Source organism: Paenibacillus barcinonensis, from assembly GCF_003217495.1.
GTDB lineage: Bacteria > Bacillota > Bacilli > Paenibacillales > Paenibacillaceae > Paenibacillus > Paenibacillus barcinonensis.
Genome location: NZ_QJSW01000002.1, coordinates 229,967 through 282,305 on the forward strand (window position 1 = coordinate 229,967; position 52,339 = coordinate 282,305).

88 protein-coding genes and 1 pseudogene (1 of these 89 only partly in view) are annotated in these 52,339 nt (G+C 35.9%); 3 read left to right on the forward strand and 86 right to left on the reverse strand.

What is annotated here, in order from left to right:
• From DFQ00_RS04185 to DFQ00_RS28995, 16 genes and pseudogenes are all read right to left on the reverse strand, one after another.
• A pseudogene (locus DFQ00_RS04185) lies at positions 1 to 142 on the reverse strand (spore germination protein GerW family protein); its annotated part reaches 239 nt to the left of the window's first position; the annotation flags it as partial.
• Positions 143 to 199: 57 nt separating this feature from the next.
• On the reverse strand, positions 200 to 1,687 hold the full coding sequence (locus DFQ00_RS04190) for a recombinase family protein (RefSeq protein ID WP_110894469.1): 1,488 nt from the start codon (positions 1,685 to 1,687) through the stop codon (positions 200 to 202).
• A 418-nt stretch (positions 1,688 to 2,105) separates the two neighbouring features.
• Positions 2,106 to 2,678 (reverse strand): RusA family crossover junction endodeoxyribonuclease, encoded by a 573-nt coding sequence (locus tag DFQ00_RS04200; RefSeq protein WP_110895418.1) that lies wholly within the window; start codon positions 2,676 to 2,678, stop codon positions 2,106 to 2,108.
• 25 nt (positions 2,679 to 2,703) lie between these two features.
• Positions 2,704 to 2,931, reverse strand: a complete 228-nt coding sequence (locus DFQ00_RS04205) for a hypothetical protein (RefSeq protein ID WP_174812108.1) — start codon at positions 2,929 to 2,931, stop codon at positions 2,704 to 2,706.
• A complete protein-coding gene (locus tag DFQ00_RS30075; RefSeq protein ID WP_279630386.1) occupies positions 2,903 to 3,037 on the reverse strand; it encodes a hypothetical protein in 135 nt (44 codons plus the stop codon). Before DFQ00_RS30075 ends, DFQ00_RS04205 begins: the two co-directional genes overlap by 29 nt.
• Entirely contained in the window at positions 3,038 to 6,181 is a 3,144-nt protein-coding gene (gene dnaE / locus DFQ00_RS04210; protein ID WP_110894475.1) for a DNA polymerase III subunit alpha, read from the reverse strand. It abuts the gene before it with no gap.
• A 173-nt stretch (positions 6,182 to 6,354) separates the two neighbouring features.
• Positions 6,355 to 7,338, reverse strand: coding sequence for an AAA family ATPase (locus tag DFQ00_RS04215; RefSeq protein ID WP_110894477.1), 984 nt, complete (start codon positions 7,336 to 7,338; stop codon positions 6,355 to 6,357).
• Between the two features lie 94 nt (positions 7,339 to 7,432).
• On the reverse strand, positions 7,433 to 7,705 hold the full coding sequence (locus tag DFQ00_RS04220; RefSeq protein ID WP_110894479.1) for a hypothetical protein: 273 nt from the start codon (positions 7,703 to 7,705) through the stop codon (positions 7,433 to 7,435).
• On the reverse strand, positions 7,696 to 8,640 hold the full coding sequence (locus tag DFQ00_RS04225) for a ParM/StbA family protein (protein ID WP_110894481.1): 945 nt from the start codon (positions 8,638 to 8,640) through the stop codon (positions 7,696 to 7,698). The genes DFQ00_RS04220 and DFQ00_RS04225 overlap by 10 nt, the downstream gene beginning before the upstream one ends.
• Positions 8,641 to 8,835: 195 nt before the next feature.
• Positions 8,836 to 9,102 carry a hypothetical protein gene (locus DFQ00_RS28715; RefSeq protein WP_146236100.1) on the reverse strand — a complete coding sequence of 89 codons (267 nt, stop codon included), beginning with the start codon at positions 9,100 to 9,102 and terminating at the stop codon, positions 8,836 to 8,838.
• A 634-nt stretch (positions 9,103 to 9,736) separates the two neighbouring features.
• Complete coding sequence (locus DFQ00_RS04235; RefSeq protein WP_110894485.1) at positions 9,737 to 10,030, reverse strand: hypothetical protein; 294 nt, start codon at positions 10,028 to 10,030, stop codon at positions 9,737 to 9,739.
• A complete protein-coding gene (locus DFQ00_RS04240) occupies positions 10,011 to 10,271 on the reverse strand; it encodes a hypothetical protein (RefSeq protein ID WP_110894487.1) in 261 nt (86 codons plus the stop codon). Before DFQ00_RS04240 ends, DFQ00_RS04235 begins: the two co-directional genes overlap by 20 nt.
• A gap of 48 nt (positions 10,272 to 10,319) precedes the next feature.
• Positions 10,320 to 10,946, reverse strand: coding sequence for a sigma-70 family RNA polymerase sigma factor (locus DFQ00_RS04245; protein ID WP_208643743.1), 627 nt, complete (start codon positions 10,944 to 10,946; stop codon positions 10,320 to 10,322).
• 194 nt (positions 10,947 to 11,140) lie between these two features.
• Positions 11,141 to 11,887, reverse strand: a complete 747-nt coding sequence (locus DFQ00_RS04250) for a hypothetical protein (protein WP_110894491.1) — start codon at positions 11,885 to 11,887, stop codon at positions 11,141 to 11,143.
• Positions 11,888 to 11,930: 43 nt separating this feature from the next.
• Positions 11,931 to 13,760, reverse strand: a complete 1,830-nt coding sequence (locus DFQ00_RS04255) for an ATP-binding protein (protein ID WP_110894492.1) — start codon at positions 13,758 to 13,760, stop codon at positions 11,931 to 11,933.
• 417 nt (positions 13,761 to 14,177) lie between these two features.
• Entirely contained in the window at positions 14,178 to 14,351 is a 174-nt protein-coding gene (locus DFQ00_RS28995; protein WP_167433593.1) for a hypothetical protein, read from the reverse strand.
• Between the two features lie 133 nt (positions 14,352 to 14,484).
• On the opposite strand from DFQ00_RS28995, the gene DFQ00_RS04260 reads away from it, so the two are divergent.
• The gene (locus DFQ00_RS04260) at positions 14,485 to 14,682 is read left to right on the forward strand and encodes a hypothetical protein (RefSeq protein WP_110894494.1); all 198 of its coding nucleotides are present in this window, start codon (positions 14,485 to 14,487) and stop codon (positions 14,680 to 14,682) included.
• A 273-nt stretch (positions 14,683 to 14,955) separates the two neighbouring features.
• Here DFQ00_RS04260 and DFQ00_RS04265 read toward each other — a convergent pair whose 3' ends face one another.
• The 33 genes from DFQ00_RS04265 to DFQ00_RS04420 form a co-directional block, all read right to left on the reverse strand.
• Positions 14,956 to 15,198 (reverse strand): hypothetical protein, encoded by a 243-nt coding sequence (locus DFQ00_RS04265; protein ID WP_110894496.1) that lies wholly within the window; start codon positions 15,196 to 15,198, stop codon positions 14,956 to 14,958.
• A gap of 2 nt (positions 15,199 to 15,200) precedes the next feature.
• Positions 15,201 to 15,614 (reverse strand): YopX family protein, encoded by a 414-nt coding sequence (locus tag DFQ00_RS04270; protein WP_110894498.1) that lies wholly within the window; start codon positions 15,612 to 15,614, stop codon positions 15,201 to 15,203.
• Complete coding sequence (locus tag DFQ00_RS04275) at positions 15,601 to 15,843, reverse strand: hypothetical protein (protein ID WP_110894500.1); 243 nt, start codon at positions 15,841 to 15,843, stop codon at positions 15,601 to 15,603. Before DFQ00_RS04275 ends, DFQ00_RS04270 begins: the two co-directional genes overlap by 14 nt.
• A gap of 233 nt (positions 15,844 to 16,076) precedes the next feature.
• Positions 16,077 to 16,643, reverse strand: coding sequence for a hypothetical protein (locus DFQ00_RS04280; RefSeq protein WP_110894502.1), 567 nt, complete (start codon positions 16,641 to 16,643; stop codon positions 16,077 to 16,079).
• Between the two features lie 73 nt (positions 16,644 to 16,716).
• Positions 16,717 to 17,004 carry a hypothetical protein gene (locus DFQ00_RS04285; RefSeq protein WP_110894504.1) on the reverse strand — a complete coding sequence of 96 codons (288 nt, stop codon included), beginning with the start codon at positions 17,002 to 17,004 and terminating at the stop codon, positions 16,717 to 16,719.
• A gap of 176 nt (positions 17,005 to 17,180) precedes the next feature.
• Complete coding sequence (locus tag DFQ00_RS30300; protein ID WP_425271004.1) at positions 17,181 to 17,468, reverse strand: CPBP family intramembrane glutamic endopeptidase; 288 nt, start codon at positions 17,466 to 17,468, stop codon at positions 17,181 to 17,183.
• Between the two features lie 330 nt (positions 17,469 to 17,798).
• Positions 17,799 to 18,308: a dihydrofolate reductase gene (locus tag DFQ00_RS04295; protein WP_110894508.1), complete on the reverse strand. Its 510-nt coding sequence runs from the start codon at positions 18,306 to 18,308 to the stop codon at positions 17,799 to 17,801.
• Complete coding sequence (thyA, locus tag DFQ00_RS04300; RefSeq protein WP_110894510.1) at positions 18,305 to 19,099, reverse strand: thymidylate synthase; 795 nt, start codon at positions 19,097 to 19,099, stop codon at positions 18,305 to 18,307. Before thyA ends, DFQ00_RS04295 begins: the two co-directional genes overlap by 4 nt.
• Positions 19,100 to 19,318 (reverse strand): hypothetical protein, encoded by a 219-nt coding sequence (locus DFQ00_RS04305; protein WP_110894512.1) that lies wholly within the window; start codon positions 19,316 to 19,318, stop codon positions 19,100 to 19,102. It abuts the gene before it with no gap.
• A 93-nt stretch (positions 19,319 to 19,411) separates the two neighbouring features.
• Positions 19,412 to 19,936, reverse strand: a complete 525-nt coding sequence (locus DFQ00_RS04310) for a pyrophosphohydrolase domain-containing protein (RefSeq protein ID WP_110894513.1) — start codon at positions 19,934 to 19,936, stop codon at positions 19,412 to 19,414.
• Positions 19,937 to 19,957: 21 nt separating this feature from the next.
• Positions 19,958 to 20,989: a ribonucleotide-diphosphate reductase subunit beta gene (locus DFQ00_RS04315; protein WP_110894516.1), complete on the reverse strand. Its 1,032-nt coding sequence runs from the start codon at positions 20,987 to 20,989 to the stop codon at positions 19,958 to 19,960.
• Positions 20,990 to 21,032: 43 nt separating this feature from the next.
• Positions 21,033 to 23,339, reverse strand: a complete 2,307-nt coding sequence (locus DFQ00_RS04320) for a ribonucleoside-diphosphate reductase subunit alpha (protein WP_110894518.1) — start codon at positions 23,337 to 23,339, stop codon at positions 21,033 to 21,035.
• 67 nt (positions 23,340 to 23,406) lie between these two features.
• Positions 23,407 to 23,643 (reverse strand): hypothetical protein, encoded by a 237-nt coding sequence (locus DFQ00_RS04325; RefSeq protein WP_110894520.1) that lies wholly within the window; start codon positions 23,641 to 23,643, stop codon positions 23,407 to 23,409.
• A gap of 238 nt (positions 23,644 to 23,881) precedes the next feature.
• On the reverse strand, positions 23,882 to 24,079 hold the full coding sequence (locus DFQ00_RS29415; protein WP_174812109.1) for a hypothetical protein: 198 nt from the start codon (positions 24,077 to 24,079) through the stop codon (positions 23,882 to 23,884).
• A 10-nt stretch (positions 24,080 to 24,089) separates the two neighbouring features.
• A complete protein-coding gene (locus tag DFQ00_RS04335) occupies positions 24,090 to 24,305 on the reverse strand; it encodes a hypothetical protein (protein WP_110894524.1) in 216 nt (71 codons plus the stop codon).
• Between the two features lie 103 nt (positions 24,306 to 24,408).
• A complete protein-coding gene (locus tag DFQ00_RS04340; protein ID WP_110894526.1) occupies positions 24,409 to 24,789 on the reverse strand; it encodes a hypothetical protein in 381 nt (126 codons plus the stop codon).
• Between the two features lie 49 nt (positions 24,790 to 24,838).
• Positions 24,839 to 25,003, reverse strand: a complete 165-nt coding sequence (locus tag DFQ00_RS04345) for a DUF3797 domain-containing protein (protein ID WP_110894528.1) — start codon at positions 25,001 to 25,003, stop codon at positions 24,839 to 24,841.
• 8 nt (positions 25,004 to 25,011) lie between these two features.
• On the reverse strand, positions 25,012 to 25,227 hold the full coding sequence (locus tag DFQ00_RS04350; RefSeq protein ID WP_110894530.1) for a hypothetical protein: 216 nt from the start codon (positions 25,225 to 25,227) through the stop codon (positions 25,012 to 25,014).
• 10 nt (positions 25,228 to 25,237) lie between these two features.
• The gene (locus DFQ00_RS04355; RefSeq protein ID WP_244213687.1) at positions 25,238 to 25,594 is read right to left on the reverse strand and encodes an Acb2/Tad1 domain-containing protein; all 357 of its coding nucleotides are present in this window, start codon (positions 25,592 to 25,594) and stop codon (positions 25,238 to 25,240) included.
• Between the two features lie 74 nt (positions 25,595 to 25,668).
• Complete coding sequence (locus DFQ00_RS04360) at positions 25,669 to 25,884, reverse strand: hypothetical protein (RefSeq protein ID WP_110894532.1); 216 nt, start codon at positions 25,882 to 25,884, stop codon at positions 25,669 to 25,671.
• Between the two features lie 12 nt (positions 25,885 to 25,896).
• Complete coding sequence (locus DFQ00_RS04365; RefSeq protein WP_110894533.1) at positions 25,897 to 26,310, reverse strand: hypothetical protein; 414 nt, start codon at positions 26,308 to 26,310, stop codon at positions 25,897 to 25,899.
• Complete coding sequence (locus DFQ00_RS04370; RefSeq protein ID WP_244213688.1) at positions 26,310 to 27,473, reverse strand: hypothetical protein; 1,164 nt, start codon at positions 27,471 to 27,473, stop codon at positions 26,310 to 26,312. The genes DFQ00_RS04365 and DFQ00_RS04370 overlap by 1 nt, the downstream gene beginning before the upstream one ends.
• Positions 27,457 to 27,843: a hypothetical protein gene (locus tag DFQ00_RS04375; protein WP_110894535.1), complete on the reverse strand. Its 387-nt coding sequence runs from the start codon at positions 27,841 to 27,843 to the stop codon at positions 27,457 to 27,459. Before DFQ00_RS04375 ends, DFQ00_RS04370 begins: the two co-directional genes overlap by 17 nt.
• A 249-nt stretch (positions 27,844 to 28,092) precedes the next feature.
• Positions 28,093 to 28,539 carry a hypothetical protein gene (locus DFQ00_RS04380; protein ID WP_110894537.1) on the reverse strand — a complete coding sequence of 149 codons (447 nt, stop codon included), beginning with the start codon at positions 28,537 to 28,539 and terminating at the stop codon, positions 28,093 to 28,095.
• 35 nt (positions 28,540 to 28,574) lie between these two features.
• Positions 28,575 to 28,937 (reverse strand): hypothetical protein, encoded by a 363-nt coding sequence (locus tag DFQ00_RS04385; RefSeq protein ID WP_110894539.1) that lies wholly within the window; start codon positions 28,935 to 28,937, stop codon positions 28,575 to 28,577.
• Between the two features lie 58 nt (positions 28,938 to 28,995).
• Positions 28,996 to 29,163, reverse strand: a complete 168-nt coding sequence (locus DFQ00_RS29000) for a hypothetical protein (protein WP_167433594.1) — start codon at positions 29,161 to 29,163, stop codon at positions 28,996 to 28,998.
• A 57-nt stretch (positions 29,164 to 29,220) separates the two neighbouring features.
• A complete protein-coding gene (locus DFQ00_RS04390) occupies positions 29,221 to 30,105 on the reverse strand; it encodes a prohibitin family protein (RefSeq protein ID WP_167433595.1) in 885 nt (294 codons plus the stop codon).
• A gap of 121 nt (positions 30,106 to 30,226) precedes the next feature.
• Positions 30,227 to 30,412, reverse strand: coding sequence for a hypothetical protein (locus DFQ00_RS04395; protein ID WP_110894543.1), 186 nt, complete (start codon positions 30,410 to 30,412; stop codon positions 30,227 to 30,229).
• A gap of 4 nt (positions 30,413 to 30,416) precedes the next feature.
• Positions 30,417 to 30,584: a hypothetical protein gene (locus tag DFQ00_RS29005; RefSeq protein WP_167433596.1), complete on the reverse strand. Its 168-nt coding sequence runs from the start codon at positions 30,582 to 30,584 to the stop codon at positions 30,417 to 30,419.
• A 17-nt stretch (positions 30,585 to 30,601) separates the two neighbouring features.
• Positions 30,602 to 30,799, reverse strand: a complete 198-nt coding sequence (locus tag DFQ00_RS04400; RefSeq protein WP_110894545.1) for a hypothetical protein — start codon at positions 30,797 to 30,799, stop codon at positions 30,602 to 30,604.
• Between the two features lie 150 nt (positions 30,800 to 30,949).
• Positions 30,950 to 31,699 (reverse strand): DNA-methyltransferase, encoded by a 750-nt coding sequence (locus tag DFQ00_RS04405; protein WP_244213689.1) that lies wholly within the window; start codon positions 31,697 to 31,699, stop codon positions 30,950 to 30,952.
• A gap of 775 nt (positions 31,700 to 32,474) precedes the next feature.
• Entirely contained in the window at positions 32,475 to 32,693 is a 219-nt protein-coding gene (locus tag DFQ00_RS04415) for a hypothetical protein (RefSeq protein WP_110894549.1), read from the reverse strand.
• A gap of 32 nt (positions 32,694 to 32,725) precedes the next feature.
• Positions 32,726 to 34,195, reverse strand: a complete 1,470-nt coding sequence (locus DFQ00_RS04420; protein WP_146236101.1) for a DHH family phosphoesterase — start codon at positions 34,193 to 34,195, stop codon at positions 32,726 to 32,728.
• A gap of 103 nt (positions 34,196 to 34,298) precedes the next feature.
• On the opposite strand from DFQ00_RS04420, the gene DFQ00_RS29420 reads away from it, so the two are divergent.
• Positions 34,299 to 34,781, forward strand: coding sequence for a hypothetical protein (locus tag DFQ00_RS29420; protein WP_146236102.1), 483 nt, complete (start codon positions 34,299 to 34,301; stop codon positions 34,779 to 34,781).
• Positions 34,782 to 34,790: 9 nt separating this feature from the next.
• Here the strand turns inward: DFQ00_RS29420 and DFQ00_RS04430 are convergent, their stop codons facing one another.
• The 35 genes from DFQ00_RS04430 to DFQ00_RS04575 form a co-directional block, all read right to left on the reverse strand.
• A complete protein-coding gene (locus DFQ00_RS04430) occupies positions 34,791 to 35,642 on the reverse strand; it encodes a hypothetical protein (protein WP_174812111.1) in 852 nt (283 codons plus the stop codon).
• Positions 35,602 to 35,928 (reverse strand): hypothetical protein, encoded by a 327-nt coding sequence (locus DFQ00_RS04435; protein ID WP_110894554.1) that lies wholly within the window; start codon positions 35,926 to 35,928, stop codon positions 35,602 to 35,604. Before DFQ00_RS04435 ends, DFQ00_RS04430 begins: the two co-directional genes overlap by 41 nt.
• 36 nt (positions 35,929 to 35,964) lie before the next feature.
• Positions 35,965 to 36,192, reverse strand: a complete 228-nt coding sequence (locus DFQ00_RS04440) for a hypothetical protein (protein WP_110894556.1) — start codon at positions 36,190 to 36,192, stop codon at positions 35,965 to 35,967.
• A 24-nt stretch (positions 36,193 to 36,216) separates the two neighbouring features.
• Positions 36,217 to 36,498, reverse strand: a complete 282-nt coding sequence (locus DFQ00_RS04445; RefSeq protein ID WP_110894558.1) for a hypothetical protein — start codon at positions 36,496 to 36,498, stop codon at positions 36,217 to 36,219.
• Between the two features lie 40 nt (positions 36,499 to 36,538).
• Entirely contained in the window at positions 36,539 to 36,820 is a 282-nt protein-coding gene (locus DFQ00_RS04450) for a hypothetical protein (RefSeq protein WP_110894560.1), read from the reverse strand.
• Positions 36,821 to 36,862: 42 nt separating this feature from the next.
• Positions 36,863 to 36,994 (reverse strand): hypothetical protein, encoded by a 132-nt coding sequence (locus DFQ00_RS30080; protein WP_279630387.1) that lies wholly within the window; start codon positions 36,992 to 36,994, stop codon positions 36,863 to 36,865.
• Positions 36,995 to 37,040: 46 nt separating this feature from the next.
• Positions 37,041 to 37,193, reverse strand: a complete 153-nt coding sequence (locus DFQ00_RS29010) for a hypothetical protein (protein WP_167433597.1) — start codon at positions 37,191 to 37,193, stop codon at positions 37,041 to 37,043.
• 223 nt (positions 37,194 to 37,416) lie between these two features.
• Positions 37,417 to 37,680: a hypothetical protein gene (locus tag DFQ00_RS04455; protein WP_110894562.1), complete on the reverse strand. Its 264-nt coding sequence runs from the start codon at positions 37,678 to 37,680 to the stop codon at positions 37,417 to 37,419.
• Between the two features lie 57 nt (positions 37,681 to 37,737).
• Positions 37,738 to 37,983: a hypothetical protein gene (locus tag DFQ00_RS04460; protein ID WP_110894564.1), complete on the reverse strand. Its 246-nt coding sequence runs from the start codon at positions 37,981 to 37,983 to the stop codon at positions 37,738 to 37,740.
• A 106-nt stretch (positions 37,984 to 38,089) separates the two neighbouring features.
• The gene (locus DFQ00_RS29015) at positions 38,090 to 38,245 is read right to left on the reverse strand and encodes a hypothetical protein (RefSeq protein ID WP_167433598.1); all 156 of its coding nucleotides are present in this window, start codon (positions 38,243 to 38,245) and stop codon (positions 38,090 to 38,092) included.
• A gap of 22 nt (positions 38,246 to 38,267) precedes the next feature.
• Complete coding sequence (locus tag DFQ00_RS04465) at positions 38,268 to 39,335, reverse strand: DNA primase (protein ID WP_110894566.1); 1,068 nt, start codon at positions 39,333 to 39,335, stop codon at positions 38,268 to 38,270.
• A gap of 14 nt (positions 39,336 to 39,349) precedes the next feature.
• Positions 39,350 to 40,849, reverse strand: coding sequence for a DnaB-like helicase C-terminal domain-containing protein (locus DFQ00_RS04470; RefSeq protein WP_110894568.1), 1,500 nt, complete (start codon positions 40,847 to 40,849; stop codon positions 39,350 to 39,352).
• Positions 40,850 to 40,859: 10 nt separating this feature from the next.
• A complete protein-coding gene (locus DFQ00_RS04475; RefSeq protein WP_146236103.1) occupies positions 40,860 to 41,438 on the reverse strand; it encodes a hypothetical protein in 579 nt (192 codons plus the stop codon).
• 70 nt (positions 41,439 to 41,508) lie between these two features.
• Positions 41,509 to 42,336, reverse strand: a complete 828-nt coding sequence (locus DFQ00_RS04480) for an ATP-dependent DNA ligase (RefSeq protein ID WP_110894572.1) — start codon at positions 42,334 to 42,336, stop codon at positions 41,509 to 41,511.
• A gap of 202 nt (positions 42,337 to 42,538) precedes the next feature.
• A complete protein-coding gene (locus tag DFQ00_RS04485; protein ID WP_110894574.1) occupies positions 42,539 to 42,757 on the reverse strand; it encodes a DUF1653 domain-containing protein in 219 nt (72 codons plus the stop codon).
• Between the two features lie 113 nt (positions 42,758 to 42,870).
• Positions 42,871 to 43,299: a hypothetical protein gene (locus DFQ00_RS04490; protein ID WP_146236104.1), complete on the reverse strand. Its 429-nt coding sequence runs from the start codon at positions 43,297 to 43,299 to the stop codon at positions 42,871 to 42,873.
• A gap of 17 nt (positions 43,300 to 43,316) precedes the next feature.
• On the reverse strand, positions 43,317 to 43,592 hold the full coding sequence (locus DFQ00_RS04495) for a helix-turn-helix domain-containing protein (protein ID WP_110894578.1): 276 nt from the start codon (positions 43,590 to 43,592) through the stop codon (positions 43,317 to 43,319).
• A 56-nt stretch (positions 43,593 to 43,648) separates the two neighbouring features.
• The gene (locus tag DFQ00_RS29020) at positions 43,649 to 43,819 is read right to left on the reverse strand and encodes a hypothetical protein (RefSeq protein ID WP_167433599.1); all 171 of its coding nucleotides are present in this window, start codon (positions 43,817 to 43,819) and stop codon (positions 43,649 to 43,651) included.
• 12 nt (positions 43,820 to 43,831) lie between these two features.
• Entirely contained in the window at positions 43,832 to 44,278 is a 447-nt protein-coding gene (locus tag DFQ00_RS04500; protein WP_110894579.1) for a hypothetical protein, read from the reverse strand.
• 32 nt (positions 44,279 to 44,310) lie between these two features.
• Positions 44,311 to 44,592 carry a hypothetical protein gene (locus tag DFQ00_RS04505; RefSeq protein WP_110894581.1) on the reverse strand — a complete coding sequence of 94 codons (282 nt, stop codon included), beginning with the start codon at positions 44,590 to 44,592 and terminating at the stop codon, positions 44,311 to 44,313.
• Positions 44,593 to 44,634: 42 nt separating this feature from the next.
• Positions 44,635 to 44,808, reverse strand: a complete 174-nt coding sequence (locus DFQ00_RS29025) for a hypothetical protein (protein WP_167433600.1) — start codon at positions 44,806 to 44,808, stop codon at positions 44,635 to 44,637.
• A gap of 19 nt (positions 44,809 to 44,827) precedes the next feature.
• Positions 44,828 to 45,013 carry a hypothetical protein gene (locus DFQ00_RS04510; protein WP_110894583.1) on the reverse strand — a complete coding sequence of 62 codons (186 nt, stop codon included), beginning with the start codon at positions 45,011 to 45,013 and terminating at the stop codon, positions 44,828 to 44,830.
• A 35-nt stretch (positions 45,014 to 45,048) separates the two neighbouring features.
• Positions 45,049 to 45,249 (reverse strand): hypothetical protein, encoded by a 201-nt coding sequence (locus tag DFQ00_RS04515; RefSeq protein WP_110894585.1) that lies wholly within the window; start codon positions 45,247 to 45,249, stop codon positions 45,049 to 45,051.
• A gap of 47 nt (positions 45,250 to 45,296) precedes the next feature.
• Positions 45,297 to 45,548, reverse strand: coding sequence for a hypothetical protein (locus tag DFQ00_RS04520; protein WP_110894587.1), 252 nt, complete (start codon positions 45,546 to 45,548; stop codon positions 45,297 to 45,299).
• A gap of 40 nt (positions 45,549 to 45,588) precedes the next feature.
• The gene (locus DFQ00_RS04525; protein WP_167433601.1) at positions 45,589 to 45,951 is read right to left on the reverse strand and encodes a DUF2513 domain-containing protein; all 363 of its coding nucleotides are present in this window, start codon (positions 45,949 to 45,951) and stop codon (positions 45,589 to 45,591) included.
• Between the two features lie 37 nt (positions 45,952 to 45,988).
• A complete protein-coding gene (locus tag DFQ00_RS04530) occupies positions 45,989 to 46,240 on the reverse strand; it encodes a hypothetical protein (protein WP_110894591.1) in 252 nt (83 codons plus the stop codon).
• A gap of 43 nt (positions 46,241 to 46,283) precedes the next feature.
• Complete coding sequence (locus tag DFQ00_RS04535) at positions 46,284 to 46,607, reverse strand: hypothetical protein (protein WP_110894593.1); 324 nt, start codon at positions 46,605 to 46,607, stop codon at positions 46,284 to 46,286.
• Positions 46,608 to 46,641: 34 nt separating this feature from the next.
• Positions 46,642 to 46,824 (reverse strand): hypothetical protein, encoded by a 183-nt coding sequence (locus DFQ00_RS04540; RefSeq protein ID WP_110894595.1) that lies wholly within the window; start codon positions 46,822 to 46,824, stop codon positions 46,642 to 46,644.
• 26 nt (positions 46,825 to 46,850) lie between these two features.
• Positions 46,851 to 47,132 (reverse strand): hypothetical protein, encoded by a 282-nt coding sequence (locus tag DFQ00_RS04545; RefSeq protein ID WP_110894597.1) that lies wholly within the window; start codon positions 47,130 to 47,132, stop codon positions 46,851 to 46,853.
• A 40-nt stretch (positions 47,133 to 47,172) separates the two neighbouring features.
• A complete protein-coding gene (locus DFQ00_RS04550; RefSeq protein ID WP_110894599.1) occupies positions 47,173 to 47,355 on the reverse strand; it encodes a hypothetical protein in 183 nt (60 codons plus the stop codon).
• Positions 47,328 to 47,609: a hypothetical protein gene (locus tag DFQ00_RS04555; protein WP_110894601.1), complete on the reverse strand. Its 282-nt coding sequence runs from the start codon at positions 47,607 to 47,609 to the stop codon at positions 47,328 to 47,330. Before DFQ00_RS04555 ends, DFQ00_RS04550 begins: the two co-directional genes overlap by 28 nt.
• Before the next feature lie 124 nt (positions 47,610 to 47,733).
• Positions 47,734 to 48,369: a hypothetical protein gene (locus DFQ00_RS04560; RefSeq protein ID WP_110894603.1), complete on the reverse strand. Its 636-nt coding sequence runs from the start codon at positions 48,367 to 48,369 to the stop codon at positions 47,734 to 47,736.
• Between the two features lie 121 nt (positions 48,370 to 48,490).
• Positions 48,491 to 48,856 (reverse strand): YhjD family protein, encoded by a 366-nt coding sequence (locus tag DFQ00_RS04565; protein WP_110894605.1) that lies wholly within the window; start codon positions 48,854 to 48,856, stop codon positions 48,491 to 48,493.
• Positions 48,840 to 49,205, reverse strand: a complete 366-nt coding sequence (locus DFQ00_RS04570) for a YolD-like family protein (RefSeq protein ID WP_110894607.1) — start codon at positions 49,203 to 49,205, stop codon at positions 48,840 to 48,842. Before DFQ00_RS04570 ends, DFQ00_RS04565 begins: the two co-directional genes overlap by 17 nt.
• On the reverse strand, positions 49,202 to 50,443 hold the full coding sequence (locus DFQ00_RS04575) for a DNA polymerase IV (RefSeq protein WP_110894609.1): 1,242 nt from the start codon (positions 50,441 to 50,443) through the stop codon (positions 49,202 to 49,204). Before DFQ00_RS04575 ends, DFQ00_RS04570 begins: the two co-directional genes overlap by 4 nt.
• A 158-nt stretch (positions 50,444 to 50,601) precedes the next feature.
• Between DFQ00_RS04575 and DFQ00_RS04580 the strand changes: the two genes are divergently transcribed.
• Positions 50,602 to 51,087, forward strand: a complete 486-nt coding sequence (locus DFQ00_RS04580) for a stalk domain-containing protein (RefSeq protein ID WP_110894611.1) — start codon at positions 50,602 to 50,604, stop codon at positions 51,085 to 51,087.
• Positions 51,088 to 51,143: 56 nt separating this feature from the next.
• Here DFQ00_RS04580 and DFQ00_RS04585 read toward each other — a convergent pair whose 3' ends face one another.
• Entirely contained in the window at positions 51,144 to 51,428 is a 285-nt protein-coding gene (locus tag DFQ00_RS04585; protein ID WP_110894613.1) for a hypothetical protein, read from the reverse strand.
• 12 nt (positions 51,429 to 51,440) lie between these two features.
• Entirely contained in the window at positions 51,441 to 52,061 is a 621-nt protein-coding gene (locus tag DFQ00_RS04590) for an SLOG family protein (RefSeq protein WP_110894614.1), read from the reverse strand.
• Between the last annotated feature and the right edge of the window lie 278 nt (positions 52,062 to 52,339).

Consider the following 52,339-nt stretch of genomic DNA (forward strand, 5'->3'; position numbering starts at 1 on the left):
AAGCAACCTTGGCAGAATGCGCATGCTCTGTTGAGCTGGATGAATCGCTTCCTCTTTCAGTATTTACGTTAAAATCACTTCCGCCTGCGGCAAAACCAAAGCCCACTTTACTGATCGGCAGAATAACGGTGCCATCCGGTGTTAGTAAAAGAACCAGTAGCTTGACTTAATTCATAAGCCTTTTATACACATTAAATCCCTAAAGAAAATTTACAGTTACCATTGGCTTATCATCAAAGTCATTCTTAGTCCAAATTACATTATGAATGATACTTTTGTAAGCTCGATTAAGTTCTTTAGGGTCTTTCGTTTTTGTTATCTGATTCAGGACATCATTAACGCTGATAAGCATATCTTCATTTTTAGCATTCAGTGAATTATCCAGTTGTGTCTTAATTACTCTATATTCTTCTTCAAGTTTATTGAGAATTTCATTTGCACGATTTAACCTCTCCAAGTACTTCTCTTTCGTGTATGTTCCATCTTCTAAAAAATCATGGATTCGCTCAATAGCATTTTCTTGTTTTTTAATTTCTTGAATTTTGGTTTGAGCTATGTCAGCTAAGTTGCTCATATCGGATGAACTTAAACCTTCAGCAATAGCATCTTCAATTTGTTTCTTTTTAATGATTAAAGCATTCAAAATGAAGTTTGTAACTACGTCTGACCTATCGCCTAAATTGCTGCATCTTTCACCAAACGGGTTTCGATGAGTACAAGATTTAAGCGTGTCATAACTTCTTCCTGTTCTTTTCTGGATAGACATCGTGTGATTGCATTTTCCACATATAACCAGTCCAGACAGGGCGTTTTTCCCAGAGCGACTTGCTTTTGGGGTTTTAATTTGAGAGCCAATTATAAACATTATCTTATCATGTTCGAGTTGAGTTTTAACTGCTGTATGACAATTATTATAAATGATCCATTCATCTTTAGGTTTATAAACTAAGTCTCCCGTGTTGGACATTTTTCGTTTTTTCCCAACAATCACTTTTCCGAGATGAACTTCATCGCACAGTATCCTTCTAACAACCGCTGGATTCCACATTCCATCTCTTGGAGATTTAATACCCATCTTATTGAGCTCCCATGCAATGTCTGTACTAGACCATCCACTCATACATTTCTCTACCATAAATCTGTATGTAGGGAGGTTTTCTTCTACAGGTTCAGCTCTTCCAGTTTGAGCGTTTCTAATATACGGGAACGGTGGAACTCCGTTACTCCATAAGCCCTGTTTTGCATTTCTCGCTTTACCTTGTCTGAAACGTCTAGATATTTGCTTATATTCCATTCGAGCCATCATGCCTTCGAATTCAGCCATAAGCATATCCGTGTCATTATTGTAATCGTATACTCTCTGAGGAGTAACCAAAAGTGTTTCTGATCTAGCAAATAATTTACTCAGTGTGGCTCTATCAACCTCATCACCACGACTCAGACGGTCAATGTGAATAACAAGTACAGCATCGAACATCCCTTGTTCAATATCACTCATCAATTCAGTCATTTTAGGTCTTAGTGAAATTGAATCTGCTGTCCCAACCTCAGCATATTCAACATAAGCCCAACTATTCTGTTCGCACATAGAAAGTAATTCAGCTCTGTGCTTTTCCAAATCTTTTTCTTCGTCACCGCGCGATTTACGCAGATAAACTGCTACGTGCTTAATTACGTATTGACTCAAACTACGACCTCCATTCCGGTTTATATATGAACATCACACATTTAGTCGCACAATCAATTATAGTACAAAAAAAGCCAAGTTGCCAAGTAGCAACATGACTTCTATAGTAATTATTTTCTTCTTTTGCTGTCCATTAAAATCTTAACAAACATCTTGCAATTCTCAACCGACGGCTCTCCATTTATAATTAAAGTTCCAAGGTTGGGAATGATATGTGTTTCGCTTCTCAATTTTTTCTCCAGATTTATCACCTCTATTATAACTTTTCCATTTTGGTCTACTTTATTCATTTTCATTTCCATATGTATTGATCGCTTCAGTAATGAAATCTTTTAAATAATAGTGCCATCTCGTTCTTGGTTTATATCCTCTAATCTCAATTCCAATTTCTTCGCAAATGGCTAGTGAAATACTACTTTTATTTACTTCTCATTTCTTTGAAGCTACTACAAACGTTATTTACTATCTCATCCTGAATAAATGCCTCTTTAGCAGCTTTCAGTATTGAGCAATTCCTTTTGTATCTGCTACATTCTTCGCATCTCTTAACAAAATCACCATACATCTGTTCGTCATCAAATATTCCTATGTATTCTACGGGAGTAAAAACCAATTCAACCCTAGGATTCTTTTTGTCATATAATATGCGCTGAGTCCTTGTTAAAATTCTACTGTCGTTATCATATGCTATCTTCTCTAGTGCATCGTTGTTGAGTTTGTAGATATTATTGTCATCCCTACCCTTGCGGTTAAAATAAATGATAGAATCCATGTACAAGTAGTGTGTTTTGGTGTACTCATAATCCCATTCTTGCTTGCTTACTTGGTCTGTAGCTGCCTCAATAATTTCTTTTTTAACTTTCTCACCTTCTTTACTAAGTATTCGTTTACCTGTAGGCACTCTAGATCTGGTTTTCGGATTCCATGTGTATTGGTTTATGTATAAGTCATTTATTGAAACTGGTAATGGTAGTCTCAGTTGCAATTTCATATCATGTTCAATAAGATTCAATTAATCATTCCTCTCCTGCAATTAATCTTTTAGCATGTACCGCTTTAATCAAACATTCATATGTATCGTGCACACATGCTCCAAATACATCTAAAACTTCTTCTCCCACAATAATATCTTCCTTACAACCGTAACAGGTCGAATACTTCACCTCCTTTTCTTGTGAATCTGGATAACGGATATCATGATAATCGCTATTAAATCTATCCATTTGATTTCTCAATTTTCTCATTCAGCAATTGATTAAGAACTGTTCCTACAACTTCTGTGTATTCTTCATTGGTCAACTTACGTCCAATAATTTGCTCAATCTTTTCTTTGCTAAGTTTGTTCTCCATCTATGCATTCTCCTTATTCTTGTACTTGTTATAACCTGTGATCCAAACATCTGTCTGATCTGTGGCTCTGAAACCGCCATTTCCGTCTGGGACCTGTCTTGGTTTTTTCTTATGGCTCGTTATTTCAATTAAATCTCCTTTCTCAATTTTCAACGCTTTATCTTTGACGTTAAATGTTTTCTTGTCCATTTTAAAGACACGTTCATCGCCATTACGAAGATTGTATAAGGTAAGCTTGGGACTGTATTTAAGATCTAAATCGGTAACTACACACCAACCCGATTCTATATCGGGAAATACAGCTTCGGAGTACCCTAGCATTTCTTTTTGGAACATCACTTCTTCGTTTGGCATAACTTTGGAGTAGTCATTTTCAGTGCGAATCCTATTTTCTTCATCAATTAGATCCGCTATCCTCTTAAGTTTAGTCTTCTCAACGTATGTTTTTTTATATTGAGATCTTCCACTTGAGAACTCTTTGTGCAATGTCACCAATAAACTAATGTCACCAAATTCTCTAAAGAACCCAAGACGAGTCAATATATCAGTTTGACGACTGTTGACCGATGTTTTTTCGTTTAAATCCACTAGCAATTCAACAAATGATGCATATGTATTTTTACTTAAGGATAATAGTTCTTCTGCAATCTTTTCATTAAGGTATTTAATAGATTTTAAACCTTTGTAGATAGTATTATCGCCCTCACTAAATGAGTAATCAGCGTTAGACTTTCCAAATTTTATTGGTGACACCTCAATACCTCTTGTTTTAGCATAGTTAATTATTTGACCCGTCTTTTCTATGTTGTCATTATTTATATTCAACATCACAGTAAGAAAGGCTAGAGGGTAGTAGTGTCTTAGATATCCATTTCCATAACCGATGTGAGAGTAAGGATTTGAGTGGTTATCGGAGAATCCATAACGCTGTGCATCATCTATGACCTGCAAAAAAGGCTCTAAGACAGCAAGCGCATCTTCTTCGGTCTCTCCGTAATCCATATTCATTTTTTGCACAAAACGCTTCCTTATCTCTGGCAGAAACTTCTCTGTTCCTTCTTTTTTACTCAATCCCCTTCGAACACTATCGCTTTCTGCCATTGTAAACTCGCAGAACTCTACTAGAAAGTTCATGATTTGTTCTTGATATACTAAGTATCCAATAGTACTCTTCAGAAAATTATTCAATGCTTCATGACCGTGATCTTTGAATATGCCATTTGCCAAAGCTTGTCTGTATGAGTCTCCTGATGGTCTAATTGCTCCATTGCCAATTGAGAATAGCTCAATATAACTAAACATATCATTTTGTTCTTCTATCTTATGTATTGTTTCTTCGCTTAGTAGATCTTTTAGATATGCTTGGGCAGAATTACTTTCCCATTGGAATATTCCCAAACCAGACTCTCGTATGGAATTCCAGACATCTTTATCATCAACATCCATATTGTCCGGTGTAAGCCGTTCAATTCCAGCTAGCTTACATGTCTCATTGATAATTTCATTGTTGTCCAAACCCAAAATATCCAACTTTACATAATTGAGTCCATCGAGTTCTTTCATATTGATCTGACTTACTGGATACTTACTTTCTTTTGTATAACAAAGACCAATGTTATCTTCGAGACTTACTGGAGAAACTATGTAGCCAGAAGGATGAGATCCTATGCTTACTATAACTCCTTGCACCAATTCAACATATTTGAATAATTCGGGATACATATCGAGATACTTCGGATCTACTCTATCGACCTTCTTATCGTCTTTGAATACTGATTTAGCAATGGCGTCTACTATCGCAAGATCCATACCTAGAGCCCTTCCAACTTCTCTAATTGCTCCTTTTAGTGCCACAGTGTTAAAGGTGATAATCTCTGAGAAATGAATACCGGGAATTGTTGCTACGTAATCAATAACATCTTGCCTTTTAGATGGAGGCCAGTCCAAGTCAATATCGGCAAGCGAGATACGCTCTGGATTCAAGAACCGGAAAAAGTTCAGCTTATGTTTGATACTATCCATCTCAGTAATTTTCAATAAATACGCAATCAAGCTTCCGTTAACTGATCCACGACCATATCCTTGATAAATATCATTACTATGCGCCCAATCAACTACATCTTTCTGTAGGAGCATATAGTCAATTGCTCCAACCTTTTTATATGTATCAAACTCTTCTCTAATCCGTTTAAAATATGTATCTTTTTTTACTTTGTCAAACTTATTAATTCCTCGTTCGATTACACCGACATTTATCTTTTCTTTAAACACTTTTTCTGAGTCGTCGTGCAGCTTAGGATACTTTGGCGACGAATCAATCTTAAATTCTTCGATCATATCAGCCATAACGTTTGTATTATGTATAGCTTCAAGATAAACATTTCTAGGTAAAGCCGATTGCTCCTCAAACATTTTGACAACTTCAGGATATGTTTTAAAGGTTAGATCGAATGCATCTTCATCTCCATATGTCGCACCCTTAGCCTTCATTAGAATCTTACGTGCATCAGCATGAGATCTGTTTAAGGCGTGAGTGTCTGTTCCTGCAATAAGCGGTATACCTGTTTCAATTGATAAACTGTGTAGATGCTGGTTGAATAGCTTTTGCTCTGGGTGAGTGTGATATTGAATCTCAAAAAACATTCTATGCTTATTGCTAACAAAGAAATCCATAAATTTGTTCATCATCTGCTTGTTGTCATTTTTAATAGCTCTCCATAACGGAGATGCTAGACAAGCAGATGTCATGATAATATTATCCGAAGTATTGAACAGTTCTTCAAAAGTAATCCTTGGATTATAATAATAATGTCCGTCATCTTTATTGTTCGAGAGTGAAGTCAGTTTGTTTAATTCCTGCGCTCCCTCAAGATTCTTTGCAATAAGCATGTAATGATAATTGTCGCGAATCAAACCACTTTCTTTGTCATTGTGCTCAGTGAGGTATACCTCATTCGCATGAATGTACTTCATACCTTTCTCTTCGATAGACTGCTTCTTCTTGACCCAATTAAAAACATTACCGTGTTCAGAGAAACATATTGTTTGCATGTTAGCTTTTTCTGCTTCATCGATGTATTGTTGATATTTAGTCACAGAGTCTATAGCCATTGACGTTGATGGATTGCTAGTATCTGAATGCAAATGATAAATTACATAGTTATCCGTATGATCATCTCCTTACTTGCACACTTTTATAGAATTTGTTTCATGTATTATATTTGTCTATTTGTGTTACATTATAATCACCTCCTCAAATCCTCCTATAAAGAGTCAATTATCCTTAATCTCATACTCTCTATAGGAGAACATTTCATCTATAAGTTATAGACACCTTCAACCTTCTTTGCTTCAGGTAGCTGAGATTCAATATCTCGTGCAGTAATTTCCATTAAGTTTTGACGTGACATCTTCTCGCGTCTCTTCATTAATCGAACCGCCTGATGTCTGATTGCCTTCTCGATAACATTTCTTACATATCTGGCATTACTAAAATGAATCCTCAGGTCTTTTTCATCTTGTATGATCTGTTTAAGTTTTAAACCTGCTTCATTTGTAAAGCTATAATCTTTCTCTGAAGACATCTTTAAAGCTATCAGCATTAATTCGTCTGTGGAATAATCATCAAAGTTAATCTGGATAGGAAATCTTGAGGGCAATCCGGTATTAATCTGAAGGAAATCGTCCATCTCGATAGGATATCCAGCCAATATGATGATTAGATCGTCACTCTTATCTTCCATAACTTTTACAAGTGTATCTATAGCCTCTTTACCAAAGTCTTTTTCTCCTCCACGAGCAAGACTATACGCTTCATCAATGAAAAGTATCCCACCCATAGCTTTTTTTACAAGGTCACGAGTCTTCAAGGCTGTATGACCAATGTACTCCCCCACTAAATCAGCACGTTCAACCTCAATCAAATGGCCTTTGCTTAGTACACCCATTTTGTTGAGCATTTTGGATATTATTCTTGCTACTGTAGTTTTTCCTGTGCCGGGATTACCTTTGAAGATCATATGGTAAACCTGTTTGCTGTTCTTCAATCCCTCATCGCTTCGGTACTTGTTGATTTGGATTAATGAATAAATCTCATATATCAGATCCTTGACTTTATCAAGCCCAATCATTTCTTCCATCTCATTAAAAATGTCTGCTGCGGATTCATTATTGTGATTACTTGTTAATGATATGTCCTCATTTTGCTCTAACGGCGCTCTGAGCCCACCATCAGCGTTGAATATAATATTGATCCTTGAATCATTAACAGTAATTTTCCTTAAACTTTCGTCCACAGTCATCACCTCGTTAAGACAGTATATGCTCCTGTGTTGGTGCAAAATGCTTATCTGATTTTATTGATTATGATATATGTATAGTAGGCCGAAGCCTACATTAAAATGAACCAAATAGTTCGTCCAGTTTGTCATCGTATACCTCTGAACTTTCCATTTGTTCCTCTTCGCTCTGCATGGAAAGTTCCGTATCCTCCTCAAAAGGGAGAGGCAATTCGTTTATGTTAAGGCTTGAACCAGTACCAAAAAACAATAGTCTCAATGCCCTCCTAACCACATCGCTTTTATCTTCGTGGGGAGGTAATCTTTTCCACGCTTCAATAAGATCCTCATCTTTATTGGGTCTAAGTCTTGCTCTAGCAGCTATTTCCATGATTTCTTTCCAATCTTTCCATATCCTCTAACTTGAGCGAGTTGATCCATCAAAATCTTGTTTGGAAGATCTAAGTATTCAAAAATAAATCGAGCGGCCCCACCAGCGATTAAGTAGATGTCAAAGTTGGTATTCAAACTTTCAATTTCATTTTTGATTTGTCTAGCTAACGATTTAAATGCTTTTTGAATTAGTGGAACTATATTGTGTCCAAGGTAATTACCTGAGATAACATAAGTGTCTAATTCGTATATAGCTGGAGTATGCCCAGTTAGTTTTTGTATGTAAGTTTGTAATAGCGTGTACGCTTTCTCTACCCCCACTAAAACACTTTTGGATTCTTTTAATATACTGGATTTGCTGAATCCTAGTAAATTCAAAGTGTAAAATCCCAGATCGACAGTTAGTATCTTTTGTTTGGCTGCTTTTACTTTAGCGATTTTGCCATCGTCACCTAATAGATAGTCCATTGTAACACCTAATCCTTGAGGAACTATCTTGCATTCTTCAATAACAGGCTGGACAGTAATGTTGTTTCCCTTACCTTTACGAATCTTATATTCACCCTGATCAGCCAATCCCAAAAGTTTTTGTTCAAATGGAGCTTTTTGTTTAAAGTAAAAGTCAATAGGAAGTCCACTTACTAATTTCACTTTTTCTTTTTTAGCTAAATACCCCAGAGTAGTCTTCATGACCACTTCACTTGTCTCAGCCTCGGCTTTATTATTATTGAGAGAGAAGTATTTAACATCACTGTATTCTACGGCAGCATTTCCTACGAACAACTCATCGTTGTAAATGAAGTGGTCTGATTTTATATTTTGTTCAAATAAGTCTTTAGCTTCCCCAGCTATAGTTGGTTGACGAAAGAACTTTCCTCCTCTCTCACCTTTAGTCCATTTAAATCCAAGGTCTAAATTTAATGTGTTATACAAAATGGTACAACCTCCTTTTGAAGTCATGTACACAGATATACCAGATTGAGATAGTCTGTTCCATTTGTGTACATTTGTGGCCTCTATAGATTGATTGTACCATTTATAATTGTTTATGTACAGTATTATCTTTGTATTTTAAATATCTACTTTACACCCCTGTATCACCCATGATCCTGTAAAATTGATGTTTCATCAGGAATTTGCCTTCAAAAAAGGCTGATATCTCAAGGATAATTCAGTTAGCCATTCTTCGTTATCACAATTTTCACTTCGAGTAACCAAAGCAAGATCAATCATTGAGGATATTTGCTCCCCAGTAAGTTCAACATCGTCTATTTCTACATCGCAGTAAAAATTCACTATCTCATGATACTTGTTTGGATTGGCAACAGCATTTAACTTGTTTTCTATGTATAATTCTAAGTTCACTTTAGCTTCAGGATACTCTTTCTTAATCATGTTGACTGCCTCATGGTATGTAAACTTTCTCAGATGATCTCCATCAAACTGAAAATTGATAATGAAACTATTGAAGTGAAGTCTTCTTAGTATGTAGTCATATGATACTGTTTTTTGATCGAAAATGTATTCCATGTTCAACTTCTTCTCTTTAAAAGCTGGATAGAATACTCTCAAATGCTTATCGAACAGCTTAAACAATTCTTTGTCATTTAGTTTTATCATATATATTTACCTTTCTATTAATATGGGTCATTCTCAGACTGATAATATTCTAAGCCATAGTTCATTTGCCATTCAATCAGTTTTGCTATGTATTTATCGTACTTTACTTTCTCAATCAATCCATTTTCAAATCTTACATTTAATATTTTAGTGTAATTTTGTATTGGAATAACGTATCTCTCCTACTTTCTATTTAACTTTTAAAGGCGTATAACAATCAGAACAAACAATCCATGTACAAGTATCTAGACGATTTGAAAACTGATACCATTTAGATGGCACAAACCATTCTTTAGTGGATATGAATCTAGCTATGGCTTCACAGTTACTACAATATAGAGAATCGGTGTTACTATGTATTCTTGCAGAAGGCTTGTATCCATATATGCCTAAATGCTTCTTTACTTTTTCACTCATGCTGACTCACGATTTTTGCGACACAGTATAGATCGCCTTTTCTAAATACATTTGCATATTCCATAGCTTCTGTTTTTGTATCAAATTCATCAATCCTATATCCAGAATCTAACCTATGTTCCCAAAATGAAATTACGATCCACTTATAATCTACATTTTCGTCCTCGTCTGACAATCTAATTGTTTTATCAAATTCACCCTGTCTGTAAGCCTCATTGTAGTAAGCTTGTCTGAGTGATTCCATTTCTTTTGAATAAAATAGCTCTTTAAGTGGTTGATTGTCCATTCTCAATTCCCTCCCCAAAATAATCATTAATTGCTTCCTCAATATAGCTTTTTCCAATATTCAATGAATAGTTAACATTAAAAACGGTTTGATATACTAATGGACATATTTTCTTTTTGATTTTTACATTGTGGCTGTGAATTACTCCTACTCTTTCGATCCACTCTGAATTATTCTTATAAATGATTTTATATGTAACATTATCACGTTCAATGTATTTAATGACTTTATTTCTGCTCAAAACGCTCCTCTTTTCTATGTAAAATATAAGTTTCATTTAAACTATGTATTAAGAAAATGCTGGAGCCAACTTAGTAATACTACGCTTATATGCCTGATGAACTGCCTGACGACTCACCTTTAACTCTTTGCCGATATCTGTTAATGCATCGCCCTCAAAAAAGTACTTAAATGAAACAACTTTTTCTTTTTCGGTTAAACTAGACTCAATTAAATTAGTTAGTTTATGATTAAACTCATCTTCTTCAACCTTGTCAAAATCGAGATGAGATTCATTTGATAAGACCTCCGCAATAGTCTTTTCACTGCTTTGATCTGCTTTCCCAAGAGGTGTATCTAAACTAATCGAATCAAATGAGCCTCGACACTTCATGTGCTTATAGCGTTCAGCTTTCACAAACTCCATCCATACAACTCGACCAGCATACGTAACAAACTTAATGTCCTTTGAGGTATCATATGTATCAAATGCAACAATCAAACCGTATAAACCCAAACTTACCAAGTCATCTAAATCGTCCGTGTACCCAGCTTTTTTCCATTTGTTTGCCAGTTTTACTGCGATACGAATATTATTGTTGATTACCTTATCCTTCAGCTCTTTACTGTCAGTTTCTTTTGCTACCAAAATCATTGCCTCATTATCAAAATTCGGGTCATACTGTTGTAGCATCATATTAAAATTCATTTTCTCTACCTATTGCATATGCAACTCTGGCACATGCCCTTATTATGTATTTGTGTTGACGATAATTTTTGTAAAACGTATAATGTAGTTACAATAGACTAAGGTTTAACCGGGAGCAGTCATTGCCTTAATTGGAGTGGCTGCTCTTTTTGATGAAGAAAGTGCTTCATTAAGACTATGTATTAACTAAATGTTGGTTCAGGCTTCGCTTCGACCTCAACACAGTCTGAATCGGACTCAACATCGATAATCAAAGAAGTATAGTTCTGATTCAATTTCATTAGCAAGAGCTCAAAATCGTTTAAGTGTCTAAGAGACTTCAAATCCTTTACTTCATGACGCTCAATGTCCCACCCTTTATCTTTACTGTCCTTCCAACGATGCAATCTGATGGATTGGTTCATCTCTTCATCTTTCTCACATTCAAAAATCAAGTTTGCATATTCGTAAGACCCCCAGTGTCTTTCTTCGCTGTACTCTACCTCTAATGTAACTTCAGCATATTCATAACTAACGCCATCATCATAATCAACTTCTAATTTATTCGTATCAATATTCTTACCTACAAAGTCCATCCAATGTTTGTACAGATCTGATACATTTAAATGCTTTACTTTTTCGTCTGTAGTCATAAGATTCTTGAAATTACTAAGAAGTTGTTTATTCTCAAGTGCTGAGTTTTGGAGTACATCTACCAGTACCGCATCCAATTTAGTTATGTATTGTGAATAGTCGTAAGTCTCAAGATAGGGAACCATTACCGATTTAACTTTATCCTCAATGATCTTTGTGACATCGCCGTATGAGCGGAATAGATTTTCAAGTGCATTTACTACACCTTTCTCCAGTTGTTGTTCAATCAACTTCTCTACAGTTCCATCCTCAAGCTTTCTAGTAATTGTATCTTTAATGCTATTTTCAAGTGTCATATATTATATCTCCCTTTTATTTGAAGTGTTTTATAAAGAATGATTAGGCCATCGCCAAACCGTCAATCAGACAGTCATACAGATCTTTCGGTCTTTCTACTTCGTCAAAATTCATTAGGTTAACTGCTCGAACAATCTCTTTCAAGTTCCGTAGGAGGAATTTATAGTCGCTTATATCTAGATTCTCTTCGTTACTTTCCCTAAGTTTACTGTCATCGATTACTGTTCTATCTATGTATACCTTGTTGTTAATGTAGTCATGCACAGCCACAAAGTCTTCTTCAATCTTTTCAATCGTGTGATTTAACACCTCAATTTGAGTTTGCTTTAGTACCATTACGTCGCCTATAGAGAATACATTTCTGCTGAACCCGATCATTCGACTAATCATGTCCAGTAACATTAGGGCTCGGCTCTCTTTTTTACTTAGCTCAGTATTTGAGATAGATGCTTTAATCAACGTGTTCTCAGTTAGTTCTGAGATATGTACAATGTTTTGATCCTTGCCCAATGTCTCTAATATTCCGCTTTCTATTTTGTTCCTCGATACAATCACTTTTAATTTGTAATGCTCTGCAATTTTAAATTTCTTCTCATGTTCGACAATTTGATCAAACGATAACCAAAATACTGGCTCAGAGCTAAAGTCGATCTGTTGTCCTTTTCTTTCTTCGATTTTATCCTCATCAATTTCGGGTTCACTTCGTCCACCAGATGATCCTTCACTTCCATACCAAGTAGAAATACCTTCTGCTTCTGGGGCTTTGTTATTAACCTCTTGAGTGAATTCAATCTCTTTATGATTTGATTCAGATTGTTTGGCTGCTTCTGATTTAATAAAAACCTCATATTGATTGACGCTTCTGATTTCTGGATTCTTTCTTTTAGCTAAGGCGATGCTATTAAGATATTTCGAATCATCCTTATTCTCAGTATCAAACACTAGGAATGACATCTCATTTTTCAATTTTCCCTTGTCTGCATTCCATGAGATAGCATCAATATGCTTCTCAATGTGTCTCTGCTCACCATGTAGAAAACCGTTATTGGCAAGCTCTTTGGTATACCCCGATACTTCCTTTAAGAATGCAGAGTATTTATCATCTCTAATGATGTCTTTGCGATCTGGAGAGGTTAGATTTAAGGTTTTGTCGTTGATATGTAAATCGCCTTTAACATAATAATAACTATCAAGTTTAGTTACCAACCTACCTTTATAAAACACTTTTAGGTCTTGACTGAATCCTGAGTTCAATGCAATCCAACCTTGAATATTGTCTGATTCAATCACACTAGAAAACACGCTGCCATCTGTGTCTGTCAAATTCTTTTTTGGTTGAAGTTTATCGTCACAATAGATATCTAATTCATGTATGTATTTTCCTAGCAATTCGATTCTTTCACGAATCAATGATGCTGATACTTCCGTAAAGTCAAAATTGTTCAGTATCAATTTGAAACCTTCATATGTATTGTCTGTCTCAGTTACTTCTATGTCTGTTTTGTTATTCTGAATCATCACACCAACATTAAAGATAATATGTTTATTCCCCGTAATCACTTCGATGTTGTCGCTCACAGTAATGTTACTGAAGAATCCCATCCCAAACGGCGACTCTGATCTTTGAATGTCTTCATCCCACTCTGACTCAGCTATTGAAAATAGAGCTTGTGAATTCGTTAGTGTCTGACCATTGTTTTCAATTGTGACTTTATTGTTGTAGTAATCTACTGTTACTCTAACTTCGGTTGCTTTGGCTCGTTGGGCGTTCTGAATATCTTCATCAAGGAACGACAGTTTATCTTTGAAAGTGCTCTGTCTTAACAGTTTCAATTGGTTAATCACGTTAACTTTTACTTGGACATTATTCAATTTGCCACTCTCTCCTTTATAAGTTGTTCAAATTAAGATCTGTAGTGCTTCAATAGTTCCTCAACTCTGTTGTGTGAATGTCTGGCTGCTTCATTTCTTGCTAATTTCCAAGTGTCTTCATCTATATTTTTGTCTCTAAGGTCTTCAACTATTTTATTCATAAGACGTTTAGCATTTTGATTTATGCTTCCATATTCAACGGCGTTTAATGGTATCGCACTCTGAGTCTTCTCATTGAACCCAGTGCAGATTCTTCTATCATAGACTTCAGTCTGATAGTAGTATTCAAGCCATTTGATAAATGCATATTCGTATCTCTCTTGATCTGCTGATTTTATGGCTAAAAAATCACTATAATGGTCGATAAATCTTCGCCTCTTTTCTCTTTGAAACAGGTTTTGTCAAGCATTAAGCACTCTAAATGTGAAAATAGTCGCTTCCTTTATGGAAATTTATCGTCATTCCAACCAAGCCAAACATTTTTACGGATTCGCCATTATTAAATGGAGCACCTTTGTAATATTCGTCTTTTCTAAAATAAGTGCCACTATCAATCTTCCAATCTTTTATGCATAGATACTTTTGTTTCATAGAGTAGCTCCTCCTTTTTTCTGTCTATATGAAACAGGTAATTTATCAAAACGCTTTCCTTAGCACATCATAGTGACTTTTGTCAAACTTGGTGTTATACTTTACATACAAAATGATAAGGAGTGGTTGTTATATGCCAGCACCGAAACAATTTGTTAACGGCAAATGGGTACATGGTGGAGCAGCTCAACAGCACATTATAAAGAAAAACGGTGGCTGGGATCAGCATCACGAAGAGCTTATCGAAACAGCCATTAAAGATTTCGCTAAAGAGCAAGTTAGTCAGATGAACGAGAAAGCTAAGAAACCTAGATTAAAACGAGCCAAATAGTTTCTCTCCCCCCTAGTTGTATTGAGGGGGATTTTCTATATAAAACTAGACTTTGATTAACTCTTCTTAAGGATTTCCGTCCATCTAATCTACTTTCCGTATTTTAGAAGTAACATAAGACACCAGACTACAGGCCATAATAAAGTAACTCCAAGTACATTTTTCCATGTAAATCCTTTTAAATTGCGATCTTTCCAGATAGCATACAGTAAAGTGAACGTTCCTATGTAAAGATATAATGGGATAATCCAGCCAAATAGTAATGTTAGCAGACTACTCCACCTTCTTTGCTTTGATTGTAATCTCGAATTCATAATCAGTTTCGTCTTCATCAGCAATACCTTCTAACAGGTCATTGGGGTAGACCATAAATCTTCCTTTGGTGAATCTGGCTTTTTCATGGCTCTTTGGTTTCCTTCCTGTGATAATAGCGTAGTCTTCTTTGCTCACATCCCAAACAAATGATTCATAATCTCCACTTGGCTTACCTTTAAACGTAAATGTTTTTTCTTTCATCTTTAGACCTCCAATAATTCAGGATTATCATGTATGTTTCCTATCTTATGTGGCATCCATTCAATGTCATAACCAGTCCAACCACCATTACCCGCATTAGCTAAATACATACTTAATGGCACTGCCTTATATTTTGATTGGTTTATGTCATAGCATATGACTTTTGCTTCGCGTTCCTTGATTGCCCAATTGGGAGAGAGGATGTCTCCCTCAAATAAATCTTCATTACTCACAACATCCGCCCTCCCAATACTTTTGCCTACTGTTAAAGGATCAACCTTGTACCAATATTCAGTACAGAAATATTGTTCATCCCATTCAACAATGTCTCCAACAATCGCATCGTCACCGATTAAGTACCCGCAGATCCATTCCCCTGTTTCAATGTGTTTACCACGATGTTTATTGTTTGTCATCAATACATCCTCCTTCAATTAGCTCAAAGCATTCTTCCAATTCAATTTCTCCGTTAAAATTTATCTTTCCTACGTAAACATCTCTTCCTTTTGAGTCTGTCGCAAAATACTCTTCTGCTTCTTCGTAAAGTTCTGCCTGTAATTCTTCATCTTCTTGAACTTCACAAGTAATATTCCCGCGATTAAATTCTTGAAACGACTCTATGCATCTAACCATAATCTGATTCATTTTATTTACCTCCAGATAAATTAGATATTCACTGACTCCCCAAACTAATTACTGCTTCCCATTCGCCCTTACGTTCAGAGTCAGTCATTCCACAGTTATTCATTGAAGCATAGTGTGATCCTATCCATCTCACATTTAACATGTCTGAAGAATAACGTTTGCCAGTGTTTGATATGACGGTGAATCCATGTACGCTGTACTGAGCTGCTTGTAGTAGATTCATATTTTCACCTCTAGTAATTTCCTGTTGCAATGGCATAGGCCACACTTCTTTTTAATACTTGAACATCCTTGATTATGTTTTCTTCATGAAGGATCTCGTTTTGTAATTCTTTAATTCTTTTTCCGCACATCTCTTTTACATTCTCAGAGCGCGTAATGAGTTGCTTGTATTTAAGTGCAGCAATCTCAGCTTCATTTTTAGCTTTGGAATATTTAATCTTCTTGCGTTTTGCCAGTTCTGTTCTATGTATTTTTCTGAATTCTTTTTTGTATAACTCTTCAACCCTGTCTCGAAACGTAATCTTCTTATGTTCTTTTTCAATATCTCTTTCGATTGGATACACCGTAGTAATTTTCACAGGATCTAATCCAATATGGATAGCAACTGTATGATTAAAGACATACATGTGAGAATCAACTCCAAATTGATCTGGTACAATTCCAATGTATTCAGAACTTTTCAATAGCGATCTGACATAATCCGTAGCCATCTTTTTGTTTTTGCTGTATTCAGGGAATCTTTCTTGCATTCTTTCGAAGCCATGAGTAGACAGTTCAATAGTTTTAGGGTATTCCATTTGGATCATCTCCTTAAGTGTCGTTTATATATTGTTATATGCAGTGTATTTCTTGATGAAAGACGGCTTTTATCTAAACCACTACTTTACCTTCCAACCGATCATAAGCAGCCTTTACTCGTTCAGAAACTTCTATGTATGTATTCTTATCTTGATACAAATCAATAACTTCACCATTCTCAACAATAAATCGATTGTAATAATATTGAATGTGCTTAGTACTTCCCTCAACTTTTACGACTTGTCCCAATGTTACACACTTCTTAATCTTATACTTTACTTCCTCAAAAGAATCGCAACTCAGATAGCTCTTCATGCACAGTTGGCTGTACTTTTCAATTACACTTGATTTAATTTTCATATGTATTTTCGTTCCTCCTATTTTTCATACCGTTCATCAATATATGTATAACAAAACTCTCGTTCTTGATCATATTTGCCTAACTCATAGCACATCTTCCTATGCGAGTCTCGAACTTTCTCAAATGATTTACTCCAAAACAAATAGTTGATTAACTTGCTTATCATATGTATCCATCACCCTTTCAGCGACATAATTAGTATAGTTGTGAAATTGAATAATGCATGGCTAAAGATTGGAATCAATAAGTTGTTACTCTTCTGGTAATACCAGCACCAGATGAATCCTACAAATACGTAGCCGATAAATCCACTTAGATTAAAATGTGGTATCGCGAACACTATTGAGCTTAACAGCGCAGAAAGCCTGAAACTAAATTTGCTGCTAAGTTTCTTGAATATTATTCCTCGACATATGTACTCTTCGATGATGGGACTTATTGTTACACTATAGATGTAAAGCACGGGAATATTGACGGGCAAACTTATTACCGTTGCTGTCCCAAAGTATTGACTTGTCAAGGAGTTGATAATATTGAATCCTATAAAAGCAAAACAAGTTGAGTAGAATATATTTTCTATATTATTTATGTGTTTAAAATTTTCCAATTCAAGCTTTATCCGATCTTTATTCTTAATTATAAACCATAACAAAATTGCTGGTGGTAGAACAATTAGAGCCAGTTTTAAAATTATCAATCACCTTCTCAACCATCTGATCCCTCCTAAAAGAAAAAGTACAGGTTCTTTATGACCTGTACTTAGTTTATCATCTATTATGTTATTTGTCTAGTATTATCTTTGTGTTTTAATTTTCTTTATTAGATGTTTTGTTTTAATCTTATACACTGTTTTATCACCTGTTACTTCTACGGTTTCTTCGGTGCATATATCCCAGTCATTCTCATCGTAAGAAGGAAAATATGAATCGCCTTTGAATGTATGCTGAATCAAGTTGATGTACATCTCATCTACTAATGGAATAAATTGTTCATATAATGATGATCCTCCTATAATAAAGGATTCTATATCCGACTTATCTATGTATTGTAGAACATCTTCAATGTTATTTACTACAATGCAGCCCTCTGATTTAAAATTGAGGTCAGAAGTAAGAACTATATTTGTCCGATTAGGCAGCACATTCCCTATTGATTCGTAAGTGTTTCTACCCATTACAATATTTTTAAACATAGTCTTTTCCTTAAAGTACTTCAGATCCCAAGGTATATACCATGGAAGTTTTCCATTATTGCCAATCAGCCTATTCTCGTCCATTGCTACAATGATTGATAATTTGCTCATACTGCAATTGGAGCTTTAATGCCCGGATGATGCTGATAGTTCTCAAACTCGAAATCTTCAAACTTGTAATCAAAAATAGAATCCGGCTTGCGTTTGATTACCAGCTTAGGTAAAGCATAAGGTTCACGCTCCAGTTGAGTTTTAACCTGATCTACGTGGTTGGAGTAGATGTGAACATCCCCTCCAGACCATATGAAATCACCCACCTCAAGATCACATTGCTGGGCAATCATATGAGTCAAGAGTGCATAACTCGCGATGTTAAACGGCAACCCGAGGAACGTATCCACGGAACGCATCGTAAGCATACATGATAATTTACCCTCTGCAACGTAAAACTGAAACGCAAAATGACAAGGTGGAAGCTTCATATTGTTGATCTCAGCCACATTCCATGCACTGACAAGGTGACGACGAGAATCTGGATTATTTTTAATCGAGTCAACTACTGCTGCAATTTGATCAACTTTGTCTCCGTTTGGAGTCTCCCATGTTCTCCACTGTGACCCATAAACTGGCCCCAAATCACCATTTTCGTCCGCCCAGTCCTCCCAGATATTCACACCGTTTTCTTTCAGATAAGATATATTGGTATCGCCACTCAAAAACCACAACAGTTCATGAATAACCGACTTGAGATGAATTCGTTTGGTTGTTACCAGCGGAAATCCTTCGGAGAGATCATAGCGGAGTTGTCTGCCAAATACAGATTGTGTTCCTGTTCCGGTACGGTCTCCCTTATGCACACCGTTGTTCAGAATATCCTGTAATAAATCCAGATAGTTTTTCATTTAAGATGCGCACCCTTCACAGGCAATGTAGTTATCTCCTACCTTTTTACTGATGGCAATAACTTTGCCCAGCTTGATATCCGACTCATCTGTAAACTCCAGATCTGCAATACGTGCAACGATAAGTTCAGCAGCTTCCTCCTTACTTGTTGCCTCTTGGCTGAACTCGGATTTTTCGCCTGTTGATACAACCTCATATAAATACGTATATCTCATCATTGTATATTCTCCTTTTATTTTCTTATGTTGTCTTTTGCTGTTTCTCTTTATGTTCAAATGAAAAGGCAGTGGATTAACCACCGCCCATATGTATTAGTTAAATCGCAGTGTTCCCAAATCAATCTGACGCTTGATTTCTTTCTCAATCTTTGGCTCTGGTGCTTCCCATCCATCGGGTTTAATTACTTTACCAACTTCGTTATAGTGTGGCTTTCCGTCTGGGAAAATTTTAGATAGGTTTGCATTATGGACAATATCGAAAATCTCATCTGGAATAACTGATGCTTCTACAAGTCCACCTTCGGCAAAGTATTTGATGTCAATCAGAGCATCAACTTGTCCAATTAGTCGATCTTCAGGAAATGGTTTGGTTAGTTGCTTATCGTATGTATCATAAATTGAACTGATTAGATTATTTGTGAATTCACGAAATTTATCTTTGTCTCCATCAGAAGATGCATAGAGTAACTCAACCACTTCTTCCATGATAAAATTGGCTCTATTTGTAACCAACTTATCATCTAATGCTGTAGGTGTTTCTGGTGCTGGACAGTTAAATGCTTTTTGGAACTCTCGTACTTTCATAAAATCAGTTTTAATATTAATTGAATTTGTCATATTTATGTGCCTATCTCCCTTTTACAAATCATCGAATCCGTTATCATCGCCAACTTTACCATAGTTGCGAGATTTTGCTTCAAAGAAATCAGTTTTTGTTGAGTTTAAAGCTTCATCTGAAAATGGCTTGATCCATGGCATACAATTCACATCTACACCTTCATATAACTTCTCCATGCCCATTAACTTCAGACGTTTATTTGCTGTATATTTGATATAATCGCTCAACTCATCCAGATCAATACTTTGAATGTTTTTGAGAGTATAGTGACCCCAATTTGTTTCAAGTTTAACTGCTTGATCAATCGTATCATAGACATACTCAATGTTCTCAGGTGTGTCCAGTTCAGGGAAGTCTGCTAACAATTGCTTGTACACTTCCGCAAAGAAATAACAATGCTGATTCTCATCTCTTTGAATATACGAGACCATCTGACTTGTTGCCATCATCTTCTGGTCACGAGCTAGATTGTAGAAGAAGGCGAATGTGCTATAGAAGAAGATGCCTTCAAGAATTAAATCAGCAACCATTGACTTAAAGAACGTTTGTGGATTGGGGTTGTCACGGAATTCCTGATAGATATCTGAAATGAATTGGTTTCGTTCTAGTAATACAGGATCATGTTTCCAATACTCAAAGATTTCTTTCTGTTCTTGATCAGATACAATTGAAGAAAGCACATAGGAATAAGACTGATTATGTACAACTTCTTGCTGTCCAATGATTGCTGAGATTGCTTCCAACGATGAATCTGTAAAATACCTTTTAACATCACCTACAAACATCGTCTGCATTGAGTCCAATACTGCAAGCAGAGAGATGTTGATTTTGAATGTGTCTTGTTCTACTTTGCTAAGTTGAGCGAACTGCGAAGCATCCTTGGACATTGGAATCTCATCTGCAATCCAATGATTAAGTAACAAAACTTTGTATAGTTTATACATGTGAGGCATTCGGATATCGTTCCAGTTAAGGATACCCGAATTTTCCCCCTCGATAATACGTGTAGATTTATTTGGTGCTTCCGTGTTGAAGATTTTCTGAATTTTCAATTACGTATTCTCCTTATATTTAACTAGCGCATGACTCGTAGCCTTAAACTGTTAAAGCTCTACTTCTAACATAATAAGTAGTTTTCATGCCAACTCTCCATGCATGAAGATGAAGTTCTAAGAAATCAGTTGCTTTGATGTCCGGTCGAACGTAGAAGTTGAAGCTTTGTCCCTGATCTACATGACGCTGACGGGCAGCCGCCATATTAACGGAAGCATGTTGATCCACCATGAACGCCGTTTGGTAATAAGGGCTTGTTTTTTCGGACAGATCGGGAGCGGGATTAGCAATCTTATATGTGGTCTTTTCTTCATATGAAATTAATTCATATAGTGGATCAATCGATGCGGTTGAGCCAGCAATGATTGATGTAGATCCATTTGGGGCAATGGCGAACAGCCAAGCATTACGGATACCGTTTTGCTGTACTTCGGCTTGCAGTTCTTTCCACTGATCAGTAGTTACATATTGCCCTTCACGATCACCCGACACATAGTCTCGCTTAGCAAAGTACTCTCCTGTGTCCCAGTCAGAACCTTTAAATTTAGGATAGTGTCCTTTTTCTTTGGACAGTTCCATGCTGGCTTTTACAAGTAGATAATTAATCTTTTCATATAAGTTATCGTTATACGTTACGGCTTCTTCAGACTCCCAACTAATACCTTCGAGAGCAAGCAGATGATGCAGTCCGAATGTTCCTAATCCAACAGCTCTATACTGTGCATTCGTGTATTGTGCTTGCAGTACATCAATATTGTTGATGTCGATAACATTATCTAGCATACGAGTTTGAATTGGGACAAGCCGCTCAAGAACATTATCTAGCACTGCTTTAGACAAGTTAATGGAGTTAAGATTACATACCACAAAGTCGCCGGGAATTTTAGAGATAATGATACGCGTTTGACCGTCTTTGGTTACCAACTCTTCTTTTTCAACTACAGTAGGAGATTGATTTTGCATAATCTCTGTACAAAGATTCGAGGAAAATATCATTCCATGTACACCGTTAGTGTTTGCGCGATTCACTGTATCACGATAGAACATATACGGTGTTCCGGTCTCTAATTGAGATTTAAGTACACGCTTCATGATGTCAATCGCCTGAACAGTGATTCTCTGTAGTAGAGGATGGTTTACTGCTTCTTCATATTTTTCTCTGAAGGTTCCTTTGCCTAATTCCTCGTCATAGAAGTCTTCCAATCCAAGTGATCGTCCATTGCTATCTTTCCATCCCATAATAGACTTTACTTCATGTGGACAGAACAAACTCCATTCTCCTCGACTCCCTACCCTTTCCATGAACAAGTCGGGAAGACAGACGCCATGGAAGATATCGTGTGCTCTCATTCGTTCATCGCCATTATTGAGTTTCAGATCAAGAAAAGCTAGAATGTCACGATGAAATACATCCAAATACACCGCAATCGCACCTTTGCGTGTACCGAGCTGATCTACACTAACCGCCGTATTGTTCAATTGACGAATCCAAGGTACTACACCCGAGCTTGTATTTTTGTGTCCTCGAATATCAGAGCCTCTTGCTCTAACCTTGCCAAGATAGACTCCAATTCCTCCACCTGTTTTACTTAGTCGTGCTACATCAGTATTTGAATCAAAAATGCCTTCCAACGAGTCATCTACAGTGTCAATGAAGCAGCTAGACAATTGACCAGCAACTTTTTTACCTGCATTGGACATTGTTGGTGTAGCAGCAGTCATATACAGGTTACTCATTGCCCAGTAGGATTCTTTGACTAGATCCATACGCTTATCTTCAGGTTCTTGATGCATTAGATACATCGCAATAACCATATATCTTTGTTGTGGCAACTCCATTAGCTTCCCATCAAAGTCATGTGTTAAATAACGCTCTGTAAGGGTGAGTAATCCAATATAATCGAATAGTAGATCATATTCTGGATTAATGTACTCTCCCAGCTCTTCAATCTGTTCCTTTGTATAACAGGTGAGAAGTTCTTCTCTGAAGATTCCTTTTTCAACAAGCGTTTGAATCAGAGGATAAAATGAACCGTATGGCTCATCAACATATGATTTATATTTTCGATTGTTTGCGGCCTTTTTATAGAGCTTTGTCAGTAGCCCTCTTGCAGCAACAAACTTCCAGTTCGGTTCTTCTTTTGTAATCAAGTCTAGAGCTGTCATCGAGAATGCTTCACTGATCTCTTCTGCTGTTACCTCATCACGTCTTAGTTTACTATTAACACCTTTGACTAACTTCTCCTTGTCTAAGTCAAATCCACTCATTACTCTGTCTGCATACGTCTTAATTCTATTCTCATCAAAAGCTAGTTGTCTGTTATTCGGTTTGTTTACTAATCGGGGCATTAAAATCCTCACTTTCAAATGTTTATATCTTTGTAAAAGAATTATTTCATTAAATCATATGTATTATTTATGTGTACATCTCTTCAACTTCTACTACAATAATTCTGTCTCCAATGTTCAAAACATGATTTTGTTTAAAGAATCTAGTCATTGCGTATTCAACTGCAACCTGTTTCATCACATGAGTTGTAACTGGACTATCTCCTGCCATTTCATAACAATCTTCCTCGTCTACATTCACGCAAAATTCTAAATCTTCATACTGCTCTCCAAAGTCGTGTTGCAAATATACATTATACTGCACTATCATCACCTCCTTGAATTAATCGTCCCAGAACTCAATCAATTCTATAATGAAATTTACCAATAGTTAAACTGTATCTACCAAGATATATATTGACATATGACTCTCTTTCATTATCGCCCCATTCATCGTTGGCGTTGAAGTTCATACCAATAAGAAGGGTTCCTCTGTCGTAACAATGCTTCTCAATTCGCCATCCATATTTAGAATACATTTTTTCACCTTCTATGCATTTTATTTAACTGTCTCTGGTGTGGAATACTACTCGACTAAACTCATTCCAAGCATTACTCCACACCTCTTCACCATACTTATCAAACTCATCGAATTGCTTTTTTCCTATTTTCTTTTTCATTGTTTTGCTAACATAAGCATCTTCATGCAACAAGGGTTCATTATCTGTGCCAATGTCATCTTTAAAACATTCAATCAGCACTCTGGATAAGCTAAGTGTTGCTTCGTTTAGTTGAATTACTTCTCCACTCCTTACTGCTCTCTTTTTCTCTTTTCATTTCGAGATAAGTTTTAACTTGAAAGTATTCTTTAACGCTTGTTTCCATCTTACTACTGCTGAGATGTTGTCGATCAATAGCCATATTCAAAGCATCCAAGCTCTTGTTTAACATATCTAGTGATTTTTGAAGCCGAGTATTTCTATTCATCTTCAACACCTCTTCTTTGTTGTTGTTTACTCTCTTAGTATAAGTTGATAATCACGTTTTGTAAAGTATTATCTTTGTCTTTTAAAGATGTTTATTTGTTTATTCAATCCCTAGGCGGTAGGTTGAATTTAATAATACCAAACAAAGTATCGTTTGCGCTTCCGGTAAAGTTATCCAATACGTGCTCACTCACTTTGTCTATGTGTTCAACAATTAGTACATTGTACTTTTGATCGTAGTGCATACCGCCCAATCTAAATACAACCGGAATGCTTAATGAAGAAGCTGCTGTTGTAATTGCCTGAACCAATTCTGATTCGTGCTTTTCTCTAATGGTATTGTATGTTCCGTTCGACAGAGTAATTGTATATGGAGTACCGTCTACACTAAATGTAAATGTATTGTTGCTTGCTGTGATTGTAACTTGATTATGGATATCTACAGATCCCCATGCTTGCTGTCCGTATGTAGCTATAATTCCCATCTCCTCTAATATTCTAATGGTTTAATTCTTTGTGAAAGGTACACTTCATTTACTTATCAGTATCTATTTCAATTTTCCATCCACACTTACATGAACGAAAGAATGTATTGTCATCTATATTTAATACACCTTCCCCGTTCCCAACCTTATCATTTCCACATACCTTACAGTTTGAATACTTATCTATCAATTCTGCTGCTTTTAATAGGTTCATATTTTCTCCTATAGTTGATATCGTTTAACTGTTTCTTTAACATGGGTGACTTCAAATGTGTCAAATCCTGCGAGCCTTACTTGTTCGGCAATGATATCTGGAGAAGGCAATTCCTCATGTTGTGTCACGATTGTATCTGCCTCTTCTCCATTCAAAGCAACATCTTCGGCGTTCATCATTTCAAGAAGAAGATATTCGTAAGTTTCTTCGTCAAAGAGTCTCATACAGTCCCTCCTACTCGTTACGAGCAATTCCAGCATTAGCCCAGAATACAGCCTGTTCAAGATTTGTCATTGCCAAGGATTTCTCACGACTATATGGGACTGATTCTTCTAGCATATATGCCAGTTCCTTTGCTGCATTGCGAATCTGCTCATACTTCTGAGGTTGTCCTTCTTTTGGGGAATGGTAAGAAAAGTTGTTTTCAATAGTAACGTTGTATCTATTTTTTGTAAAGAAAGCTACTTCACCCACAATCATGTGTCTAAACCTATAGGTAAAATCGTTATAGATGTGTTCAAAGTTCCCATTTGGAATACTCTCAACTTCACCAATTAAGTTTCCTGTACCTAGTTCAACGCATTTAATCATTTATATTTCTCCTTTAATTGTTTTGATAAAATTTGACTTTCATGAACATTTTCACTTCTAAAAACCCTTATGTATCAATACTTTTCTGACTCAAGCAAAGCTAAAATCTCATGATAAGCAGTCATTCGTCCAAATCTCCTTCCATGACTACATCCCATCTCATAGCAATCATCGAAGTTCCCACCTGCCCATTCCTCAGGGTTGTAATCTTCTTCAATGTCCTTATTGATGTCATCGATATACTCTTGTAGTACATCAATCTTATTTCTTAGTACTTCAACAATATCCATATACACCTCTCCTTAGCTGTTCAACATCTCAGCAATCTCATTAAGTTCAAGTTCTACTTTCTTATCATCAGACAAAAGTTTATCAAGCTTCGACTCCATAAGTTTAAGTTTTTGTTCTTCATCTTTACTATTAATGAAATCGAGTTTAGATTTTAAATCTCCGATCCAATCAGCAATATTGTATCCACTGATAATGTATTGATCTAAAAGTTCCAATTCAATAGCTGAAGCAGCATACGAGTTAAGTTTAACTAGTAAAGAGATGAGTTGTTCTTTAGTCAAAGTTTGAATGTTAATTCTCACTCCATCTAACTCAATAGAACAATTAGTTACAGGAGTAAACTTTTTAGATTTACTTACTGATTTCTTCTTTTCTTCAATCTGCTTTTTCAATTCAAGAATCTTGGAATCATTTAAATTTGCCATTAATTTTCATCTCCGTTTTCGTGTAGTTTTCCATTTGTGAGATATTTGTTCCTGTATCTTGCTTGAAACTTATTCCAAATCTCTTCTAATGTTCCTCTGTAAAGTATATTTTCTTTTGTTTCATATCCGCTTCCCCATCTGGATGGTACTCTTGTCTTAGTTGCAATAACATAGTTCTCGCTTTCGCGATTCTCTCTTTTCACTTCTGCCATACCGTCTTTATGGTTCTCGATGTAAACAGATGTGCCGTAAAACCAAGCACCTTCTTTCTCTTTTACCTTATCGATGAATCTGTTTTTATCATAAATAATATATTCATCTTTACTTTCATCGTAAGGAGAGTAATGACTACTTTTTTCTAACAAATCGAACATTTCTGCGTAATCATCAGTGCACTCTTCTGTGATAACTTCAATGATTCGATCTCCTAGAGATTTTATATTCAATAGATATAAATCTTCTTTTTTGCGATAGTTGATTGTCTTTTTCGCAAAGATGTATTGTTTACCCTTGTTGACGTTCACGGTATAGCTACTCTGGCGAACATCTTCGGGGCTGACCCATTTTGTGTCCCAATATTCAAACCTACCCATATATACAAACTCTCGATTATCCTTGGTTCGATAAGTTGCTCCAATAATTAATTCTTTAGATTTTATATAACTTTTCTCATGTAGGATATTATTATACTTAGATATTTCTTTATAGTCTGGAGATTCTACGGGTAAAAGTACAAGGTCTTTACCATCCCATCCGTAAATGAATTCACCCTCAAGTCCCTTACCTTTAATTGAGTTGGCATTTTCTAGTATGTATAACAAGTTCTCAATTGTAATTTCAAACTCAAAACCTCTTGGATCATATACACGCACATACGCTTGACGATGGTTCCAGTCAGATACATAATCTCCAACTTTCTTATTCAACACAAATCCAGATGTTGGGATATTCTCGTGGTCAACAGGGTCAATTTTCTTATCTCGCCAATTCTCCCATGAAGTCTCTTTGCGAACCTTTCCTTTTACATCATAATAAGTAACGTAAGCCAACGTTTTGGTATATGTATTTTCTCTATTCTGAAATCCTACTTTAATTTTCTGTGGTACGAATATGTTCGTTTTTATTGTTAGAACCTCCCCAATTTCCTCATTTACCCTGTTCAATAACTCTAATTATTTCAAAATATTTCTCGTTATCTCCCTTGTGATACTGCCCCTTACTAATCCAATCGCTACTAAACTTACCGTACTTTTTCTCATTGTAGAGCCACTTCATTTCAGTAATCGCTTCTTTAAAATTACTCAAACCTGCAAACAAAATGAGGACTGGAAACAATAATGTGGTCATTATAATTGCTTTTTTACTTGAAAACTGGTGCAACATTACTCTGTGCTCGTTATAAAAGTACTCATATGTTGTATTCCACTTTCTCTTCCTGTTGGGGAAAAGATGATTATGCTGTTTCTTAGTGATCTCGAATTTTTTATAGCCGCGCTCTTGAGGATCATCATATGTATATTCTTTTTTACTCAAGTATTTATAAGCCTCCTTTCCTATGAAATACGCCTTTCATTGAGAATTCATAATTCGATTGAGATCGAAAAAACCCCCGACTAGAAAGAAAATAACATAATACCCTGCAACAGTAATTGTAATTCCAAATAGCTCATCCAAACCGCTTATGCAAATTTCATCAAATCCGACCAGCGATAAGACCCATGCCAATATTAGAGCACTAACACACTTCAGATAATTATCCTCCTTTTAATTGATAATCTATATTTACCGACAGATATTAAGATATTTATTGATAAACTCAATCAGCATGTCCACATCTTGTTCTGTTGTTTGTTCATTAATTATAAATTTATCAACGTTAATATATTTACTGTAATCTCCACCACCATGATATTCATCAGCAACAAGAATCTTCAACTGCAAGTTGTCTGTAATCTGTAGTAGATGGATGTCACTGCCTTCTGAGATTGGGAAATCAATTTCATATTTATCAATTTTATTTTCATTAATGTATTCATTTATGGAATACAAAACATCATCACATTGATCCTCATTAAAGTAAGAATTATATCCGGGCATTTTATTTCTAAAGTAGGCACTAAGTCTATTGTTTAACTCAGTTCGATTTCGCTCAACTACCCCATCCATTGATGCAACTAAACCTACTTTTTCAGCCTCTCTCACATAGTACCAGTCAGCATATTTTGTCATTTATTAATTCCCTTCATTATAAAATCTCACATTTATCAACTTTCTTTGTTAACTTCAACGCTGATAGATAGTTGGCTTGCGACAATATCAGTCAAGTTGTCAGTCAAAACTTTAGACACTCGCTGTTTAAAAGCATCTCTTGACCAGTGGTCACTTCTAAATGAACCGTAGAGTTCTTGCTTAACAACATCTTCAATCGTTCGTTCAATATGAGCAACCTTGTTAATCTTGCTGATCTCTATTTGGACGGTTTCTTTTATGATTTGGAGAATATCATCTTTAGTGATTCCTAATTCATTATGTATGTAGTTCTTTACAGCATTGTATTCTGCTCTAAATTCTTTAGGTGGTTTGCTAGGAACAGTCTGATTTTTTCTATCTACCGGGTTTTCATTCATTCTTTAATTCTCCTTTTCTCCGTCAAATATATCTTTCATAAGCTCTATAAGTGTTCAGTTAATTTTCTTCTGACTCTTCAAGCTCATCAATCTGTATGTTCAATTGATCAATCTCAATGTCCAATTCAGCTACAGTCGCAGCCATTAGTGCAATTTGTTGTGTTAGCCTATCCCTTTTTTCAACTTTACTGCCCAGTTCTTCAATGAGATCGTCGTATTCTTTCATATTGGACACTCCTTCTCAAATTGCTTGAGTAAATTGGGGAGATAAACTCCCCTCTTATTATTTTACCCCTTCTGTCTTGGTTGTTGGCAGTTGAATCATTGGAGTATTTGAACCACTTACATATGGAAGTGCTCCATCCCATTTCTTAATTGTCTCGTATTGAACGAGTTGATTAGAGAGTGATTGCTGAAGCTCATTATTTGCTTTAGCTTGACCCTCCGCCTCGATTAAGAGTTTGTCTGCATTACCTTGTGCTTCTACTCGTTTGCGGTCTGCTTCTTTCTTGGCAATCTCTAGCTCAGTAGTCTTACGCTCTAGTTCCTGAGAAGCTTCGACTCGCTTATCAATTGCTTCCTGAGTCTTAGCATCTGGTTGAGGAACACCTACGGTTACGTTTGATACGATAAAGCCCAGTTCTTTAACGTCATCAGCGAAACGTTGTTGAACATCTACTCCTGCTTCAGATGACTTCTCACCATAAACATCAATTACAGTAAACTTAGAAATACCTTTACGAGCTGCGTCACGGAAACGTGTTTTCAGATATGTATCCTCAATTTCTTGAATACCAATTGGCCCAAATGTATTAAAAATAGATGATACCTTGCTTGGCTCTACTTGATAGTTATAGGCAAAATCGATTGTGATGTTTTTACCGTCAGACGTAGCAATTTGAATATCTTTGTATTCAACGGTTTGAATTCGAATAGGATACTTTGTTACTTTGTCAAAAGCTCCAACCAATTTCCATCCTTGGCTGAGAGTACTATCCTTTACTCCTCCATTTGGTGAATATACGACACCAACATATCCATTGGGAATTCTTGTTACAAAGAAACTCAATAGCGCTACTCCCAGAATAATTACCAATCCAACTGCAATTGCCCCTACTTTAAATGTCTTTAGTTTCTTCATTTGCATTCTCCTCTTGTTTAAATTCATTGTATTTGTTAATGATTCTGCTTCCTACTTTATTGAACACAGGGAACATGAGCGTCCACAAGCCAAAGCCTAGGATGAAGATTAAAATGAGTCCTCCAATGAACGGCATTCTTTTCCTCCTCTATGGATGAATCCAAGCACAAATCTCATCTGCACGAAGTAGTTCACAAAGTTGATTTAGATTACACTTTCGTTTAACTGCATCCCACATAAGACCCTTATATCCAAACTCTTTCTCGCAAAATTCTACAGCTTCATCTACTTCCGTAAACGATTCTTCTCCGTTCTCCAAATCAATAATCAACATATTTTCAAATCTCCCCAGTGTATAATTTGTTAATCTCCAACTGATCGTGAATAATATCTAATGCTTCCTGTAGGCCAAGAATTTCGCCTTCGTATGCTACGGGATCTGACTCTTTATAATAGTTAAGCGTAATCTCAATCTCTTCTTTGATCTTCTCAATCAATGCATCCATATATGTATGCCTCCTTTCTAGAAACGAACAGTTGGATAAGGATCGTATATATCTTTCTTTCTGCTTTGATACAAGTTCCAGTTAATAAACTCTTCAGACAGTTTACGGCTCTTCATCTCTTCCAGATTGGCAATCTCAATATTGATTTGTCGCTGCTTTGTTCGTAGAACTTCAAGTTTCTTCGTAATATCGAGGTAGCTCAACTCAGGATACATTTACTTACCTCCTTCATTTAATCTCTTCAAGATACTTTTCATTGCTTCTCCAAAAATTAACGCAGACTCTTTTGTGGATTTCATTGCTTTATTCATCTGTAAGACCAATTCGTTCATCTCTCAATCTCCCTTCTCTGTGAAACCACTATTTTATAAACTTTCAATTCGCTTATTAGCTATTTCTATGTATTTTTCTTCTGTTTCAAATCCAATAAATGCTCTATTATTCTTTAAAGCTGCCACTGCAGTCGTTCCGCTTCCCATGCAATTATCTAGAACAACTTCGCCCTCATTTGAATAGGTTTTAATCAAGTATTCAAACAGTGCTACAGGTTTTTGTGTGGGATGCAAAGCTTCTTTTTGCTTATCGGTAGCAAACACCTGAACGCTCCTTGGATATCTTTCAGTGCTACCACCGCCACTAATGCCAATTTTAGTCTTGCCGTAATTACTTCCGTCCTCTTGATGCTTAGTGTAGGAGTGTACCGGAGTATGTCCTGTTGTTTTCTGAGGATTGTATGTAGGAAGATTCTTGTAGAACACTAGTACATTTTCATGGGCCTTCATAGGCATTTTCTTGGCATTTAAATGTCCAGTAGCAGTTGTTTTCTCCCAAATCCATTCATACTTGAGCATCTTTAAATTGCTGCAGCCAAGGATCTTATCAAATGGTGTTTGTGCGGTCAGTACAATAGCTCCGTTGTCTTTTATGATTCTGCAGTATTGTTCCCATAAGAGTTCCAAATTGATAATGGAGTCCCATTTGTTCTGTGTAGTACCGTAAGGCAAATCACAAAGGATCATGTCAATTGACTTTTCAGGTAAGAGAGCCATACCTTCAAGACAATCCATTTGGTAAATTCTATTAAGCTCAATACTACCTAATAGTTCTTTGTTCAAATAATCATCCTTCCTTTTTTTCATCAAACTTGTATTTTATTTAAACTCAGCACTACCAGTTTTATCCTATATCAAATATCACAGTACCTTGGCATGTATTACTTGATAAGGTCTTCTCCCTATGAATAATGATTGAAAATATTCCACACAATCCTTCATAGAATTACCTTTATATCTGTAAGTACAGTTCGTTGTTAAATCCTCAATTTCAACTTCCACTTTTACAGGTTTACTGACAATCATGTTCTGACCCCTTTCTTTATGAAACAGTTCTTTTACCTAGATATCTGGATTAAGAAAGCCTTATATATCAAGGATTTTTAATTGTCCTGATCCGTCTTTCCATTAATCTATCCTTCAGATCATAAAATTTGTTCATCCTGTCATATTCTTTATGTCGCTCTATATATCTGACTACAAATTCCGGTCTTTCATATGCTACTGGCCTACTAAATACGACTCTGCCAAAAATAAATTCTTGTGCTTCATTGTCCATATGATCACCTATCTATGTATTAAAAAGTTGTACATCCTTTGCGATATCTCTTGCCTTTATATTTGAATCGAGCGATGAATGTACGAACTAGAATCAACCCTTCATTTACTCGCTCAATCACAATTACACCTTTTTCAGTCATCCATCTTAATTTGCCTTGTACATTTGGAATGGAGGATATCATCTTAATGAGATATCCCACTCCAACATTGCTTTGTTCACATCTTACTCTTGCGTGTTCCGAAACCTTGATTCTTACCTTTTGGTTGCTCATATGTATTACCGTTTATTAGACTTGCGTTGAGTACGTTGCTTCTTAAACTTTGTCAACACAGATCCTTCCTTCCGACCATTTTCTGCTGGCTTAACATATTGGAACGTGAAGCCTTTTTTAGCTGCTTGTTGTTTGGCTGCATTAACAGCACCAAGGTAGTCTGTAGGAAGGTTGTCGATTACCACGTTTTGATTGTTGTTAGTTGCGATTCCGTAAAATTTCATATGTATATTTCTCCATTCGTGTATGTATTATTTTATTGTTTAATTAATTCTCTGTAATCTTCAATGAACAATTGGCATGTCTTAATCACTTTCTTCTTTGGTCGATACTGAGTCCAAACGTTCATATTAAGTGAACCTACAGCTTCAACCTCGGTAAATACTGGTACTTGGTCATAATACTCTTCATCTGTTTTAAACTTCATCAACTGTAAACCTCCACAATCAATCTTTACTGTGTTATTGGTCTTACCCATCAGTTTCTTGTCTGAGATGAACAAGTCTTTAATTAAGAATGTTCCGGGCTTGAAGTTGTTGCCTGAGTATCTAAAAAACTCTGTGAGATAGTTGATTAGATTTTCATTAACACTGTCAGCACTAAACTCTAAGTCGTAATATAAGGTGTTATCAGGTACAAAATCTTTCAAATGATTATTCAACTCATCTTTTAGTTTTTGCAGATTCTCTTTCTTTAGACTTAATCCTCCAGCACCGGGATGACCTCCAGTATGTTCAGTACTATTACACTGATCCAGTAAATCTAACATTGAAAAATCATCTAAGCCACGGAAGCTTCCAGCGTATGTATACTCATCTTCACCATCACCTATTACAATTGCGGGTCTGCTAAATTTCTTTAATAGTTCTTGCGCTACTAGTCCGTTCAATCCCTTACCGATGGTTGTATCGTAGATGATAGCCACTTTATCTTCATCTTTAATGCTGTCTTTATGCCTCTCTAATGCTTCAGCTTGAACTACTTTACGATGTTCGTTTAGTTTGATTAACTCTTTAACATATCCTTTTGTTTCTGGTGTAGCTTTGTCACACATCAGAAAGTCAATTGCCAACTTAATATTGTCTGCCCTCGTTGCTGCTGTGACTGCTGGACTTGCACCATACAGAAAGTCTGTTGATGTGAGATTCTTTAAGTCTGAGTTCATTGCTTCGAACAATAATTTCAAGCCTTCATGTCGCAACCCTTTCAGTGACACTTTTGCAAAATATCTATTTTCCATTTCCATCATCGACATCATGTCTGCCATCAAAGTGAATCCCGGTAAGTCGCTCAATTCAAGCGCATGTCGTGTATCCATATAGTCGTCTAATACTTGACACACTTTATAAACCAACAGTCCACCTGAAGCATTTTTATTCGGGTATTTGCAATCCTCTTGTTGTGGATTCACTAGAATACAGTGTGGATTTTCGATATCAATTGAGTGATGATCGATAACCAGACAATCAATACCTTTATCAACCAGAAACTTAAGGGGTTCTATATCATTACTGCTACTGTCTACTGCTATGTATAAATCTGTATCATCTTCAATCTGTTCAATGACGAACTTGGAACCGTGTCCTTGGCTGCGTTCAACATATTTGATCTGAACATTATCAGTGAACCTCAACAAAATTTTATATAGTATTACTGCTGAAGAAATCCCGTCAAAATCGACGTCAGCAAAAATTACAATCTTCTCACCGTTCTTAATCGCTCTCACAATCCGTTCAACCAATTTATCTATATTCTTTAGTAGATACGGACTGTGTACCACATTAGAGAGTGGATTAAGAAACTCATCAATATTTTCAATTCCGTTTATCTTGGCTAACTTTGAATATGTATTATCGTATGGTTCAAACGGAATTTTAGGTTGCTTTTGTTTCCATGCTATGGCAAAATCACTCCTTTGTCCGAATTTATTGAATAACTATTTTGAATTTTTCAGGCAATGTAATATTCTCACTATTATTCATCCAACTACTCGTCAACCACTTGTCTACCAATCCTGTCTGTTTGTTGATGATTTTGATATTTACTTTTCTCAAATCAATCACTCTCCGTTTCAGGTTAATTGGATAGCATGTCGATCTAGCTTATTTGTTCTTGTGAAAGAGCAGTTTCATTTAAACCTTTTATTGATGTACTTGAAAGCAATCATCCACAATAGAAATGTGGTTGCACCATACATTGCCGACAATTCAAAGACATGTGATGAATATGACTCAAGTACAGGTTTAGCGAGATTGTTCATCGTAACCAATCCAGCAAATAGAGCAAAACTAGCAATTATATTTTTCAAGTGAATTTCTCCTTTAGTAGAGTCTATAGTTTTCTGTTTCATGTCTGTATCCATACTTCTTAAATACATCTGATATAACATCTGCGGCTTGTAGCCTCAGTTCTAACAATTCAATCCCTGTCCCACACTCTATGTGGTTATCTTTTCTTTTCTTGAGTTCTTCTAGTTGCCACTCGTATTTCTTAATTTTCTTCTCGATACCTTCATTGACTTGTTTCATTCTGAAGGTATAGATTAATGTATCTTTCGCACAAAGGTACAATTTTCTTGAAATGCTCTTATTCTTCTGCATGTAGTACTGAATCATCCATTTGTATGTAGCTTCTTTTGCTTTTTTCATATCTTCAAGTTTGCTATTTACTTCACTTGTCTCATTATTAAGTCGAGTCAACGTATTGTCATAGTCTTCTTGTAGCTGTTTAACAGTACGATAACTTCGTTGTCCATAAAACCTCTCATATGGATTAAAATGAACAAGTTGAGCATCGTCCATCATTACGCAATACATTGAAGACGATGAGCTAGTTTTTACAGTTACATTCTTGTTGCTTAATTCTTGTTTGAAAAATGAATCCAGTAACTTACCTATGTATTCTGTAAGATCATGGGTGTCCATCTTTCTCTGCCCATCTTCGTAAACACTCATGATTTTGAAAAGTGAATCCTTTCTGCTGATAACTTCAGAAGCTTTCTCAAAAAACAACTGAGGATTATTGGCTGCCTGTTCAAGTAATGTTCTTTGTCTTCGGAGTCTATCTTGTTCAATGTCTATTCGTTCGATGAAATCCAGATGCGTTCTAATCACTTTTTCACCACCTTTTCGGTTACCACTTAACACTTGGCAATCTATGTAGTTTTCTAACATATCTTTTTACTAACCAGTAACTAATTGGATCGCGAATCTTCATTCCTTTATTTTCAAATTTAATGATACCTACATGAAAATAACACTTATGTTCTTCATTCTCAAAGAACTTCGGATAATGTCTTAATGGAGTCCATTCATACTTATTCCAGTTCTCCTTGAATTGTTGATAGTTTGCCCATCCACAGCTTTCCGTGCTGCTCTTAGTCATCGAAATGTGAGTCAACCATGGAATAAATGGAATCGCAATTAGTACATAAATGACCAAGAAGCTTGTAATAATCATTTCAAATTCTCCTTTTCAATGAAAGTATATTTTTACTTAGATTTCAATTGCGCCAGCATTTGAAACATGAAGTGCTCTAACGTATGTGCCATCACTGTTTTCACGGGTATTCCTGTAAAGCTTGGCTACTTTAATCACTTCTTCTTTATCCAAGTATATTCTACCTTGGAAAACATCATTGATAAGTTGTCCCTTGTTATTCAAGTATCCCTTATCTCGAACTCCTATGACATAAATCTCTTCTATGCTATTTGTGATATGCATCTATGTATTCTCCTTTTGGTTTAATTAATTTAGTTCAGGCACAAGAGTATAAAATGTGTCGAAATTATCGATCCTGGCATAATCAATAAATCCATCCGGGAACATAAGTTTGTATCTTGGAATAGATCGTGATTTCATCGACCCATTAACAGTAACTACTCCTACAATGACTGGACTTCCTCCATGTGTATGATGAGACTCTTTGAGTGACCAAAGCGCATTATTAACCTCATACCCATGTTTCTCAGCAATATCTTTTCCTAGTAACGGCTCTTTGGGGACTACCCTGACAATGCCTTCATTCATTCGTCTTCCTCCTATTCATAATAAAAGTTTTCCAAAATGTTTACTCAGCCAATTCGAGTGAGAATTTAACTTGGTCTTGCGTTACCCAGCCAGTTGCATTCTGATTAACATTGTGACAAAAATACAGATCAACAGGGAGATAGTCATCGCTTGCAGGCTTTGTGTCTAATATCCATAACATATCTTCTTCTTCCCAATTGTAGCAATCTAATTGGTCGTCTTTTACCCAGCAGATTCCGTCCAGAACAAGTTTGTTTTCTTCATTGTGTCGGATATTAGGTTTATAAAAACTTACGCCCTTTTCGCTAATTTCAGTCAACATATTTGTCCCTCCTTATCTTAGTAAAACTCTTCTTTTATTAAATCACTGCAATGAGTCAATAATTGTCTGAACAAATTCATCAAGCTCATATGCTGTTTCTGTGTCATTTGTTTTCTCAGCAATCTCATTCAACTTGTTTGCTACTGCTATAAGAAACTCATTATCTGCTCGCAATTCTATCTCTCCTATTCCTTATGAAATTCAAATTTCAAATAGATTTTTACTTCTCTGTCAAACTGACTGTGATTTGACCAGTAGAGTATGTTGAATCTTGATTGATGATCAAATTTGATAACCCGTGTTCATCACGTAACTCTTTCGCAATTCCAAATATCTTCTCATCGAGCAATTCAGTAAATTTTTCAATGTCCAATTATTATCGCCTCCTCGGTACTGTGTTGTTATTCAGTTTCACTCAAAGGTTTATCAGGATAAAATCTATCATCTTCGCTATGAGTATCACAGGCATTTACAGGAATGAAGCTGTCTTTATTATCAGAGCCACTTACGCGTCCATAGATATGTCCCGTATATATTGCTTGCTTGTCGCAATTAATGTGGTCGCAAGTTTTCATTTTTGTGTCTCTCCCTTAGTATTATTTTTTATAAACTCGCAACTTTTCTTCCAAGTCCCCAAATGTAGTAGATGTTTTAATTACAGCCAACCGAATCTCTTCTAAAAGCTCGACAGGAATATTGGCATGATCTAAAACCGTCAACGCCCAAGAAAGATGGTGTGAGGCGTTCTGCATGTGAACCAGTGACTGGTATGCATAATCATCAAGTTTTCCGTTTTCTTTGAACGCTTCATAGTTTGGTTGATGAGCAGTGTAACTTCCGAATTCTGCTTGTTTATTCATTTCTCATAACTCCTTGGTTTTTATATAATACAAAATTTGTTTAATTATTTTTGTGTTTTACTTGATTTTGTAAAATTCTTTTTTACAGCACATCCAGAATGAATGGTTCTCATTTCCGTTGTCGTCTTCTATGTATGTTTCCTCATCTATCGCAGCACAATCGTCGTATCTTTTTAACCTCAGCTCGTACATTCCCCCAACAGTGACTGGAACATTTCTAAGCTTGTCTACGATTTTAACATAGGTGGCTTCCTCCTCATTTGTTGTTGGCACTAAATCAGATTCGCTTATCTCAACATACATTCGACCATCCCTTTCGATCTGATATTCATATTATAACTCTATAACAACATAAGTCAAGTATTATATTTGTGTTTATTATTTTGAATGAAAACTATATTTTATCAACTCACACATCAGTCAAAATATCCATCATCTTTTCAATAGTTTCATCATTCAAACCATTGACCTCTTTCCAATCATTCACTAAGAACTTTAATGGTGGACACTCTAGATCCCACCAAGATAGAAAGCTAAGCTGTTCAAGTTGCTTTACAGTAAACATTTAACACCCCTTATAATTAGTTTCATTTGGAAAATGTGCAAATACAATCATCCAAAAACGTATTGAATTGTTCTTTGCCCTTATCAACAGGCGACATCTTGTCTGCAAATATATCTTTATTATCATACACATAATAGACTCGTCTACCCTTAATCTGCCTCAATTGATTTAAAACAAACTCTTCATCCTTACCTTTATCCCACAAAAACACTAAATCAATATCAATCCCTAAATCTTTGAGAAGTTTAACCTGAACAGGAGACAGTCTATCTCCCTCTATGGATACAGAGTTTTTAATTCCCCATCCCCATAAGGTCATTGCTGTTTTTGCACCCTCAACAATGTACACTTTTTTCTTATCTTGAATATGAGCTCTAGATCTGTGTAAATTAAATAGTTCAATAGCTTTGCTACAAGGGTAAATATACGAATATTTTTTATGGGCAAGTAATTCTTTATCTTGACCGACATATCTACCTTTAACGCCTATTAATTTCCCCATTGAGTTATGAATAGGTATACTCACTCTGTTCGTGGGTAAATGGTATCCAATACCAAACTCTCTTTGGGTATGAACATCTATTCCTTCACCAATCCAATCGTACCACCCATCTAAAATGAATTCATTTAAAACTCTGTCGTCTAGAACTGGATTGCTTGTCACTTCATAGATTTTAGGACGTTGCTTTTGTATATCCCTAAGCCACCAATTCCAATCGGTCTTCGGTTTCTCGTTAGGAAAGTTTGTTTCAGTGTGTTCATAACCTAGAGAGTTACATATGTAAGTTTTAATTTGATACAGTTTAGACCTGACTTCATCGAAGTTTTTACATTCGTATAAAACAAATCCAACCAGAGCATATATGTCTCCACTTATACCTTCTCCAACCAGTTCTGTATGAAGTGTCTCATTCAGGTAAATCTGTGCTCCCCGTGGATTTTTCGATCCGGGTAGTCTAGCTGTGACTAGATCGTCTCCGCTGCGTCCTGATTTAATCTTTATATCTAAACAGCCCAACTCTTCTAATAGCTGCCCAATTGTGCCTTCATCATATATTCGTTCTTTTAATAGTTTGAGCGAGTCAGACACATAACCTCCCCCTGTTAGTAATTATGATCATCGTAAACCGTTGTGAATCCAACTTCATACCATGTATTGATTCCAAAGTAAGGTTTTAACACCAATACCTTTTGCCCAGTTTTGTTATCTGCTCCACGTCTATTCTTTCCATAGAATAGCAAGTAATATTGATGTCCCTTATCTCGTTTAAGAGGTTTATCTATGTATGTTTGAGTAAAATCATCCCACTGATTTACTAATAACTCATGTTTACCACCTTCGTATTCATCATCCCACATAAACCTGCCCAAAATTAACACAGATGCTTCGTTCTTGATTTTCTTTGCATCTCCTAAAGCATATTCATTGAGGAATCTCATCTTTAATGCTGTGTCTGCGAGTTGGACATTGATCCATACAGCTAGGTTCAACCCGCCACCATTAGGACGTGCAAGTTTATATATCTCCTTCATGTCTTCCACAAAACGTTCCCAACGAGCCATGCTTGCATCGCCTTCAGATGGCTTACCTGTATCTATGATGATCCGCTTAAGTCCTCTTGCTGCATAATGTTTAACAAGTTTTTTCACATCGTCCATGATGTAATTTTCCATGAAGACAAAAGTAATTAATTTTTCATCCCCGTCACACAGATCTTTTACCCATCTTACGGCCTTACGAAGTCTTTCTTTTTCATCATCACTAAATCCGCCTTCATTAAGTTTTTGCCTATCGACATATTCTTTCGTTCCTACACCCATCGCTGTAACAATTAACGCTTTTTTAAACTCAGAGATCGACTGCTCATTTGCTATAACTAAAAGTTTTTCTTTGTGCTGAATACATGACATGATAACTTTGTTTACAGTAAGACTCGTCTTACCACTACCACCGAATCCACCATACATATAAACATGCCCATAATCCCATCCAGTGGTAATCTTAGTCATTCGCTTACTCTCATAGAATGGTAACCCAACCGTAGGATTCTCATCCCAGTCTGCAATTTCTTCGTCTAATCCTTCTAGCAAAAAATGCTCATCATATTTGTTATCACCGTCAATCCCTAATTGAAGAATCTTATCATTCCAATATGTATGTAATTGCTCTTTGGTCATCTTTTTGTAGTTGTACTTACCCTCATCCGTAATGACTCTTTCTCCAAAGTATTCAATCAGTTTATTGATCAGATTGTACTTTTTCACTTCGCCATAGTAAGCATCTAAATTATCCTCTTTGTCTCTTACCTCCGAAGATAGTTCGTGTATTGTTTCGAATCCTCCATATTTTTCATAGGTGGTAGAAGTATTTGTTTCGGCAACTACCTGTGAGACTGATATGTCGTCAAAAACCTTGATTCCTTTTTCAGAAAGCTTTCTTCCCAATGTAAAAAAGAATCCGTAGGCCGTGTTCATAAACGATTTATAATTTAGCTTTTCTTCAGAATAAAAATTATAGTTATCAGGATTTCTCCAGAACAAACCAGTTAGGTATCCTTCGGCTGCAACGATTTCTCTACTTAATCTCTCTTTGATACTTGACACTTAATCCCCCCTATAAGAAGTCTGAAATATCATTACTGTTTGTCTTTTTAGGAGTGTAAGATATCTCTTCAATAATCGTAACTTCTTTGTTTAGCTTTTGCTCTTGAACTTGTCTTTCTCTATTTCTACGTCTTACAAATGCTTCGTTTAATTTACCAATCATTATGCTTATACAGTAATTTATTGATTTAACATCATTTGAACCGTCTAGTTTGTTCTTTAAGCTATTTCTAATCGTAAGTTCTGATAGGACATAGGCATCTAACATAAGTGAGAAATCTGGGCCAGTTCTCCACTTTCTAATTCTTTCTCCATTTTTAGTTTCGAATCCAGCCCTCAAATCTTTAAGCCTAGTAATATTTGATTTCGGGATTACAGTTAAATCATGAAGTTTTTCTATGTATTTGCATAATACATCCCAATTTTCATTTTCAATTTTGGTGTCTTCTACTTTCTTTTGAAACAAAGTAGCACATTTCTTATGAACTTTATTTTTCTTACTGTATGTTTCACCTTTCTTGCGTATTTTTTTACCATCAGGATCAAATTTATCTTTTGCATATTTATGTTGTGTTTCCACTATAGTCATACTATCATCTAACATTGAGAATTCATTGCAATATTTGCACTTAACTGGTCTAGCCAGTTTAATCACCTCCTTAGAATACAAAACTTTCGAACTCAGGTAATCTTAGCAAGTTGTTTTTGGTGTATCCTCGGTGTTTAACTACACACTTAATGACAGGATCAATGTAAACTGTATCCTCTGTCTCTTTCTTTTTAAGTTGCTGGAATACTCTATATCCCGCTTTTCTCTCGTTTGTACCAACAGCTAAACTCATTACTCCTACTATTCGTTTACCATCAGATAAAAGCCATCCAAATTCATTTTTCTTGTATCCAGCAATGTAGTATTCGCCTACCTCATACGCAATTACCTTCAACCATTTATCAGATCGCTTATCAACTTCATATTTTGAGCTGATATCCTTCAAAACTACTCCTTCAAGTTTTTGCTGCTTAGCGAGGTTGAAGTACTTAATTCCATTTCCTCTTATATAGATCGATTTCGCATAGTAATCATTGTTTACGAAGGCATTAGATAGTATTTCTTTGCGCTCTATAAGAGGTTTGGAAATCACACTTTCACCTTCAAAGTTGATGATATCGAAAGCACAGAATGCAACCCTATGCTTACTCTTCTTTGCCATGAACCGTTCCATGACAAATTCAAAGTTCGGCTTACCATCTGAATCAGTAACGATCAGTTCTCCATCAAGCGTTGTTCCTTTTTGAATTGGTATGTTTTCAACCAACTCAGGGAACTTGGCAGTAACATCATTGTTATGTCTTGTGTAGACTTTTACCTTATCCCTGTAATCGATGATAAGGCGTATGCCATCGAGTTTAAGCTCTGTTAAGTGCAAATCACTATCGAATGGCAAGTTGTTTGGTGCTTTGTATAGTAACATTGGAGAAGTAAACATATTAATCACCCATTTAAGTATATCAAACGGGATTATACAGTTTCATCGGTAATATATGTATAGTTTTATATACTACACTTACTCACTTTTCTCCATAACTTCGTGATCCTTATTTTCTTTATCTTTATTATTATAGTGTTTTAATATATCGTCTACTGTTTTAAACTCTACTTCCACTTACAATCAATCCAATCTTTGTTTATTAATTTTCTTCGCATTCATTTATTTCTACAAATCGCTTTGTGCCATCATCTGTATGACCGAAAAACATGTTTGCTGGTCTAGCCCATACAAGGTCATCCTCACCAATGTAGACAACTAGCACCTCTCTGGTTTCAGTGTGTCTTGCTAGTCTTATAAGTTTGTATAATCCACCCTTATAATGTCTAAATGACTGACCCTTGTTTTCCTCGAAACTCAACAAAATCACCTCCCTTATGATCTTCCATTCTCCGTATATCTTCCATTTCCTTATCCTATATTCTGATGAAACTGTACTTTTACTTAGAACTTCTCTCAGAACGTTTTTTTATATCATTGCTCTACCCACTTGTGCTTCAGTGCACCTTTACGCTTCAATCGCAACGCATTTTCACTTGGCTTGACAAACTCTTTCATCATAGACATCTTTCCATACTTGTCGTATTGCCAGCCATCCTTACCTGTACCTCTGCAATCGGGACAAGCGTAACCTGTATCCCAAATGCTTGCTCGTTCAACCCCTCCGCCGTTGCACCATTTGCAGTCCGGAAGGATCGAGAGGAGATAATCTTCCGACTCCTTGAAAAGTTCCCATTGTGTATACCAGTACTTTTTTAATTCTTTTTTTGTTTTGCGTGATGTCAATTGAATATCCCCGTTATTACGTTCATAATACTTCCAGTGTTTATCTATGTATGTGGTATTATTGATAATTAGCTCCTCCTTTAATTTTATGTTACCATACATATTTTTATTCTTCAAGTATTATTTTTGTCTTATTAAATAATCTTCAGTTCCATGTCCAATGCTAACGCTAACTTAATTAACACCTCAATACTGGGAACATTATCATCCTCAGTTAAATCGACAATTGATTTTTCACTAACTTGAGCTTTCAGTGCGAGATCTGTATTACTAATCCCCTCGTCTGTTTGTTTTCTCAATATAGCCACACATAGTTTGGCAGACAGTGCGATCATCTTCTTTCTAACTTCTGAATCATAATCAAGCGATTCTTTAATTTCAGTCCATCTTTTAAGGTTTTTAACTTCCACTCTTCATCCTCATTTCTATATGAATTCAACCTTTTATAGATATCTTCTTTAAAGTACTAAACGGATTCTTTTCTTGCTCTGTTGAAATGCGTTCTGAACCGATCTAAAACCCAATCTCGGTCATAATGATTATCGTCAGCGACTTCATTACATGTCTGCAATACTTCATCTACAAGTTCGTCGATACGCTCTATAGCTTTTTTGTATAGTTTTTTATCGTCATCCAAACCAGCCACTCCCTACTTTTTGTCTTTAATCTTCAAGTTTCTATGTAACTCCAAATCAAGAGCTCCAAATACTTCTGATTCAATCTCATATTTCTTAGGCAATAAATCTTTGGGAGACCAATTTGAATAAACGTTTCTCATATGATCGCCAAAAATCGAATACATTTTCCACCCGAAACGTTCCATCTTTGCCATTGAGCCATAGTCAATCTTAACAATTGCAGGGAAAACATCTACGTCTTGTTCCTCCTTAATCCTCTTGGCTAGTTTGTATGAAGTTTTAGTAATTAAAGCCTTATTCCCTCTGCTCATATTCTGATTGACCAGAAGTTCCATGACTGGCTTCCACTTGTCGTTGTCATACTCTTGTCTAATTTCTTCCCATAATTCATCATCTTCATCACTGTGCCAATCCCACGAATCCGCTTTGAGCTTCTTGAATAAATGGTAATGCTGCATATTATCTCCTCATCTCTTGAATAATGCTTAATTTATCTTCTGTCTACCAAATAAATTGTATGGCCTATTTTCTCCAATTCATCTTTCATATGTATCGCGAACTTCTCTGCAATCGCTCCAGACATACCATATGAACCACTCAACCATATAGCATACTCATCCTTGATTACTACATCTACCGCTGTCGACCATCCCCAAGGTTGCTTGCTGTTACCCAGAGCAAATGACATTTCTTGAGGTAGATTGCTCACTAGCTTATCAACTTCTTCTTCTGTTATCTTTCTATCTGAAATCAAATCAATGCTCCAACCCATATTCGCCTAATCTCCTTTCTGTAAAAGTAAACTTTCATTTGATTATTTCAACAGAGATTTGGCATAAGATAAGCTTTCCACCACATTTCCTGCTCGTTCTCCTGCTAGTACTTTTTCAAATTGATCAGTAATCCATTTTAACGCATCCTTAAGTTCATCTACGCGCGGCTGAACTTCATGTGTTTCACTTACTGAAAATGACTTTAGATCTTCCACAGCTTCACCCCCGTAAAACCTATTTGCGTATCGATTTCAGTACCTCTTCTTCAGACCATCCCAACTTATAAAGAGTCAATGCTCCTATTGCTGCATCCATGTCACCATAAGTTACAATTGCTATTTCTTTTGCGAAATCGTACTCTAGCTCATGTGTCCCCGTTAAAAATTCTAATACATCTGCCTGTTTTTCATTCAAACTCATTTATACTCTCCCCTATTCTATGTAAAAGAAAGATTTTAAATAAACTTAAAGTCACTCATTTTGAATGTGAAACCGCCATATGAGCTGCTAAGTTGTTTTGTTACGGCATCGTCAAACTCCACCAAATACAAGTCTTCAGAATTGCTTGTTCGGATCGGACTCCCTTTTATCGTTCCTGATTTACCAATAGCATCTTTCCAAACTGTTGAATCGTTAATTATAACTCTTTTGTTCATCCCTACCTCACCCTTTTCTCCGTGAAAGGAAAATTTCATATTGATTCTTAATGTTTTTTGTCTTTAGGTAGCGCCAATACAACCAAAATACCAACTACAAATGTCAGTGCCATCACTTTCAGCATTTGAGACTCAAATGTATCAGAAGGATATACTGATCCCATATATATCTCTTGCTCCAACTCTTCTAAAAAACGTTCATTCAGTCGAAATAACTCCGCACCAAATATATAAAGTAGTCCTTCAATAGTGATTAATCCAGCTAAAACAATGAGTCCTATCGACTTTGCTTTACTCATTTCAAACCTCACTCTCCAAGAATTGTACGTTTCATATTAACTAGCTAAATAGAGCTCCTTTTGTGACTTCAACCAATAAAGACTTGGTTAACTCATAAGGTAAGTTTAAAAAGTCGAGTCCTTTCTTTTTTGCGATTTCTTTTGCTTCGCTTACCACTGCCTCGCTTCTAGCGGCATCAAGAAAGTCATGACCTTCCCATGTAATTCTTGTTGGAGTAAAAGTAGTTTCTTTACCGAGAGAATGAAAATCTTGAGTTTCAATTAAGCCAAAATCCCTAGTAAGCCATACATTATGCCAAAAATGATAATCCTCAACTTCTGCAAAGTATTCTTCAAAATTTTCCTCCCATCCTTCTTCGATACATTTAAGTATATTAATTATCAGTTCCATATCTCTTTTCATGTTTGTCTCCCCGTTTCCATAAAGTATTTGTTTCATCTCAATATAATTTTTGCCCTTTGCCCACTGTCATTTTCCAAGCGCTGATACATGGATACTCAAGTTCTTGACTCTCTGTAAAGCATTCATTGCATTCTCCAGCCTTATAAATCTCGCATTTCTCACTAACTATTCTTCTCAATAGTTTTTTCGAAATTACCCTTGCTGTAGGGCCACTTATGTATCTGTCATCAGTATGAACAGTAATGTATTTTGGATCTAATGTCAGTTCATGTGCTTTCTTCTTTGGCATAGTCTAACTCCTTTCTCCAAGAAAGTCATATTTTACAGAGTTTTTATATATACCTTTTAACTCGTAATTCAAATTCTTCTAGAGCAAGCTTACGCTCATGAGGATCTCGCCAATCATTAATCATACTAAGTTCTTCGCTGATTGATTTTTGTACAGCCGCTTTTATATCGTCATCTAATCTGCTTTGGTACTTCATCTGTACATCAGCAATACACAGAATCGACCAATTGTCTTGAAAATACCAACTGTCTCTATACTCAGCTATAGCAGCATCGACACTTAATCCCGATTTTAACGATTCTTCAAAATCCATATAAAAATCCTGAGCTGTGTCATTATCTTCTATTTTAGAACCCCACGCACCCATCTTTTACATCTCCCCTTTTTATCAAACTCACATTTCATTCAACCAGTTCCCATCGTTCATTTGAGGAGTTAAAAATCAATTCCTCTGTTGTGTACCATGTTTTCCCTTCGTTTTCTGAATCAACTAGAACATTACCTTCTTTTTTAAACCAAGTGCCATCATTGTCTTTTACTATGTGTCCCAAACTCATCATACTGAAGGCTTCAAAGATATTCATATGACTCTCCTTATAAAAGATTCGTGTTATTGTCTTGCTTCATATACATAGACCCAATTCGGATAATCATATCCAAGTCCATGAATACTAATCCTACTTCTATTTAAGATGTTGTCATTGTAAAGCGTTGATAGCATCTTACCGAGCTCCTTGCATTTATTTGCTCCGAATGGCTGGATTGCATGTTTAGGATTGAACTCATCTATGTATGCATCCACAAATTTAACATCTAAAATGTTAACTGGGCCATTCTTCTCAACATAATCCTTAATCCATTCTTCTTTGATAATAGTTCCTTTCTTTTTCAATTTATCACCTCTTTATGAAACTACTCTTTCACTTGAACTTCTAAAACACAATTATCCTGTCGTTAAAATATACTCCGATCTCACCATCTTCGAATTTTAAAGATACAAAACCACCTGTCTTATCAATTTCAACCACAACGCCTTCGTAATTCGCTAAATGACCCATAACAGGTCTGGCGGTAGCTCCCATATGTATCACTTTATCGTTATAATCTCTAAGCATATTCCTGTCTCCTTATAACCATATCCTACCTGTTCCCCATCAATGTAGCGTTTTAATTCATCAAAAAAGTGCTCAGCGGAGTCGAACTCGTTATAGCCAATTCTGGCTGCTATTGCATCTGCAAACTCGTTAGTACTTGTATCGATCCCTTGATCAGACATCCATTTATAAAGTTCGCTCATTAGTTTGTGTTCCTTATTTTTAACTGCCATATACTGTTCAAAAGTTTTCATAATTCCTTTGGTGACCTTCAAGAAATCTACCTCCTTTCTTCATGAAAGACTAATTTTACTTACTCATATTCATTGCAATCCAAGATAAACTAAGTTGGTTAATCCCTCCTTTCTTTTATTAATGAAGTTAACTTCATTGTTTAATTTAAAGAGAATCCCAAACATCCCCAATTCTTTCTTTCATTTGCTCCTGTTTAATTTTTTCAATCTCTTTTCTTAAACTGATTGCTTTTTTGTGCACTTCAGAGTAGTGATTGAGTTCTTCTTTTATATCCTTACTCAATTCGAACCCGTAAGAGAATCTGACCTTTCCGCCTTTTCTATTGAAATTATTGTCTATTCCCCTAGCTGCTCCATATTCTGAATCATGAACTGTAATCATTTTGTGATTGGCAAATATAGTGCCGAGTTCTCCATAAATGTACCGACATTCCTCATCTAAAAACTCAGGTATACGATGCTCACTATAATGCGTATACGTATGACTATTTTCCTTCAGATGCCACCATAGCACTTCCTTTTCAATGTGTTTTTCTACCACATCTGAAACGTTAGACACTAGAGTTTGAACATCTTTTTTCAGCAATCTCAATTTTTCTTCTCCTAGCTCCGCAGCCTTCTCAGCATGTTCAATAACTAGTTTTTTAGACTCTGTATTATACAAATCTCTAAAAAAAGAGATAAGTTTTTCTTTAAATATTCCCTGTATTTTTTTTAATTCAACTTTTAAACCTTCGACTTCTGCATTTTTAGTTTGGATTTCTTCATTAAAGTTTCTCATGGTTTCGCCCCCTACATATTATCAATTAATTATTCAACAAATATGTCTCCATTTCCTGCTGTCATTCCATTTATATCATACTATTATTATATTATCTTTGTGTATTAAAGTCAACACCCTTCTATTTTAATTGTGTTATATCAATTCTTAAATATTCAGTCAGAATCAGAGTTACATCTACCTTCACTTTACTCCACAGCAAAACCATCTTATGAGTGTAACCTCTAATTGAATATTCTACATTTAGACTGTCGCTTGTCTTCGCTGCTTCAATGATTTTAATACCATTACTTTTAAAGTAGTTTTTCAACTTATATATCTCGACAGTTACTTTTCCCTGTATCTCATCGAGGTGATTAGTGTACACAGACTTCATCCTCATATCTGAATCGGATATTTTCTTCTTATCGTTTTCAATTATGGTCATTAGATATGGAAGTTCAACATATCTTTTCACAGCTTCTAACTCCTCATGCGTCTGTCTCAAACGGATCTCCACCTTCAATGATTTTTACAGAAACCAAGTCATCAAAATTGAGAAGTTCATAGCCTGTTTCTGTTTCCAATTTTATTCTCTTTCCCGAAGCACTAACGGACGCTACTATACCCTTAATTATCCTATTACCATACTCATTAAAAATTTCAATGTCTGTCTCCAAAGTATAACTTAACGACATACGCAAGTTAAGAGAAATAATCTCAACTTCGTCTTCGTGTAAAGTTGGTCTTGTTGTAACATTATCCTTGGATCGATGCTCAATAATTCTTTCTTTATGTTGTGGCAACATCATGCGACTTGATTCCCATAGTCCATTTGCTTGCAATTTTTTACTCATCTGTAGTGTCCTCCAATTTTATTTGATCTGTCTATGGCTTGACCAGCAGAGGTAATAGAACTTGCTCTGAGTATAGCTATATCTCCATAACGATCTTTGATATCATCCATTACTTTATCTATGGCTCTCTTCTGTTCTTGATCATCAAATAATGACATTTGATATGTCTCAGCATTAGAAAGATTGGACAATGATATCCCCACTCGTCTCACAGGTTGACCATCCCAATGTTGCCGAAAGATCTGTTTAGCTATCTTACATACATCTACGGTTATATTAGTGGGATCTGGCAATTTGACCTGTCTGCTAAATCCAGTTGGATGATCAAAGTCTGCACCCGATAAACTCATAGTAACTACGCTGCCCATCAATCCCTTTTTCCGCGCGCGTCTGCAAACTTCCGTACATATATCTTGTATTAAAACATCGATCTCCCACTGTTCTGTATAGTCTCTAGGGAGCGTCATGCCATTGCCAATATCCTTTTGCACACTATGGGTATTTATGGTTACAGGAGAGTCATCAAGTCCATTTGCCACTCTCCAAATAACCTCACCATTTACACCCCATTTGCTTCTCAGTTTTGACAGTGGAGTATTCGCAAGTTGTTTTATTGTACGAACTCCCATTTTCCACAAATGTTTTTCCATTCTCGATCCAATACCCCACATGTCACGAATTGGCTTATCTCCTATGTGCTGATGAAGTTCTTCTTTTCTAAGAAAGAATACTCCACCTTCTATTTTCTTCGCGATCATATCGCAGCAAAGTTTACTCATCACTTTGTTGGTCGAGATACCAGCTCTCGCATATACACCCGTTTCATTGTAAATCTTATCTTGAATTTGTCTTGCTAAATCAATTGGGTCATTACCGAAAAGATGTAGAGATCCGGTCACATCACAAAACAGCTCATCGATGCTATAAGGCTCAACTAAATCGGTAAACTCCTCAATAATGCTCATAATTTGAGTCGAAACCTCTATATATTCTTGCATATGTGGTCTCACAATGATCAACTCAGGACACTTTTGAAGTGATTGCCATAATGGTTCAGCGGTTGACACACCTTTTGCTTTAGCTAGAGGACATGCAGCAAGTATTATTCCCGAACGTCTTGCTGGATCTCCTGCAACCGCCAATGGTTTGTTTTTGTACTGTGGCATTTTAGCCTTTTCAACACTGGCGTAAAACGACTGCATGTCAATTAACATAATTGTCCGTTCTTTCTTCGCCATTACTATCACTCCCATAATTAAATAAGAACGTCTGTTTGTATATGTATTATACACCGAACAGACGTTCTTTATGCAACAGGAAATTTTTGTAGTTCGATTAAACATTAAATTGTATAATACAAAAGGTATTCTATTTCACATAACAAGGGAGAGTTAAAATGAAGGACAAGTTAAAGGGACTAGTAATAGGTATCTTGATCGGTTCCACAATTACAGGAGCAACTGCTTTTGCAGCAAGTGGAACATCGGTTAAGGCAGTGATTCAGAAGATTAACTTATATGTAGATGGGACAAAGAAAACAACGGCAAACGTAATTACATACAATAACACTACATATGTGCCAGTTAGAAGCATGAGCAGTGCATTGGGGCAAAACGTAGCTTTACGCGATAATAACCTTTATATTGGGAAGATTCCTAAGTTAAACATTACGGAGAAAGAAGCAGTAAAACTTGTTAAGAACAAATATGGCTATAATAGTTCATATTTAATCGTTGAAGTTGATAATGAAGTAGATAATCAATATGTAGTTCATGTTTATGAAATAGTTATTGATGATGAGAAAACTGGCGAAGGTCATACAGCAACATATGGCTGGTATTATGTCGATAAATCAAGCGGGAAAATATCATCAATGTTCTAAACAAAAAAAGGGCTCTTTAATGAGTCCTCTCTCTTTAAAACTTGTCTTTCATCAAGTTATTTCTCTGTAATTCCTTTAATAAAACCTCCATATGTAGTGATGGTTTCTAGTGTAACCTCAATATCATAAGTTTCGTTTTTAACTGGATTAAATGAATCAGATGGATCTAGAATCCAACCATACTTATGTCCATCTGAGTTTTTAAACATCATTATATCTCCCTTTTGTGTGCTGATTGTTTCTATGTATGTCTGATTAAAAACTATCTTTCTGTCTTTTTCGCAACCAGTAAGCATTATCATTGCTGCTACCAATAATAAAACACAAATTCTATTCTTCATTTTTTATCTCCTCTATCCGTTAAACCCATATGTAATGTCTAGTTCAAAGTCATATTGCGGCCTCAAATTGTATAATGTCTTACCTACTTTTCTAATATATCTACAGCAATTGCCCGTACCGCCTTTTGTCCCATCCCAAGTTGAAACGATAATCCTGCTCTTATCTACCATATACTCATTACGTTTCTGCATCTTTGCTACATGATAATCACCAATGGGTACACCTTCGACTTTATATTCGGGCAACTCGTCCACATAAACAACCTCATCGGCTACTTCAATCATCTTTTTATACCAGTGTTGAGTCTCACGATCAGTCCATTTAATTGCTTGGTTCTTAAAAGGAACAGCTACAACATTTTTGATACTTGAATGTACTGTGTTTTTTAATCCCTGAACAGTCCAAAATGCTATCTGGTCAAAACCGATTGCTCCACCAGATACAAATCTTTCGATTCCATCATTCTTAATCAGCTCTATCAGAACTGGTTTTAACTTTTTACTTATGTATTTGGATCTTTCATCTGCGAGACTGTAGCAATTCCCTAGCTTATTCGGTCTATGTCCTGTAAATGAAACAGTTTTACGTTCTAGTTCTTCCTCTGCTTTCCTTTCCTCTCGTCTTCTATACATTTCTTCTTTTCCTTCAGGAGAATTTAAGTATACGAAATCAACTATTTCCCTCAGCCCCTTTTAAATAACATTGAATCTTTGTAGTACCGCAATCAAAATAAAGGAGATCATCATTACATAAAAATATGCCTTATGTGAGAACTTTGACTTGTTTGTAAAACTTATAAAGCGACTAGGAAGATATACTAATGCCATCATTCCCAACATACTCAATGCTGTATTAAAGTAGTTAGCCAGAATAATTTAAATCTCCTTTCTCTTCGAAATGTTCATTTGAT

What these genes read in the sequence shown, in the direction of transcription:
- DFQ00_RS04200 (WP_110895418.1), bottom strand. Translation starts at nt 2,678, where the DNA reads ATGAAATTGCAACTGAGACTACCATTACCAGTTTCAATAAATGACTTA.
- DFQ00_RS04205 (WP_174812108.1), bottom strand. Translation starts at nt 2,931, where the DNA reads ATGAGAAAATTGAGAAATCAAATGGATAGATTTAATAGCGATTATCAT.
- DFQ00_RS30075 (WP_279630386.1), bottom strand. Translation starts at nt 3,037, where the DNA reads ATGGAGAACAAACTTAGCAAAGAAAAGATTGAGCAAATTATTGGACGT.
- DFQ00_RS04215 (WP_110894477.1), bottom strand. Translation starts at nt 7,338, where the DNA reads ATGACTGTGGACGAAAGTTTAAGGAAAATTACTGTTAATGATTCAAGG.
- DFQ00_RS04220 (WP_110894479.1), bottom strand. Translation starts at nt 7,705, where the DNA reads ATGGAAATAGCTGCTAGAGCAAGACTTAGACCCAATAAAGATGAGGAT.
- DFQ00_RS28715 (WP_146236100.1), bottom strand. Translation starts at nt 9,102, where the DNA reads ATGATTAAGAAAGAGTATCCTGAAGCTAAAGTGAACTTAGAATTATAC.
- DFQ00_RS04235 (WP_110894485.1), bottom strand. Translation starts at nt 10,030, where the DNA reads ATGGACAATCAACCACTTAAAGAGCTATTTTATTCAAAAGAAATGGAA.
- DFQ00_RS04245 (WP_208643743.1), bottom strand. Translation starts at nt 10,946, where the DNA reads ATGATGCTACAACAGTATGACCCGAATTTTGATAATGAGGCAATGATT.
- DFQ00_RS04250 (WP_110894491.1), bottom strand. Translation starts at nt 11,887, where the DNA reads ATGACACTTGAAAATAGCATTAAAGATACAATTACTAGAAAGCTTGAG.
- DFQ00_RS28995 (WP_167433593.1), bottom strand. Translation starts at nt 14,351, where the DNA reads ATGAAACAAAAGTATCTATGCATAAAAGATTGGAAGATTGATAGTGGC.
- DFQ00_RS04260 (WP_110894494.1), top strand. Translation starts at nt 14,485, where the DNA reads ATGCCAGCACCGAAACAATTTGTTAACGGCAAATGGGTACATGGTGGA.
- DFQ00_RS04265 (WP_110894496.1), bottom strand. Translation starts at nt 15,198, where the DNA reads ATGAAAGAAAAAACATTTACGTTTAAAGGTAAGCCAAGTGGAGATTAT.
- DFQ00_RS04270 (WP_110894498.1), bottom strand. Translation starts at nt 15,614, where the DNA reads ATGACAAACAATAAACATCGTGGTAAACACATTGAAACAGGGGAATGG.
- DFQ00_RS04275 (WP_110894500.1), bottom strand. Translation starts at nt 15,843, where the DNA reads ATGAATCAGATTATGGTTAGATGCATAGAGTCGTTTCAAGAATTTAAT.
- DFQ00_RS04280 (WP_110894502.1), bottom strand. Translation starts at nt 16,643, where the DNA reads ATGGAATACCCTAAAACTATTGAACTGTCTACTCATGGCTTCGAAAGA.
- DFQ00_RS04285 (WP_110894504.1), bottom strand. Translation starts at nt 17,004, where the DNA reads ATGAAAATTAAATCAAGTGTAATTGAAAAGTACAGCCAACTGTGCATG.
- DFQ00_RS04295 (WP_110894508.1), bottom strand. Translation starts at nt 18,308, where the DNA reads ATGAGCAAATTATCAATCATTGTAGCAATGGACGAGAATAGGCTGATT.
- thyA (WP_110894510.1), bottom strand. Translation starts at nt 19,099, where the DNA reads ATGAAAAACTATCTGGATTTATTACAGGATATTCTGAACAACGGTGTG.
- DFQ00_RS04305 (WP_110894512.1), bottom strand. Translation starts at nt 19,318, where the DNA reads ATGATGAGATATACGTATTTATATGAGGTTGTATCAACAGGCGAAAAA.
- DFQ00_RS04310 (WP_110894513.1), bottom strand. Translation starts at nt 19,936, where the DNA reads ATGACAAATTCAATTAATATTAAAACTGATTTTATGAAAGTACGAGAG.
- DFQ00_RS04320 (WP_110894518.1), bottom strand. Translation starts at nt 23,339, where the DNA reads ATGCCCCGATTAGTAAACAAACCGAATAACAGACAACTAGCTTTTGAT.
- DFQ00_RS04335 (WP_110894524.1), bottom strand. Translation starts at nt 24,305, where the DNA reads ATGAATAGAAATACTCGGCTTCAAAAATCACTAGATATGTTAAACAAG.
- DFQ00_RS04340 (WP_110894526.1), bottom strand. Translation starts at nt 24,789, where the DNA reads ATGGGAATTATAGCTACATACGGACAGCAAGCATGGGGATCTGTAGAT.
- DFQ00_RS04345 (WP_110894528.1), bottom strand. Translation starts at nt 25,003, where the DNA reads ATGAACCTATTAAAAGCAGCAGAATTGATAGATAAGTATTCAAACTGT.
- DFQ00_RS04350 (WP_110894530.1), bottom strand. Translation starts at nt 25,227, where the DNA reads ATGAGACTCTTTGACGAAGAAACTTACGAATATCTTCTTCTTGAAATG.
- DFQ00_RS04355 (WP_244213687.1), bottom strand. Translation starts at nt 25,594, where the DNA reads ATGATTAAATGCGTTGAACTAGGTACAGGAAACTTAATTGGTGAAGTT.
- DFQ00_RS04360 (WP_110894532.1), bottom strand. Translation starts at nt 25,884, where the DNA reads ATGGATATTGTTGAAGTACTAAGAAATAAGATTGATGTACTACAAGAG.
- DFQ00_RS04365 (WP_110894533.1), bottom strand. Translation starts at nt 26,310, where the DNA reads ATGGCAAATTTAAATGATTCCAAGATTCTTGAATTGAAAAAGCAGATT.
- DFQ00_RS04380 (WP_110894537.1), bottom strand. Translation starts at nt 28,539, where the DNA reads ATGACAAAATATGCTGACTGGTACTATGTGAGAGAGGCTGAAAAAGTA.
- DFQ00_RS04385 (WP_110894539.1), bottom strand. Translation starts at nt 28,937, where the DNA reads ATGAATGAAAACCCGGTAGATAGAAAAAATCAGACTGTTCCTAGCAAA.
- DFQ00_RS29000 (WP_167433594.1), bottom strand. Translation starts at nt 29,163, where the DNA reads ATGAAAGAATACGACGATCTCATTGAAGAACTGGGCAGTAAAGTTGAA.
- DFQ00_RS04390 (WP_167433595.1), bottom strand. Translation starts at nt 30,105, where the DNA reads ATGAATTTAAACAAGAGGAGAATGCAAATGAAGAAACTAAAGACATTT.
- DFQ00_RS04395 (WP_110894543.1), bottom strand. Translation starts at nt 30,412, where the DNA reads ATGTTGATTATTGATTTGGAGAACGGAGAAGAATCGTTTACGGAAGTA.
- DFQ00_RS29005 (WP_167433596.1), bottom strand. Translation starts at nt 30,584, where the DNA reads ATGGATGCATTGATTGAGAAGATCAAAGAAGAGATTGAGATTACGCTT.
- DFQ00_RS04400 (WP_110894545.1), bottom strand. Translation starts at nt 30,799, where the DNA reads ATGTATCCTGAGTTGAGCTACCTCGATATTACGAAGAAACTTGAAGTT.
- DFQ00_RS04415 (WP_110894549.1), bottom strand. Translation starts at nt 32,693, where the DNA reads ATGAAATTTTACGGAATCGCAACTAACAACAATCAAAACGTGGTAATC.
- DFQ00_RS04430 (WP_174812111.1), bottom strand. Translation starts at nt 35,642, where the DNA reads ATGTTAGAAAACTACATAGATTGCCAAGTGTTAAGTGGTAACCGAAAA.
- DFQ00_RS04435 (WP_110894554.1), bottom strand. Translation starts at nt 35,928, where the DNA reads ATGATTATTACAAGCTTCTTGGTCATTTATGTACTAATTGCGATTCCA.
- DFQ00_RS04440 (WP_110894556.1), bottom strand. Translation starts at nt 36,192, where the DNA reads ATGCATATCACAAATAGCATAGAAGAGATTTATGTCATAGGAGTTCGA.
- DFQ00_RS04445 (WP_110894558.1), bottom strand. Translation starts at nt 36,498, where the DNA reads ATGAATGAAGGCATTGTCAGGGTAGTCCCCAAAGAGCCGTTACTAGGA.
- DFQ00_RS04450 (WP_110894560.1), bottom strand. Translation starts at nt 36,820, where the DNA reads ATGTTGACTGAAATTAGCGAAAAGGGCGTAAGTTTTTATAAACCTAAT.
- DFQ00_RS04455 (WP_110894562.1), bottom strand. Translation starts at nt 37,680, where the DNA reads ATGAATAAACAAGCAGAATTCGGAAGTTACACTGCTCATCAACCAAAC.
- DFQ00_RS04460 (WP_110894564.1), bottom strand. Translation starts at nt 37,983, where the DNA reads ATGTATGTTGAGATAAGCGAATCTGATTTAGTGCCAACAACAAATGAG.
- DFQ00_RS29015 (WP_167433598.1), bottom strand. Translation starts at nt 38,245, where the DNA reads ATGTTTACTGTAAAGCAACTTGAACAGCTTAGCTTTCTATCTTGGTGG.
- DFQ00_RS04475 (WP_146236103.1), bottom strand. Translation starts at nt 41,438, where the DNA reads ATGACTATAGTGGAAACACAACATAAATATGCAAAAGATAAATTTGAT.
- DFQ00_RS04480 (WP_110894572.1), bottom strand. Translation starts at nt 42,336, where the DNA reads ATGTTTACTTCTCCAATGTTACTATACAAAGCACCAAACAACTTGCCA.
- DFQ00_RS04500 (WP_110894579.1), bottom strand. Translation starts at nt 44,278, where the DNA reads ATGCAGCATTACCATTTATTCAAGAAGCTCAAAGCGGATTCGTGGGAT.
- DFQ00_RS04505 (WP_110894581.1), bottom strand. Translation starts at nt 44,592, where the DNA reads ATGGGTTGGAGCATTGATTTGATTTCAGATAGAAAGATAACAGAAGAA.
- DFQ00_RS04510 (WP_110894583.1), bottom strand. Translation starts at nt 45,013, where the DNA reads ATGAGTTTGAATGAAAAACAGGCAGATGTATTAGAATTTTTAACGGGG.
- DFQ00_RS04515 (WP_110894585.1), bottom strand. Translation starts at nt 45,249, where the DNA reads ATGAACAAAAGAGTTATAATTAACGATTCAACAGTTTGGAAAGATGCT.
- DFQ00_RS04520 (WP_110894587.1), bottom strand. Translation starts at nt 45,548, where the DNA reads ATGAGTAAAGCAAAGTCGATAGGACTCATTGTTTTAGCTGGATTAATC.
- DFQ00_RS04525 (WP_167433601.1), bottom strand. Translation starts at nt 45,951, where the DNA reads ATGAAAAGAGATATGGAACTGATAATTAATATACTTAAATGTATCGAA.
- DFQ00_RS04530 (WP_110894591.1), bottom strand. Translation starts at nt 46,240, where the DNA reads ATGCCAAAGAAGAAAGCACATGAACTGACATTAGATCCAAAATACATT.
- DFQ00_RS04535 (WP_110894593.1), bottom strand. Translation starts at nt 46,607, where the DNA reads ATGGGTGCGTGGGGTTCTAAAATAGAAGATAATGACACAGCTCAGGAT.
- DFQ00_RS04540 (WP_110894595.1), bottom strand. Translation starts at nt 46,824, where the DNA reads ATGAATATCTTTGAAGCCTTCAGTATGATGAGTTTGGGACACATAGTA.
- DFQ00_RS04550 (WP_110894599.1), bottom strand. Translation starts at nt 47,355, where the DNA reads ATGCTTAGAGATTATAACGATAAAGTGATACATATGGGAGCTACCGCC.
- DFQ00_RS04560 (WP_110894603.1), bottom strand. Translation starts at nt 48,369, where the DNA reads ATGAGAAACTTTAATGAAGAAATCCAAACTAAAAATGCAGAAGTCGAA.
- DFQ00_RS04570 (WP_110894607.1), bottom strand. Translation starts at nt 49,205, where the DNA reads ATGAGTAAAAAATTGCAAGCAAATGGACTATGGGAATCAAGTCGCATG.
- DFQ00_RS04575 (WP_110894609.1), bottom strand. Translation starts at nt 50,443, where the DNA reads ATGGCGAAGAAAGAACGGACAATTATGTTAATTGACATGCAGTCGTTT.
- DFQ00_RS04580 (WP_110894611.1), top strand. Translation starts at nt 50,602, where the DNA reads ATGAAGGACAAGTTAAAGGGACTAGTAATAGGTATCTTGATCGGTTCC.
- DFQ00_RS04585 (WP_110894613.1), bottom strand. Translation starts at nt 51,428, where the DNA reads ATGAAGAATAGAATTTGTGTTTTATTATTGGTAGCAGCAATGATAATG.
- DFQ00_RS04590 (WP_110894614.1), bottom strand. Translation starts at nt 52,061, where the DNA reads ATGTATAGAAGACGAGAGGAAAGGAAAGCAGAGGAAGAACTAGAACGT.